43 protein-coding genes, 1 pseudogene and 1 riboswitch (1 of these 45 running past the window's edge) are annotated in these 57,671 nt (G+C 59.5%); of the genes and pseudogenes, 21 read left to right on the top strand and 23 right to left on the bottom strand.

Features of this window, described 5'->3' with window-relative positions:
* Positions 1 to 154: 154 nt before the first annotated feature.
* Together ABLV64_RS18500 and galF are read right to left on the bottom strand one after the other, a co-directional pair.
* The gene (locus ABLV64_RS18500) at positions 155 to 784 is read right to left on the bottom strand and encodes a phosphatase PAP2 family protein (protein ID WP_004201539.1); all 630 of its coding nucleotides are present in this window, start codon (positions 782 to 784) and stop codon (positions 155 to 157) included.
* Between the two features lie 315 nt (positions 785 to 1,099).
* Positions 1,100 to 2,073: pseudogene (gene galF, locus ABLV64_RS18495) on the bottom strand (GalU regulator GalF).
* Between the two features lie 757 nt (positions 2,074 to 2,830).
* Here galF and ABLV64_RS18490 point away from each other — a divergent pair.
* A complete protein-coding gene (locus ABLV64_RS18490) occupies positions 2,831 to 4,414 on the top strand; it encodes a TerC family protein (protein WP_023318705.1) in 1,584 nt (527 codons plus the stop codon).
* Positions 4,415 to 5,002: 588 nt separating this feature from the next.
* Here the strand turns inward: ABLV64_RS18490 and asmA are convergent.
* The 4 genes from asmA to alkA all read right to left on the bottom strand — a co-directional run bounded on the left by asmA (position 5,003) and on the right by alkA (position 9,157).
* A complete protein-coding gene (gene asmA / locus ABLV64_RS18485) occupies positions 5,003 to 6,850 on the bottom strand; it encodes an outer membrane assembly protein AsmA (protein ID WP_230127990.1) in 1,848 nt (615 codons plus the stop codon).
* Positions 6,851 to 6,880: 30 nt separating this feature from the next.
* Positions 6,881 to 7,462, bottom strand: a complete 582-nt coding sequence (gene dcd / locus ABLV64_RS18480) for a dCTP deaminase (RefSeq protein WP_004151145.1) — start codon at positions 7,460 to 7,462, stop codon at positions 6,881 to 6,883.
* 90 nt (positions 7,463 to 7,552) lie between these two features.
* A complete protein-coding gene (gene udk / locus ABLV64_RS18475; protein WP_348843007.1) occupies positions 7,553 to 8,194 on the bottom strand; it encodes a uridine kinase in 642 nt (213 codons plus the stop codon).
* 114 nt (positions 8,195 to 8,308) lie between these two features.
* Positions 8,309 to 9,157 (bottom strand): DNA-3-methyladenine glycosylase 2, encoded by an 849-nt coding sequence (gene alkA / locus ABLV64_RS18470; RefSeq protein ID WP_069135512.1) that lies wholly within the window; start codon positions 9,155 to 9,157, stop codon positions 8,309 to 8,311.
* 137 nt (positions 9,158 to 9,294) lie between these two features.
* Here alkA and yegD point away from each other — a divergent pair, with 137 nt between their 5' ends.
* The 5 genes from yegD to ABLV64_RS18445 all read left to right on the top strand — a co-directional run bounded on the left by yegD (position 9,295) and on the right by ABLV64_RS18445 (position 14,614).
* On the top strand, positions 9,295 to 10,647 hold the full coding sequence (gene yegD / locus ABLV64_RS18465) for a molecular chaperone (protein ID WP_065697572.1): 1,353 nt from the start codon (positions 9,295 to 9,297) through the stop codon (positions 10,645 to 10,647).
* 288 nt (positions 10,648 to 10,935) lie between these two features.
* On the top strand, positions 10,936 to 12,792 hold the full coding sequence (locus ABLV64_RS18460; protein WP_348843047.1) for a sensor histidine kinase: 1,857 nt from the start codon (positions 10,936 to 10,938) through the stop codon (positions 12,790 to 12,792).
* 14 nt (positions 12,793 to 12,806) lie between these two features.
* The gene (locus tag ABLV64_RS18455; RefSeq protein WP_032456375.1) at positions 12,807 to 13,508 is read left to right on the top strand and encodes a response regulator transcription factor; all 702 of its coding nucleotides are present in this window, start codon (positions 12,807 to 12,809) and stop codon (positions 13,506 to 13,508) included.
* A 237-nt stretch (positions 13,509 to 13,745) separates the two neighbouring features.
* Positions 13,746 to 13,886, top strand: coding sequence for a small membrane protein (locus ABLV64_RS18450; RefSeq protein WP_004146563.1), 141 nt, complete (start codon positions 13,746 to 13,748; stop codon positions 13,884 to 13,886).
* A 116-nt stretch (positions 13,887 to 14,002) separates the two neighbouring features.
* On the top strand, positions 14,003 to 14,614 hold the full coding sequence (locus ABLV64_RS18445; RefSeq protein ID WP_004201550.1) for a LuxR C-terminal-related transcriptional regulator: 612 nt from the start codon (positions 14,003 to 14,005) through the stop codon (positions 14,612 to 14,614).
* A gap of 274 nt (positions 14,615 to 14,888) precedes the next feature.
* On the opposite strand, the gene ABLV64_RS18440 is transcribed toward ABLV64_RS18445, so the two are convergent.
* The gene (locus ABLV64_RS18440; protein ID WP_032456376.1) at positions 14,889 to 16,163 is read right to left on the bottom strand and encodes a dicarboxylate/amino acid:cation symporter; all 1,275 of its coding nucleotides are present in this window, start codon (positions 16,161 to 16,163) and stop codon (positions 14,889 to 14,891) included.
* A gap of 300 nt (positions 16,164 to 16,463) precedes the next feature.
* Between ABLV64_RS18440 and ABLV64_RS18435 the strand changes: the two genes are divergently transcribed.
* From ABLV64_RS18435 to yegS, 8 genes are all read left to right on the top strand, one after another.
* Positions 16,464 to 17,702 carry an MdtA/MuxA family multidrug efflux RND transporter periplasmic adaptor subunit gene (locus ABLV64_RS18435; RefSeq protein WP_004201552.1) on the top strand — a complete coding sequence of 413 codons (1,239 nt, stop codon included), beginning with the start codon at positions 16,464 to 16,466 and terminating at the stop codon, positions 17,700 to 17,702.
* Positions 17,702 to 20,824: an MdtB/MuxB family multidrug efflux RND transporter permease subunit gene (locus tag ABLV64_RS18430; RefSeq protein ID WP_017899361.1), complete on the top strand. Its 3,123-nt coding sequence runs from the start codon at positions 17,702 to 17,704 to the stop codon at positions 20,822 to 20,824. Before ABLV64_RS18435 ends, ABLV64_RS18430 begins: the two co-directional genes overlap by 1 nt.
* Entirely contained in the window at positions 20,825 to 23,902 is a 3,078-nt protein-coding gene (gene mdtC / locus ABLV64_RS18425) for a multidrug efflux RND transporter permease subunit MdtC (RefSeq protein WP_048295156.1), read from the top strand.
* Position 23,903: 1 nt separating this feature from the next.
* Positions 23,904 to 25,319, top strand: a complete 1,416-nt coding sequence (locus ABLV64_RS18420) for an MFS transporter (protein ID WP_043520380.1) — start codon at positions 23,904 to 23,906, stop codon at positions 25,317 to 25,319.
* Positions 25,316 to 26,812: a two-component system sensor histidine kinase BaeS gene (gene baeS / locus ABLV64_RS18415; RefSeq protein WP_048295157.1), complete on the top strand. Its 1,497-nt coding sequence runs from the start codon at positions 25,316 to 25,318 to the stop codon at positions 26,810 to 26,812. Before ABLV64_RS18420 ends, baeS begins: the two co-directional genes overlap by 4 nt.
* Positions 26,809 to 27,531: a two-component system response regulator BaeR gene (gene baeR, locus ABLV64_RS18410; protein WP_048325120.1), complete on the top strand. Its 723-nt coding sequence runs from the start codon at positions 26,809 to 26,811 to the stop codon at positions 27,529 to 27,531. The genes baeS and baeR overlap by 4 nt, the downstream gene beginning before the upstream one ends.
* A gap of 317 nt (positions 27,532 to 27,848) precedes the next feature.
* Positions 27,849 to 29,210 carry a tRNA 5-hydroxyuridine modification protein YegQ gene (gene yegQ / locus ABLV64_RS18405; RefSeq protein ID WP_017899358.1) on the top strand — a complete coding sequence of 454 codons (1,362 nt, stop codon included), beginning with the start codon at positions 27,849 to 27,851 and terminating at the stop codon, positions 29,208 to 29,210.
* 242 nt (positions 29,211 to 29,452) lie between these two features.
* A complete protein-coding gene (yegS, locus tag ABLV64_RS18400) occupies positions 29,453 to 30,349 on the top strand; it encodes a lipid kinase YegS (RefSeq protein WP_017899357.1) in 897 nt (298 codons plus the stop codon).
* A gap of 241 nt (positions 30,350 to 30,590) precedes the next feature.
* Here the strand turns inward: yegS and ABLV64_RS18395 are convergent, their stop codons facing one another.
* The 10 genes from ABLV64_RS18395 to dalD form a co-directional block, all read right to left on the bottom strand.
* Positions 30,591 to 31,364: an ABC transporter ATP-binding protein gene (locus ABLV64_RS18395; protein WP_117129898.1), complete on the bottom strand. Its 774-nt coding sequence runs from the start codon at positions 31,362 to 31,364 to the stop codon at positions 30,591 to 30,593.
* Positions 31,365 to 31,374: 10 nt separating this feature from the next.
* On the bottom strand, positions 31,375 to 32,238 hold the full coding sequence (locus tag ABLV64_RS18390) for an ABC transporter ATP-binding protein (protein ID WP_004175147.1): 864 nt from the start codon (positions 32,236 to 32,238) through the stop codon (positions 31,375 to 31,377).
* Positions 32,210 to 33,115: an ABC transporter permease gene (locus tag ABLV64_RS18385; protein ID WP_004200464.1), complete on the bottom strand. Its 906-nt coding sequence runs from the start codon at positions 33,113 to 33,115 to the stop codon at positions 32,210 to 32,212. Before ABLV64_RS18385 ends, ABLV64_RS18390 begins: the two co-directional genes overlap by 29 nt.
* On the bottom strand, positions 33,112 to 34,149 hold the full coding sequence (locus tag ABLV64_RS18380; RefSeq protein ID WP_032456380.1) for an ABC transporter permease: 1,038 nt from the start codon (positions 34,147 to 34,149) through the stop codon (positions 33,112 to 33,114). Before ABLV64_RS18380 ends, ABLV64_RS18385 begins: the two co-directional genes overlap by 4 nt.
* Positions 34,146 to 35,768 (bottom strand): ABC transporter substrate-binding protein, encoded by a 1,623-nt coding sequence (locus ABLV64_RS18375; protein ID WP_004180553.1) that lies wholly within the window; start codon positions 35,766 to 35,768, stop codon positions 34,146 to 34,148. Before ABLV64_RS18375 ends, ABLV64_RS18380 begins: the two co-directional genes overlap by 4 nt.
* Before the next feature lie 119 nt (positions 35,769 to 35,887).
* Positions 35,888 to 37,042 carry a mandelate racemase family protein gene (locus tag ABLV64_RS18370; protein WP_002912648.1) on the bottom strand — a complete coding sequence of 385 codons (1,155 nt, stop codon included), beginning with the start codon at positions 37,040 to 37,042 and terminating at the stop codon, positions 35,888 to 35,890.
* Positions 37,043 to 37,339: 297 nt separating this feature from the next.
* Entirely contained in the window at positions 37,340 to 38,002 is a 663-nt protein-coding gene (locus tag ABLV64_RS18365) for an HAD-IA family hydrolase (RefSeq protein WP_135722253.1), read from the bottom strand.
* A gap of 49 nt (positions 38,003 to 38,051) precedes the next feature.
* A complete protein-coding gene (gene dalT, locus ABLV64_RS18360) occupies positions 38,052 to 39,329 on the bottom strand; it encodes a D-arabinitol transporter (RefSeq protein ID WP_348843010.1) in 1,278 nt (425 codons plus the stop codon).
* Positions 39,330 to 39,399: 70 nt separating this feature from the next.
* Positions 39,400 to 40,863, bottom strand: a complete 1,464-nt coding sequence (gene xylB / locus ABLV64_RS18355; protein WP_348843011.1) for a xylulokinase — start codon at positions 40,861 to 40,863, stop codon at positions 39,400 to 39,402.
* Positions 40,864 to 40,872: 9 nt separating this feature from the next.
* On the bottom strand, positions 40,873 to 42,240 hold the full coding sequence (gene dalD, locus ABLV64_RS18350; protein ID WP_325955247.1) for a D-arabinitol 4-dehydrogenase: 1,368 nt from the start codon (positions 42,238 to 42,240) through the stop codon (positions 40,873 to 40,875).
* Positions 42,241 to 42,446: 206 nt separating this feature from the next.
* Here dalD and ABLV64_RS18345 point away from each other — a divergent pair, with 206 nt between their 5' ends.
* Positions 42,447 to 43,388: a sugar-binding domain-containing protein gene (locus ABLV64_RS18345; protein WP_004201572.1), complete on the top strand. Its 942-nt coding sequence runs from the start codon at positions 42,447 to 42,449 to the stop codon at positions 43,386 to 43,388.
* Between the two features lie 14 nt (positions 43,389 to 43,402).
* Here the strand turns inward: ABLV64_RS18345 and ABLV64_RS18340 are convergent, their stop codons facing one another.
* The gene (locus tag ABLV64_RS18340; RefSeq protein WP_004201573.1) at positions 43,403 to 44,404 is read right to left on the bottom strand and encodes a LacI family DNA-binding transcriptional regulator; all 1,002 of its coding nucleotides are present in this window, start codon (positions 44,402 to 44,404) and stop codon (positions 43,403 to 43,405) included.
* A gap of 255 nt (positions 44,405 to 44,659) precedes the next feature.
* Here ABLV64_RS18340 and ABLV64_RS18335 point away from each other — a divergent pair, with 255 nt between their 5' ends.
* The 3 genes from ABLV64_RS18335 to ABLV64_RS18325 all read left to right on the top strand — a co-directional run bounded on the left by ABLV64_RS18335 (position 44,660) and on the right by ABLV64_RS18325 (position 48,408).
* The gene (locus ABLV64_RS18335) at positions 44,660 to 45,409 is read left to right on the top strand and encodes an SDR family oxidoreductase (RefSeq protein WP_049116329.1); all 750 of its coding nucleotides are present in this window, start codon (positions 44,660 to 44,662) and stop codon (positions 45,407 to 45,409) included.
* Between the two features lie 27 nt (positions 45,410 to 45,436).
* A complete protein-coding gene (locus ABLV64_RS18330) occupies positions 45,437 to 47,044 on the top strand; it encodes an FGGY-family carbohydrate kinase (protein ID WP_017899348.1) in 1,608 nt (535 codons plus the stop codon).
* Between the two features lie 80 nt (positions 47,045 to 47,124).
* Positions 47,125 to 48,408: an RbtT/DalT/CsbX family MFS transporter gene (locus ABLV64_RS18325; RefSeq protein WP_032456388.1), complete on the top strand. Its 1,284-nt coding sequence runs from the start codon at positions 47,125 to 47,127 to the stop codon at positions 48,406 to 48,408.
* A gap of 60 nt (positions 48,409 to 48,468) precedes the next feature.
* On the opposite strand, the gene fbaB is transcribed toward ABLV64_RS18325, so the two are convergent.
* From fbaB to thiM, 3 genes are all read right to left on the bottom strand, one after another.
* Positions 48,469 to 49,521 (bottom strand): class I fructose-bisphosphate aldolase, encoded by a 1,053-nt coding sequence (gene fbaB, locus ABLV64_RS18320; protein WP_004201578.1) that lies wholly within the window; start codon positions 49,519 to 49,521, stop codon positions 48,469 to 48,471.
* A 147-nt stretch (positions 49,522 to 49,668) separates the two neighbouring features.
* Positions 49,669 to 50,469: a bifunctional hydroxymethylpyrimidine kinase/phosphomethylpyrimidine kinase gene (gene thiD / locus ABLV64_RS18315; RefSeq protein WP_009307429.1), complete on the bottom strand. Its 801-nt coding sequence runs from the start codon at positions 50,467 to 50,469 to the stop codon at positions 49,669 to 49,671.
* A complete protein-coding gene (gene thiM / locus ABLV64_RS18310; protein ID WP_048325135.1) occupies positions 50,466 to 51,239 on the bottom strand; it encodes a hydroxyethylthiazole kinase in 774 nt (257 codons plus the stop codon). Before thiM ends, thiD begins: the two co-directional genes overlap by 4 nt.
* A gap of 34 nt (positions 51,240 to 51,273) precedes the next feature.
* A riboswitch (TPP riboswitch) is annotated at positions 51,274 to 51,371 on the bottom strand.
* Between the two features lie 230 nt (positions 51,372 to 51,601).
* Here thiM and ABLV64_RS18305 point away from each other — a divergent pair.
* The gene (locus tag ABLV64_RS18305; protein WP_032456389.1) at positions 51,602 to 53,578 is read left to right on the top strand and encodes an alkyl sulfatase dimerization domain-containing protein; all 1,977 of its coding nucleotides are present in this window, start codon (positions 51,602 to 51,604) and stop codon (positions 53,576 to 53,578) included.
* Between the two features lie 67 nt (positions 53,579 to 53,645).
* Here ABLV64_RS18305 and ABLV64_RS18300 read toward each other — a convergent pair whose 3' ends face one another.
* A complete protein-coding gene (locus ABLV64_RS18300) occupies positions 53,646 to 54,281 on the bottom strand; it encodes a helix-turn-helix domain-containing protein (RefSeq protein WP_080828050.1) in 636 nt (211 codons plus the stop codon).
* 203 nt (positions 54,282 to 54,484) lie between these two features.
* Between ABLV64_RS18300 and ABLV64_RS18295 the strand changes: the two genes are divergently transcribed.
* Both ABLV64_RS18295 and ABLV64_RS18290 read left to right on the top strand, forming a co-directional pair.
* Positions 54,485 to 56,461, top strand: coding sequence for an alkyl sulfatase dimerization domain-containing protein (locus ABLV64_RS18295; RefSeq protein ID WP_348843048.1), 1,977 nt, complete (start codon positions 54,485 to 54,487; stop codon positions 56,459 to 56,461).
* A 140-nt stretch (positions 56,462 to 56,601) separates the two neighbouring features.
* Complete coding sequence (locus ABLV64_RS18290; RefSeq protein WP_023290412.1) at positions 56,602 to 57,024, top strand: universal stress protein; 423 nt, start codon at positions 56,602 to 56,604, stop codon at positions 57,022 to 57,024.
* On the opposite strand, the gene ABLV64_RS18285 is transcribed toward ABLV64_RS18290, so the two are convergent.
* Positions 57,021 to 57,671, bottom strand: partial view of a LysR family transcriptional regulator gene (locus ABLV64_RS18285; protein WP_135690244.1) — the 3' portion only. The gene runs 264 nt beyond the window's last position; 651 of the gene's 915 nt are visible here — the last part of the coding sequence; the start codon falls outside the window, past its right edge; it ends in the stop codon at positions 57,021 to 57,023. The genes ABLV64_RS18290 and ABLV64_RS18285 overlap by 4 nt on opposite strands.

Below are 57,671 nucleotides of genomic sequence, written 5' to 3'. Positions count from 1 at the left end.
CCCGCTATATCCAGGCGAATATGAAATAGCAATGTAGTAGCACTTCATTATTTCATAAATATGAATTATCAATTGCCTGTCATATAGTAGATTATTTTCTTATTTGTCTAATTAACCGGCGAAAACTTAATTTCCCCTGTAAAACAAATGGCGATTACCAGACCTGCTTATGTAGATCAGTTCGAGTAAAGGGTTTATCCAGCGGCCCAATTGCAGTGGCGATTTGCCCCAGCAGGGACTGAGTCGGCGCTTTATTGCCGCTATGCAACAGGATAAGGGGGACCATCACCAGGCACGCGACGCCGCCCCAGGAAATACTCACGCTTTCCGAATGGGTGGTACGTTTTTGCAGCAACAGGAACAAAGCGCTGCCAGCAGCACCGAGCAGCAGGCCAGCAATCACTTCCGAGACGGAATGCGCATGAATGACCAGCCGTGAATAGCCCACCACTGCGGCCAAAACATAGCCGGTGACGACGGCTGCTTTTTGCACACCCGCCGAAAAACGAGCGCTGAGCAGCCATAAGAAGATAGGCCAGAAGGCCGCGGAGAGCGCTGAGTGGCCGCTGAAGCCGGTGTAATCCAGCTCGCGAATACCCAGTCCCCAGCCCATAAAGGCCAGTTTGGAGGCGCAGACAATGGCGCCGGTGATGCCGAACAGCAAACTCCACTGCCACGCCAGCAACCGCGACGTTTTACGCAGCATCAGGACAATAAACAGCGCCGCTGCGCTGGGCAGCAAAACGGTGCTATCGCCAAAAAATGAGATGAGTTGCCAGTTCATATACCTGTGATCCTTCGATGATGTCCACTGCCGTGCTCAGGGATTATCCGTAATGTCTGTACCAGCTCGCATGCCAATTCATTTCACATTTTTATGCATGCAAGTGAGATGTTTAAAGCGGAAACATGATCGCAGTCAAGTTTTATTTTTGGCTGACGTTAACCGCTTACCCTGCACTTTAGGAATTGTCGCACTAAGTGACTATTCGCAAAGCATTATTGCCGCTACTCCGACCATTGCACCACAGAGGCCAGAGACAAACTACCAGAAGTCTCCGAAGCCATACGTTTCTTTACAATCGTTATAACATTCACGTTATGAATAATTTCTGCATAACGTTATGAGCGGCGTGGCGAAAGGTTCTGCCCTGCCGCTCATCTTTACGCCAGCGGTCAGGCCAGCAGTTTTTTAATGCTTTCGCGGAATTTGGCACCTTCTTTCAGGTTACGCATTCCGTAGGTGACGAAGGCCTGCATATAGCCCATTTTCTTACCGCAGTCATAGCTTTCGCCGGTCATCAGCATCGCGTCGACGGACTGCTTCTTCGCCAGCTCGGCAATGGCGTCGGTCAGCTGGATACGCCCCCAGGCGCCCGGCTCGGTGCGCTCCAGTTCGGCCCAGATATCTGCCGACAGCACGTAGCGGCCCACCGCCATCAGGTCGGAGTCCAGAGTCTGCGGTTCGTCCGGTTTTTCAATAAACTCGACGATACGTGCTACCTGCCCTTCCGCCACCATCGGCTCTTTGGTCTGGATCACGGAGTATTCGGAGAGATCTCCCGGCATGCGTTTCGCCAGCACCTGGCTGCGGCCGGTCTCGTTAAAGCGGGCGACCATAGCGGCGAGGTTATAGCGCAGCGGGTCCGCAGTACCGCCGTCGAGGATGATATCCGGCAGCACCACCACAAACGGGTTATCCCCGACGACCGGACGGGCGCAGAGGATAGAGTGGCCCAGACCCAGCGGCTGCGCCTGGCGCACGTTCATGATGGTTACGCCCGGCGGACAAATGGCTTGGACTTCCGCCAGCAGCTGGCGCTTCACGCGTTGCTCAAGCAGGGCTTCCAGCTCGTAGGAGGTATCAAAGTGGTTTTCCACCGCGTTCTTCGAGGAGTGCGTCACCAGAACAATCTCTTTGATCCCGGCGGCGACGATTTCATCAACGATGTACTGAATCATTGGCTTATCAACGATCGGCAGCATCTCCTTTGGAATTGCCTTTGTGGCCGGCAGCATATGCATGCCTAGTCCTGCGACCGGAATAACCGCTTTCAAATTCGCCATATTCATCTTCACCTGTTTGGTTGCAAAACACGCAGTTATGCAAAATTGTACATGTCACAAATCCATTGAAACTGATAATACACGGATACTGCCCGGGCATCTGCCCGCCAAATTCTTAAATTCACTGTCACCTAAAAGAATACACACAACTTCCATTTACCAACAGTTAGAGCTGAGAATAATCTTATTTTCGTTCAGGTTATTCAGCGGCTCGTTTCATGCACGGCGCCATGTGGCGGAGAGGCGCGCCAGGCGGGCTTTCCGGGGCGCCGTGCCCGCCACGCCGCGCCTGTGCCCGCAAAGAATAGATATAGATAATAAATTTTGCCAGACAATATATTTCAGCATAAACAGCCAGATATGGTGACATATTACCGCAATTCCGCGTCTATGAACTGCGATCTGCCCTATTCTGCGCTCACTTCATAATATGAATTTTGCCGGTTTTGTGAGCGGGCTTCGCGCTTCGCTTCTCCTGTGTGCATCAATGCTCGCCGTGACAAACCGTGGGATGAAGCCCTTTTACCGCCCTCGCTGATACGCAGCCGAAAAAGTTCTGATACCGGCTCGCTTATTCCAGAGCAGTCGCCATGGTGTTATTTTTTACTGTTCTTTACCGGAACATAATTCTTATCGGTTCGCTTTATGTGCTGGAAATATATCCATCCATGGCAGGGCGATATCCGCGTCGTTATTGCATTTTAGACTCATCTTATCCATGATCGTGGTAACACATACCGCAGTCGTACAGGTTTTAATACATATGGAATGGATTGCCGATCCGTCAATCTGGGCAGGTCTCGTCACGCTGGTGGTTATCGAACTGGTGTTGGGCATCGATAACCTGGTCTTTATCGCTATCCTCGCCGAAAAGCTCCCGCCCGCCCAGCGCGACCGCGCGCGGATCACTGGTCTGATGCTGGCGATGGTCATGCGTCTCCTGCTGCTGGCCTCTATCTCCTGGCTGGTCACCCTGACCAAACCGTTAATTGCTTTTCGCGACTTCAGCTTTAGCGCCCGCGATTTAATCATGCTGTTTGGCGGCTTATTCCTGCTGTTCAAAGCGACCGTCGAGCTTAATGAGCGGCTGGAGGGGAAAGACAGCGATAACCCCACCCAGCGCAAAGGGGCGAAATTCTGGGCCGTGGTGGCGCAGATCGTGGTGCTCGACGCCATTTTCTCCCTCGACTCGGTGATCACCGCCGTCGGCATGGTCGATCACCTGGCGGTGATGATGGCCGCCGTGGTTATCGCCATCAGCCTGATGCTGATGGCCAGCAAGGCGCTGACGCGCTTTGTTAACAGCCACCCGACCATTGTCATCCTCTGTCTGAGCTTCCTGCTGATGATCGGCTTCAGCCTGATTGCTGAAGGCTTCAGCTTTATTATTCCGAAAGGCTATTTATATGCGGCAATTGGCTTCTCGGTGATGATTGAAGCCCTTAACCAGCTGGCGCTGTTTAACCGCCGTCGCTTTCTTTCCGCCAATATGACGCTGCGTCAGCGCACCACCGAGGCGGTGATGAGCCTGCTGAGCGGTCAGAAAGAAAAAGCTGAACTGGATGCTGACACGGCGTCACTGGTGGCCGATCAGGATCATCATCCGCTGTTTAATCCGCAGGAACGCTTGATGATTGAGCGGGTGCTGAACCTGAATCAGCGCAGCGTCAGCAGTATTATGACCTCCCGCCATGATATCGAGCGCATCAACCTCAGTGCGCCGGAGGAAGAGATCCGCAGCCTGGTGGAAAAAAATCAGCATACCCGCCTGGTGGTGACCGGCGGGAAAGATAATGAAGACCTGCTGGGAGTGGTGCATGTTATCGACCTGCTCCAGCAGTCCCTGCGCCAGGAGCCGCTGGATCTGCAGGCGCTGGTGCGCCAACCGCTGGTCTTTCCTGAGGGGCTGCCACTCCTCTCCGCGCTCGAGCAGTTCCGTCAGGCCCGCACCCACTTTGCCTTTGTGGTGGATGAGTTTGGCTCCGTCGAGGGGATTGTGACCCTGAGCGACGTGATGGAGACCATCGCCGGCAACCTGCCCAACGAGGTGGAGGAGATCGACGCCCGGCACGATATTCAGCATCATCAGGACGGTTCATGGACGGTCAACGGCCATATGCCGCTGGAGGACCTGGTGCAGTACGTTCCACTGCCGCTGGATGATAAGCGTGAGTACCACACCGTTGCCGGTCTGCTGATGGAGTATCTGCAGCATGTGCCGCAGGTGGGAGAAACCATTGAGATTGATGGTTATACCCTGCGCACGCTGCAGGTCGACAGCCATCGGGTGCAAAAGGTGCAGATCGTCCCGCCGGTAAAGCAGGATGAGCTGGATTATGAGGTGTAATCCTAAGGGATAAATAACGGCCCGGGGTATCCCGCGCCGTAAAATTGATAGCCAGGTACCCTGTTTATTGCCTGATGGCGCTTCGCTTATCAGGCCTACGGGATGGCGACGCAAACCGGGGGATTACCCCCGCCGCACAACCCAGGCGGGGTCAGGCGTAGCCGCCGCCCGGCCTCCACGTGACATCACACCTGGACGACATGCTCACATCACAGAGAATTGATGCTCTACCGCCGCCATACTGCCTGATGGCGCTTCGCTTATCAGGCCTACGGAATGGCGACACAAACCGGGGGACTCCCCCACCGCACAATCCTGGCCGGATCAGGCGTAGCCGCCGCCCGACATTAACGTGACATCACACTTTGACGACATGCTCACATCACAGGGAATTGATGCTCTACAGCCGCCACACTGCCTGATGGCGCTTCGCTTATCAGGCCTACGGGAGGGCGACACAAACCGGGGAATTCCCCCTATCGCACAACCCTGGCCGAGTCAGGCGTAGCCGCCGCCCGGCACCAATATGACATCACCCTTTGACGGCAATGACACAGCCCGGAAGTCCCGGGCTGATGCTCTGGACGATTACAGCTTATCGAGCAGCTTTTTGGCGTCTTTGCTCTCTTTGCTGCCTTTATTACGTTCGACCCAGTCGTTGAGGCGCTGCTTCGCTTCATCCTGCAGCTGTTTGCGCAGGATCTGGTCGACCTGCAGGCTGTAGCTCAGCGACTGCCAGTCGCCATAGATGCGCAGCGGGATGGCGGTCTGTTTCAGGCGGTCGATAAGTTTGCCCTCGCCTTTCCAGCCGCCGAGCACGCGCACGTTAAAGCGCATATCGCAGTTCTCTTTCTGCAGATCGAGCTGACCTTCGCCGGTCATCGCCATCACATCGGACTGCCCCTGCAGGCGGTTCAGCGTCACCAGCCCGTTATCCAGCGTCAGCTGGCTGCTCACGGCATCCAGGCGGGTGGCATTGTCATAGTTTTCCTGCGCCCGCACGTTGGTGCTGCGCTCAACGGCCTGTTGCACCAGCTGCTGGAAGTTAAGTCCTTCGGTTCGGGTATCGGTCATCTGGAGCTGCGCCTGGCCCTGCCAGTGACGGCGGAAATCATCCGCGTCAATGCGCGTTCCGGAAAACTCGCCGGTCAGCGACAGCTCGCCGGTCAGGCTTAATGAATAGTTGAAGGCTTTGATCAGCGAACCAATCTCCACGTTCTGCAGCGCCGGCTGGAACGTCGCCTGCGGCGTGTCGCCGCGGGCATCAAGGGTCCCGGGGAGGGAGAGCTGGCCGCCGTCGAGGTTGCCCTGCATTTTGCTGACCGTCAGCAGCCCCTGCTGATTGCTGATTTCGCTCTGCACCTGGGTGAAGTTCAGGCCGCGCCACTGCAGCTGGTCAGCGCTCAGGGCCATCCGGCCGTTAAAGCCGCGCAGGCTCTGGTAATCTTCGCGCTCATCGCTGTCGGCGATCACCGGACGCAGCGGTCGCGTCTGGCTCTGGCCCTGCTGGCTGGCGCTGCTGTCGGTCGCCGGCGAAGAGGATGCCAGCAGACTGTCAAGATTCAGGGTGGTGGCGTGCAGATCCAATGACCAGTCCGGGCGGTCTCCCAGCACCACGCTGCCGTTGCCGGTGAGGGTGCTGCCGCTGGCCATCAGGTTCAGATTATCAAAGCGCAGGGTCTTGCTATCTTCCTGCCAGCTGGCCTGCAGGCTCCCCTGACCATTGATGCCGTCGGGGGGCAGCTCGGCGCCGCGCAGCTGCCAGCTGAGCTGGCTAAAGTCGGCTTTTAACGAGTGCGGATAGTCGCCACCCTGCACGGTGGCGGAGAAGCTCAGCGCCAGGTCGCGCTGATCGCGATTGACGCGGCCGGAGAAATCAACGGTGGCCCGGTGGTTCTCATCCTGCTCCATCTGCAGGCGGATGTCGCGCACGGTCACCTGCTCGCCGTTCTCATGCTGGAAGAAGAGCACGCTGTCGGCCACCTGCAGCTGGCGCACGTCGTAGGACCATCCGCGGTCCTCCGGAGCCAGCGGCAGGGTGTTGTCATGCGGCACCACCGGCGCGGCGCTGTCGCGAACCGCCTCGGTTTTCGGGGTCAGCTGGATCACCGCCCCCTTGAGCATCACCTGCTTCACCTGCAGCTGGTGCGAAAGCAGCGGCAACAGCGCCACGTCGAGGCGCATGTTGTCGGCGCGGATCACCGGCTCTTCGGCGCCTCGGGCGGTCAGCGTCATGCGTCCGCTGAGAATGCTGAGCTGCGGCCAGACGTGCCAGCGCAACGGGCCATCGAGTTCAAGCTGATAACCGCTGCGCTCTGCCACCTGATGCACCATATAGGCGCGAAAATCGTTGGGATTGACCAGCAATACCAACGAGGTAAGCCCGGCGACAATGACCGCCAGCAGGATCATCAGCGTTGTCAGTATTCGTCTCATGGCACCCTCAGCAACACCCCGTTGACGTTATCAATCCTTGTCGATTCGGCTCGCCACCGCGCCCTGTTGGTCGCGATATTTGGCGTCTTCACGGCGATTATATGGCCGCGCCGCCGGGCCCGATAAGGGTTCAAAGCTCAGCGCGCCGATGGGCATCCCCGGGCGCAGCGCCAGCGGCAGTTTGCCGGAGTTGTAGAACTCAAGCACGATGCAGCCGGACCAGCCCGGGTCGATGCGGTGCGCGGTAACGTGCACCATCAGCCCCAGCCGCGCCAGTGAGGAGCGTCCGTCCAGCCAGCCCACCAGATCGGCAGGCAGGGTGACTGACTCATAGGTCACCGCCAGCGCCAGTTCGCCCGGATGCAGGAAAAAGGCCTCCCCTTCCGGCAGAACGATCTCTTCGCTCATCACGCGGTCCAGCGCGGCGCTGACCTCGGCCTTCGGGCCGCTTAAATCGATAAACGGCGCCGTGTGGCCGCGGAAGGTGCGGAATTTATTACCCAGCCGTACATCAACCGTCGCGCCATTAATACGCTCAACGGGCGGGCGCGGATTGATGGCCAGTCGCCCTTCATCCAACCAGGCTTCGATATCTCGGTCACACAGACGCATGGGCTTTCTCCTTATAAGGCTGCTTCCCGCACGCTTCGCGGCGGAGAGGGCAACAGGGCTACTCTTTGCACGTTACACAATTCGGCCAGGTTATTCAAAGAACTGACTGATTTTGGCCTTCAGAATATCAATCGCGATGCGGTTTTTGCCGCCGCGCGGCACGATGATGTCGGCATACTGCTTCGACGGCTCAATAAACTGCAGGAACATCGGGCGCACGGTTTTCTGATACTGGACCATCACCGAGTCCATGGAGCGGCCGCGCTCGTTAACGTCGCGCTTAATGCGGCGCATCAGGCAAATATCGAGCGGGGTGTCGACGAAAATAGAGAAGTTGAGCTCGTTACGCAGACGCGCGTCGGTCAGCAGCAGGATCCCTTCAAGAATAATCACCTTCTTCGGCTCGACGTGAATGGTGTTCGGCGTGCGGGTATGCTCGACGTAGCTGTAGACCGGCAGTTCAATCGGCTGGCCGCTTTTCAGCATCTGCAGGTGCTGGAACAACAGACTGTGGTCCATTGAGCTCGGGTGGTCATAGTTGGTTTTGACGCGCTCTTCCATCGACAGATGACTTTGATCTTTGTAATAGCTGTCTTCCGGAATGACGCCAATATGTTCGTCGCCAACTTGTTCACGCAATTCGCGATAGAGAGTACTGGCAATAAGACTTTTGCCAGAAGCCGATGCGCCGGCGATACCTACAATGACGCACTGATGGGACATATCAGTCATAAATTTTTGCGACCTGATTAACCTGGATAGAGATGGAGGGTGGCGGCGGACCGCCAAACGCGGCAATTATAGGGATTTCAGCGTCCCGATACCAGTGGTATGCGCCCCGGACGGCTATTCCGCCGCCGGCGCCCAGTCATCGGTATACCAGATATGCAACAGCGCATAAGATCGCATCGGCTGCCAGCGGCGGGCATAGCGGGCGATGGCGGCTGGCGTCATTCCCGGAAAGCGCTGTTTAATCAGGTAGTCGTCCGGCAAAAAGATATCCTTCGCCTGCCAGCCGCGCAGGGCAAAGTAGTTTGCCGTCCAGCGGCCAATCCCGGGCAGAGTCTGCAGCTGACGCAGCCCGGCGTCGATATCCGCCGGTGCCGTCAGGGGCAGCTCGCCGCTGAGCGCCGCCCGGGAGAGGTGGATCAGCGCCTCCGCGCGGCGAAGCGGCATCCCCAGCGCCTTCAGCCCCTGCGGATCGGCCCGGGAGAGCGCCTCCGGCGTCGGGAATAAGACATAGCCGGGGGCGTCCGCCAGCGGTTCGCCCCAGCCGGCCACCACTTTGCCGGTGAGCCGGGCGGCCATCGCCACGCTCACCAGCTGGCCGAGCACCGCGCGCACCGCCTGTTCGAAAGCGTCCAGCGCCCCGGGCAGGCGCAGCCCCGGTCGCGCCTGCGCCAGGTCGCCCAGCGTGCGAGCGACCTGCTGCGGGTCGCAGGCCAGATCGAACAGCTGGCCAATTCGCGCATAGCAGATCTCAGCCACCGGCTGCAGCCCCGGGGAGAGCGTCACCCGCAGGCCCTGCGCCTCCTCGTCCGGCGCCAGATGAATCAGCCCGCCGTGGCCTGCTACGCGAAAGCTGCGGCTGTAGCCGCCGTCATGAAAACGCTCGACGCCAGCGACCGCACGCGCCTGCAGAAAACCAACCATCCACGCCCAGTCGTAAGGCGGGGTCCAGGGTAACAACACCATAAGCTCTCCTTTATATAGCGTTTCAATGATAGTCGCCCTTCACCGTCAGCGCCTTGCTTTTAAATTCCGGTTGTCGGCATGACGGCGATCCGCTAAAGTCGCCCCCCTTCTTCACCGGCATGGGGATTTTGCAGACGATGTTTATTGGTTTTGACTACGGCACCGCCAACTGTTCGGTGGCCGTGATGCGGGAAAACAAGCCCCAGCTGTTGACGCTGGAAAACGGCAGCGCCCTATTGCCCTCGATGCTCTGCGCGCCGACGCGCGAAGCGGTCAGTGAGTGGCTCTATCGCCATCACGATGTGCCTACCCACAGCGACGAAAACCAGGCGCTGCTGCGCCGGGCGATTGCCGCCAACCGCGACGAAGACATCGAGGTGCTGCGCAACAGCGTGCAGTTCGGCCTCGCCTCACTGCATCAATATGTTGAAGATCCGCAAGAGGTCTACTTCGTTAAATCGCCAAAGTCCTTCCTCGGCGCCAGCGGCCTCAAGCCGCAGCAGGTGGCCCTGTTTGAAGACCTGGTCTGCGCCATGATGCTGCACATCAAACTGCAGGCGGAAAGCCAGCTGCCCGAGCAGATTGACCAGGCGGTGATTGGCCGACCGATTAACTTCCAGGGCCTCGGCGGCGACGACGCCAACGCCCAGGCGCAGGGGATCCTTGAGCGGGCAGCCCTCCGCGCCGGTTTCCGCGACGTGGTCTTCCAGTTTGAACCGGTGGCCGCCGGCCTGGATTTCGAAGCTACCCTCAATGAAGAGAAGAGGGTGCTGGTCGTCGATATCGGCGGCGGCACCACCGACTGTTCTCTGCTGCTGATGGGTCCGCAGTGGCGGGAGCGCGCCGACCGCCAGCAGAGCCTGCTCGGCCACAGCGGCTGCCGCGTCGGCGGTAACGACCTCGACATTGCCCTGGCCTTTAAATGCCTGATGCCCCTTCTCGGCATGGGCGGCGAAACGGAGAAAGGCACCGCGCTGCCGATCCTCCCGTGGTGGAATGCGGTGGCGATCAACGACGTCCCGGCGCAGAGCGATTTCTACAGTACCGCCAATGGCCGACTGCTGAACGATCTGCTGCGCAGCGCCCGGGATGCCGATAAGGTGGCCCTGCTGCTGAAGGTCTGGCGTCAGCGTCTGAGCTATCGCCTGGTGCGCAGCGCCGAAGAGAGCAAAATCGCCCTCTCCAGCGCCGCCCGCGTTGAGACCGCGCTGCCGTTTATTCAGGACGAGCTGGCTACCGATATCGCTCAGCAGGGTCTGGAAGCGGCGCTGGATCAGCCTCTGGCCCGCATTATGGAGCAGGTGCAGCTCGCCCTCGACAGCAGCCAGACCACCCCGGATGTGATCTATCTTACCGGCGGTAGCGCCCGCTCGCCGCTGATCAAAAAGGCGCTGGCGGCCCGGCTGCCCGGTATTCCGCTGGCCGGTGGCGATGATTTTGGCTCGGTAACCGCCGGGCTGGCCCGCTGGGCGCAGGTGGTTTTCCGCTAGTCCCCCCCGGCGCTGCCGCGCAGCAGGTCTGTCCTGATCGTGGCGCTGCAGATTACGCTGGAATATTCCTGGTCTCCCACGCAAAATGGCCTGTTCTTCCGGACAGGCCTGTCCACTTTCCTCCGCTTCCGGGGGCGTATTATCCATACCGTAGCCAGTCGTCTGCGGTCAGTAATCTTTGCATGCCGCAAGGGGGCGTGATTGAAAAGGGTGTCTGCGATCTTCGCGGCGGTCCGGCGTTGCCGGCCGCAGTTCCTGGCAGGCTGGCTGGTCAGCTGCGGATTGCTCTTGCTGCTGATCGCTCCGCAGGCGCAGTCGGCGCCCCGACAACTGGGGACGGATATCCCCGTCGAATGGTACGCGGACGACAGCGGCCAGATGACCATCGATCGCTTTGCCGACCTGCCCGCGGACCGGCTCGCCACCACCCGGCAGATCCCCTCTTTTGGCTATTCGCGCAAAACCCTGTGGCTGCGCAGCGAACTGCCTGGCAGCTGGTTTGCCGACGAGTCGCGCTGGCTGCAGATTGGCCCCTCTTTTGTCGATCACCTGACCCTCTATTACCGGCCGTTGGGTAGCGATGCCCCGTGGACAGCGCGTACCTTTGGCGACCGCGACCCGGCCCGCGAGAGCGATCTTCACTATCGGGAAAGCGTGCTGATCCTCCCTCCGCCGCCGACCGCCGCCGGCTATGAGATAGTCTTTCGCCTGCAGAGCACCAGCACTCTGATCCTGCTGGCCTCGCTCTCTTCGCCGCAGGCCTACGTGCAACGGGCCGCCGCCGACACCGCCTTCTGGAGCTTCTATTTTGGTCTCGCGGCGGTCGCCAGCGGCGTGGCGCTGTGGCTGGCCCTGGCCCTGCGCCGGCGTCTGCTATGGGGCATCTGCTTCTTCTCGCTCAATTATCCGCTGGTGGCTGCCCTGCACGGCTTCCCGGAGTGGTTCTTCGGCCACGCCGCGCTGCCCTTCCAGGATTTTATGATCAGCAGCCTCTCGCTGTTCAGCTATGCCACCGCCCTCTGGCTACACAGTGAGATATTCGATTTAAAGAAAAATATGCCGCGGCTTTACCGGATGCTGATCGCCGCCGTGGTGCTCAACCTGCTGCTGCAGGTCAGTATTCCGCTGGGTTTTTACGGCCTCGCGATGCAGATTGAAGGAGTGATCTTTATCATTATCACTCCGGTGCTGCTGTTCACCTCCTGGTGGCTGTGGCGCAAAAAAGCTATCGACCGCAACACTCTCCTGCTGGGGCTCCTGCCGCCGTTCTATGTCGCCGCCGCGGTGCTGGTGCAGCTGTCGATCCACGGTATTATCCCGTTTCATATGGCGATCTATTCCCTCTGGCAGTATGCGCTGATCGTCCACATCATTACGGTGCTGATCATTGCCATCCTGCGGGTGCGGGCTGAAAACCGCCAGCTGGAGCAGAAGCAGCGCCTGGCGCGCGAGCTGCAGATTGAGCGCGAGGCCAGCTTCCACCAGCGGCAGTTTATGGGCATGGTGGCGCACGAATTCCGCACCCCGCTGGCGGTGATCCAGGCGGCGCTGGAGAATCTCCGCCTCTCGGCGGCCTCCGCCAGCCAGGAGGCGCGCTTCGATCGCATCGGCCGCGCCGCCACCCGTCTGGTACAGCTCACCGATAACTGCCTCGCCGACGCGCGCCTCGCCTCCCACGATCTACACGTTGACCGCCAGCAGACCGCCCTGCTGGCGGTGATCAACATGGCCGCCTCGGTGGTAGCCATCTCCCATGATCACTACCTGAACATCCGCCATCACGGCGCGGTGGAAAGCCCCCAGCTGCAGGCCGATGCCGGTCTGCTGTGCATCGCCATCGCTAACCTGCTGGATAACGCGGTCAAGTATTCGCCGCCGGGCGAAATCACCATCGATATTCACGCTGATGCCGGGCAAACAGAGCTGCGCATTCGCGACTACGGCCCTGGGCTCCCCGCCGGACAGGCGGAACTGATCTTTGAGCGCTATCGCCGCGGGGAACATACGTCGCCGGTGCCGGGCGGCACCGGTCTCGGACTGTATGTCGCGCGTCAGATCGTGCAGGCTCATGATGGCAAACTGTGGCTGGCCGAGCATGGCCCGGACGGCTGCACCTTTATTCTCACCCTCCCCACGGTTGCTTAAGAGGAGAACGACGCATGGCTTTACGGCTGGCGATAATTGAAGATAACCCCGATCTGCTGGATGAACTGCTGGCCTGGTTGGGCTATCGCGGCTTCGAGGTATGGGGGACGCGGAGCGCTGAGGCCTTCTGGCGGCAACTGCACAGCCATCCGGTGGACATCGTGCTGATTGATATCGGTCTGCCCGGCGAGGATGGCTTCAGCGTGCTGAGCTACCTGCACGAGCTGGGGCACTACGGTCTGGTGGTGGTCAGCGCCCGCGGCCAACAGCAGGATAAACTGCAGGCGCTGAGCCTCGGGGCCGATGCCTATCTGATCAAGCCGGTTAACTTCGCCCATCTCGCGGAGACCCTGACCGCCCTCGGCGCCCGCCTGCAGCAGGATCGGCCGGCCCCCCAGCAGCCAGAGATGGCCAGCGCCGCCCCCGCTCCCGCCACCGGACTGTGGCGTCTGCATGAGGATAAACTGATCTCCCCAGACGCGCGGACGCTGGAATTAACCCAGCAGGAATATCGCCTGGTGGAACTCTTAATGCGCAATCGCAACGAAGTGTGTAGCAAACTGGAGCTTCATGCTTGCCTGTTTGCCCATGAAAGCGAGCCTGACCTGCACCGTATCGACGTGGTGGTTAGCCGCCTGCGCCACAAGGCTCGCCAGCAGGGGATCCATCTGCCCGTACGCGCAATCTTTGGTAAGGGGCTGGCCTTTATCTCCTGAACGACGGGGCATGTCGGCGGCCGCGCGGGATATGAATGACTCGCAAGTGTTAATTTTTCTCATTTTCTGAGAGAAATGAGAGGAATGAGACTGACGATGACCTTAAGAACTTTCTTATAGTGCTACTACATCAGGATGATGTCGTATGATTTTCATCGGACAGAAAAGCATATAACAAAACGTATTAGCCGTTCGCGGCAAATTCTGACACCATGCAACACAAACAAGGTATAAACAATGGCCATGCAAACGTGGTTAGTTTTATTGCTATGCATTTTTTTCTTCAGCATCTCTGTATACAGTTTTATTTCCTATCTGAAAGACAGGAGACGGCAGAAATTTACATTTAACGATAAGCGTTCAATGCGTCGTAAATAATTCACTTTAGAATAATAAAAACATATTGTAGATACTTTAATACAGTCAACACACCGCATACGCCCGGAGGATGTGTCACAGCATGGCGTTATGTTTTTGCGTAAGGAAATAACGCCATGAGAAACATTAATGTCACCATCAACACCCGCAATACCTTTGTCCGTGAATCGCTGATGGCTATGGTCAATGACCTCACGCAGGGCGAAATACGGGCGCGTTTTTCCTGGCGTAATAATGACCTGTCAGGGGAAGACATCATCATTTGCGAAGTGATTCCCGGCGAAATCTACCTGTGCAATACGCTGATTAAAAACAGGAAAAAAGGCAGTTCGCTGATTATCCTCCACAGCTACGACCAGTTGCCGGAAGATGATTTCATGATTAACTGCCTGAAAGGGGTTATTTTTGTTTCGCTAAAAACCGCCAGTATTCCGCAACTGCTGACGATCATTAAAAGCGAGCTCCAGCATTGTATGAGCCCGTCAGCCACCGACGCCGCGGGTCGGGAACTCAGCTGCGCCAGCTGCCCGCACCGCGTGCTGTCGCGCTCGCAGACCGCCGTGGTGCACGGTATTCTCGAAGGGATGGATATGAGTAAAATCGCCGCCCTGCAGCGCGTCAGTCCCCGTACCGCCGCCTATCATAAAAATAAGATTATGGAAAAATACAGTCTGAATAATAACCATGACTTTTTCCAGTTTATGAATCTGTTACGAGAGCGCTGGTAGCTAAATAGCGAGCAGAAGAGAATAAGATATTCGCCTGGCGATATTGTCGTAAATCCGAAAATAGCCACAGGATGCTAAAAAAGCGCCAGCGCTGCCAGACATAACGTTAAACTCTGACGCTTCCTCGGTATAAAGACGTTACCGCGCGCCTTTATATAAGAAAAAAGACTATTTACGAGGAAAACTGATACTTCGTCACATTGCCCCTGACGTGCCTGTCAGGGGTCTTTTTTTCGGTGTGGAATGGCGCCCTCTGCGCGAGGGCGCGGCAGGATCAGGCTTCCACTTTCTCCACTTGCCAGTCCGGCTGCGCTTCCTCGTCGGTCAGCAGACCTTCGTTTTTCGACAGCATGGCGGTGGCGATGCCGTTACCCAGTACGTTGATGGCGGAGCGCCCCATATCGAGGAAATGGTCGATGCCCATCAGCAGCAGGATCCCAGCAACCGGGATATGGAAGCTGGGGATAGTGGCCGCCAGCACCACCAGCGCCGAGCGCGGTACCCCGGCGATGCCTTTCGAGGCCAGCATCAGGGTCAACATCATGACCGTAATCTCGCTGAAGCTCAGCGGGACGTTATAGGCCTGGGCGATAAACATCGCGGCGAAGGAGCAGTAGACCATCGAGCCGACGAGGTTAAACGAGTAGCCAATCGGCAGAACGAACGAGACGATATTGCGCGAACAACCAAACTTCACCAGCCGTTCGAGGGTCTTCGGATAGGCAGCTTCCGAGCTGCTGGTGGTAAAGGCTACCAGCACCGGATCTTTCAGCATGTTCAGCAGACGGAAGACCTCTTTCTTCAGCACCATATAGCCGACGGCAATCAGCACCGCGCTGGTCAACAGCACCGCCAGGTAATAACCGCCGATGAACGAAGCGTAGTTGAGTAAAATCCCCAACCCCTGCGAGGCAATCACCGACGAGATGGCGGCGAAGATGGCCAGCGGCGCAACGTACATCACATAGCCGGTCACCTTCAGCATAATGTGCGACACCACGTTAAGGGCCGCCACCAGCGGAGCATTAAACTTCTCGCCCAGCGACGCGCCGGCGATGCCAAAGAACATCGAGAACACCACGATCTGCAGGATCTCGTTGTTGGCCATCGCCTCGGTGATGCTGGTAGGGATGGTATGCGACAGGAACCCTTTCAGGGTCATGCCGCTGACCGCCAGGCCGGTATCCACCGCCTCTTTCGGTACCGTCAGGTTCAGCCCGGCGCCCGGGTGCTGGAAGGTGACGATCACCAGCCCGACGAGAATGGATAATACCGATGAAGTGATAAACCACACCATCGCCTTACCGCCCACCCGGCCGATGGTCGCCGTCTCGCCGAGGCGCATGATCCCGACCGTCAGGGTGCTGAACACCAAGGGCGCGATAACCATTTTGATTAAGCGCAGAAACAGATCGGTCAGCAGCGTGATGTTGTCTGCCCAGGCGGAGATAGTAGTCGGCGTCGCGTAGGCATGGATAGCCGCGCCGGAGAGGATCCCCATCAGCATAAAAACGACGATGAAGAGCGTGAGTTTGTTTGCGTTTGCCACAGCAATGACCCCTGATTATTTAACACGTTGATTTTTAAGTGCATATTTTATTATTATGAGAATGCACTGATTTATTCACCGCATAAATCTAATTAAAGCCCCCGCGGATACAACTATTTTTTGCTTTTTTAAACTAAAAGTTGATATCACACCGGAAATCAGCGGCGAGAACGCCCGGCGTCGCGGCCGTTATCCAGACATTTCTCAACCTTCTTTTCATAATTCCTCCATTTTTACGGCCCCTTCCCTCACTAAACTAGTATCATTCAGCGAAACGCTTCAGGATGAGACCGTAAACTAATGAAAGGCAGTAACATACGTCGTTGGGGCGCCGCGCTGGCGGTAGTGATTATCGCCGGGGCCGCCTACTGGTTCTGGCACGATCGTGGAACGAGCGGCAGCGGGACGCCCGCCGCCGGGCAGGGTCCGCAGGGGCCGGGTGGCGCGCGCCATGGCCGCTTTGGCGGCGCGCTGGCGCCGGTGCAGGCCGCCACCGCGACCGAACAAGCGGTCCCGCGCTATCTCACCGGGCTGGGTACCGTGACGGCAGCCAATACCGTCACCGTGCGCAGCCGGGTCGACGGCCAGCTGCTTAGCCTTCACTTCCAGGAGGGTCAGCAGGTCAAAGCCGGCGATCTGCTGGCGCAGATCGATCCCAGCCAGTTTAAAGTCGCCCTCGCCCAGGCGCAGGGTCAGCTGGCGAAAGATAACGCCACTCTGGCGAATGCCCGCCGCGATCTCGCCCGTTACCAGCAGCTGGTGAAAACCAATCTCGTCTCCCGCCAGGAGCTCGACACCCAGCAGTCGCTGGTGGTGGAATCCGCTGGCACCGTAAAAGCCGATGAAGCAGCCGTCGCCAGCGCCCAGCTGCAGCTCGACTGGACGCGCATTACCGCGCCGATCGACGGCCGCGTCGGCTTAAAGCAGGTCGATATCGGCAACCAAATTTCCAGCGGGGATACCACCGGGATTGTGGTTCTCACCCAGACGCATCCGATCGACGTGGTCTTTACCCTGCCGGAAAACAGCATCGCCACGGTGGTGCAGGCGCAGAAAGCGGGTAAAGCGCTCAGCGTCGAAGCCTGGGACCGTACCAATAAGCAGAAAATCAGCGTCGGGGAGCTGCTGAGCCTCGACAACCAGATCGATGCGACCACCGGGACCATCAAGCTGAAGGCGCGCTTCAGCAATCTGGACGACGCCCTGTTTCCCAACCAGTTCGTTAACGCCCGCCTGCTGGTGGACACCCAGCAGAACGCGGTAGTCATTCCTGCCGCCGCCCTGCAGATGGGCAACGAAGGGCATTTTGTATGGGTGCTGAACGATGAGAATAAGGTCAGCAAACACAGCGTCACCCCGGGGATCCAGGACAGCCAGAAAGTAGTCATCAGCGCCGGGCTTTCCGCCGGGGATCGCGTGGTCACCGACGGGATTGACCGCCTGACCGAAGGGGCGAAAGTGGAAGTTGTCACCGCCAGCGGCAGCGAGCAGGCGCAGCCCGCCCCGCGCCAGAGCGGTAAACACGGAGCGCGTTCCTGATGCAGGTGTTACCCCCAGGCCGCACCGGCGGCCCGTCCCGGCTGTTTATTATGCGTCCGGTGGCCACCACTCTGCTGATGGTGGCGATCCTGTTAGCCGGGATCATCGGCTACCGCTTTCTGCCGGTCTCCGCGTTACCGGAGGTGGATTACCCGACCATTCAGGTAGTCACCCTCTATCCGGGCGCCAGCCCGGACGTGGTGACCTCCGCCATCACCGCCCCGCTGGAGCGCCAGTTCGGCCAGATGTCCGGGCTTAAGCAGATGTCATCGCAAAGTTCCGGCGGCGCCTCGGTCGTCACGCTCCAGTTCCAGCTGACCCTGCCGCTGGACGTTGCCGAGCAGGAAGTGCAGGCGGCCATTAACGCCGCCACCAACCTGCTGCCGAACGATCTGCCCAACCCGCCGGTCTACAGCAAGGTGAACCCGGCGGATCCGCCGATCATGACCCTCGCCGTTACCTCCTCCGCGATCCCGATGACCCAGGTAGAGGATATGGTGGAGACGCGGGTGGCGCAGAAGATCTCTCAGGTTTCCGGCGTCGGTCTGGTGACCCTCGCCGGCGGCCAGCGCCCGGCGGTGCGGGTGAAGCTTAACGCCCAGGCCATCGCCGCCCTCGGCCTGACCAGCGAAACCGTGCGCACCGCCATCACCAGCGCCAACGTTAACTCGGCGAAAGGCAGCCTCGACGGCCCGGCCCGCGCGGTAACGCTTTCCGCTAACGATCAGATGCAGTCCGCTGAGGATTACCGCCGCCTGATTATCGCTTATCAGAACGGGGCACCGATCCGGCTCGGCGATGTCGCCAGCGTCGAACAAGGGGCCGAAAACAGCTGGCTCGGGGCGTGGGCCAACCAGCAGCGGGCGATCGTGATGAACGTCCAGCGCCAGCCGGGGGCCAACATCATCGACACCGCCGACAGCATTCGCCAGATGCTGCCGCAGCTCACCGAGAGCCTGCCGAAATCGGTGAAGGTGCAGGTTCTCTCCGACCGGACCACCAACATTCGCGCCTCGGTGCGCGACACCCAGTTTGAGCTGATGCTGGCCATCGCCCTGGTGGTGATGATCATCTACCTGTTCCTGCGCAACGTGCCAGCGACCATTATTCCCGGCGTCGCGGTGCCGCTGTCGCTGGTGGGCACCTTCGCGGTGATGGTATTCCTCGACTTCTCGATCAACAACCTGACGCTGATGGCCCTGACCATCGCCACCGGCTTTGTGGTGGATGACGCCATCGTGGTGATCGAGAACATCTCGCGCTATATCGAGAAAGGCGAGAAGCCGCTGGCCGCTGCGCTGAAAGGCGCGGGAGAAATCGGCTTCACCATCATCTCCCTCACCTTCTCGCTGATCGCGGTGCTGATCCCTCTGCTGTTTATGGGCGATATCGTTGGCCGCCTGTTCCGCGAATTCGCCGTTACCCTCGCCGTCGCCATCCTGATCTCGGCGGTGGTCTCCCTGACCCTGACGCCGATGATGTGCGCCCGCATGTTAAGCCACGAATCGCTGCGTAAGCAGAACCGCTTCTCGCGGGCCAGCGAGCGCTTCTTTGACCGGGTGATCGCCGTCTATGGCCGCTGGCTGAGCCGGGTGCTGAACCATCCTTGGCTGACGCTCGGCGTCGCCCTGAGCACCCTGGCGCTGTCGATCCTCCTGTGGGTCTTTATCCCGAAAGGCTTTTTCCCGATCCAGGATAACGGCATTATCCAGGGCACCCTCCAGGCGCCGCAGTCGGTCTCCTTCGCCAGCATGGCCCAGCGCCAGCAGCAGGTTTCCGACATTATTCTCAAGGATCCGGCGGTGGAGAGCCTGACCTCGTTCGTCGGCGTCGACGGCACCAACCCGGCGCTGAACAGCGCCCGCCTGCAGATCAACCTCAAGCCGCTGGATGAACGCGACGACCGCGTCCAGACGGTGATTAGCCGTCTGCAGCAGGCGGTGGCCGGCGTCCCGGGCGTGGCGCTCTATCTGCAGCCGACCCAGGATCTGACCATCGACACCACGGTGAGCCGCACCCAGTACCAGTTCACTCTGCAAGCGAACTCCCTCGAGGCGTTGAGCACCTGGGTGCCGCCGCTGCTCAGTCGCCTGCAGGCTCAGCCGCAGCTGGCCGACGTCAGCAGCGACTGGCAGGACAAAGGCCTGGCCGCCTATATCAAGGTGGATCGCGACAGCGCCAGCCGCCTCGGCATCTCGATGGCCGATGTCGATAACGCGCTGTACAACGCCTTCGGCCAGCGGCTGATCTCCACCATTTACACCCAGGCGAATCAGTATCGCGTGGTGCTTGAGCAGGATACCGAGGCGACCCCGGGCCTGGCGGCGCTGGATAATATCCGCCTGACCAGCAGCGACGGCGGCATCGTGCCGCTGACCGCCATCGCCACGGTGGAGCAGCGCTTTACCCCGCTGTCGGTGAACCACCTCGATCAGTTCCCGGTGACCACCATCTCGTTTAACGTGCCGGACAACTACTCGCTGGGCGAAGCGGTAGAGGCTATCCTCACCGCCGAACAGTCGCTGGATTTCCCGAGCGATATTCGCACTCAGTTCCAGGGCAGCTCGCTGGCCTTCCAGTCGGCGCTGGGCAGCACCGTCTGGCTGGTCGTGGCCGCAGTGGTGGCGATGTATATCGTCCTGGGGGTGCTGTATGAGAGCTTTATCCATCCGATCACCATTCTCTCCACTCTGCCCACCGCGGGGGTCGGGGCGCTGCTGGCGCTGTGGCTGGCGGGCAGCGAGCTGGACGTGATCGCCATCATCGGCATCATTCTGCTGATCGGCATCGTGAAGAAGAACGCCATCATGATGATCGACTTCGCGCTGGCCGCCGAGCGCGAGCAGGGCATGCCGCCGCGAGAGGCGATCTACCAGGCCTGTCTGCTCCGCTTCCGACCGATCCTGATGACCACCCTCGCCGCCCTGCTCGGCGCCCTGCCGCTGATGCTGAGCACCGGCGTCGGCGCGGAGCTGCGGCGTCCGCTGGGGATCGGCATGGTTGGCGGCCTGATGCTCAGCCAGGTGCTGACCCTGTTCACCACCCCGGTGATCTATCTGCTGTTCGACCGCCTGTCGCTGCACCTGAAGCGCCGCTTCCCGCGTCAGGAAGAGGAGGCGTAAGTGAAGTTTTTCGCCCTCTTCATTTACCGCCCGGTGGCGACGATCCTCATCTCGCTGGCCATCACCCTGTGCGGCATTCTCGGCTTCCGGCTGCTGCCGGTGGCCCCGCTGCCGCAGGTCGATTTCCCGGTGATTATGGTCAGCGCCTCGCTGCCGGGGGCCTCGCCGGAGACCATGGCCTCGTCGGTGGCCACCCCGCTGGAGCGCTCCCTGGGGCGGATTGCCGGGGTCAATGAGATGACCTCCTCCAGTTCACTCGGCAGCACCCGCATCATTCTCGAGTTTAACTTCGACCGCGATATCAACGGCGCGGCGCGCGATGTCCAGGCAGCGATCAACGCCGCGCAAAGTCTGCTGCCGAGCGGGATGCCCAGCCGGCCGACCTACCGCAAAGCCAACCCGTCGGATGCGCCGATCATGATCCTGACGCTGACCTCCGACACCTACTCCCAGGGTGAGCTGTATGATTTCGCCTCCACCCAGCTGGCGCAGACCATCGCGCAGATTGACGGCGTCGGCGATGTCGACGTCGGCGGCAGCTCCCTGCCGGCGGTGCGCGTCGACCTCAACCCGCAGGCGCTGTTCAACCAGGGCGTGTCGCTGGACGCGGTGCGCACCGCCATCAGCGACGCCAACGTGCGCAAGCCGCAGGGGGCGCTGGAGGACAGCGCCCACCGCTGGCAGGTGCATACCAACGATGAGCTGAAGACCGCCGCCGACTATCAGCCGCTGATCGTCCACTACCAGAATGGCGCCGCTGTGCGGCTGGGGGATGTTGCCACCGTCTCAGATTCGGTGCAGGACGTGCGCAACGCCGGGATGACCAACGCCAAGCCGGCGATCCTGCTGATGATCCGCAAACTGCCGGAAGCCAATATCATTCAGACGGTGGACAGCATCCGCGCCCGCCTGCCGGAGCTACAGCAGACCATCCCGGCGGCCATCGACCTGCAGATCGCCCAGGATCGCTCGCCGACCATCCGCGCCTCGCTGGAGGAGGTGGAGCAGACGCTGGTGATTTCGGTGGCGCTGGTGATCCTGGTGGTGTTCCTGTTCCTGCGCTCCGGACGCGCCACGCTGATCCCCGCCGTCGCCGTTCCGGTTTCCTTAATCGGCACCTTCGCCGCGATGTACTTATGCGGTTTCAGCCTCAATAACCTGTCGCTGATGGCCCTGACTATCGCCACCGGCTTCGTGGTGGATGACGCCATCGTGGTGCTGGAGAATATCTCCCGCCATCTGGAGGCGGGGATGAAACCGCTGCAGGCGGCGCTGCAGGGAAGCCGCGAGGTCGGCTTTACCGTCCTGTCGATGAGCTTGTCGCTGGTGGCGGTGTTTCTGCCGCTGCTGCTGATGGGCGGCCTGCCGGGCCGCCTGCTGCGCGAGTTCGCCGTCACCCTGTCGGTGGCGATCGGCATCTCGCTGGCGGTCTCCCTCACCCTGACGCCGATGATGTGCGGCTGGCTGCTAAAAAGCGGCAAACCCCACCAGCCGACGCGCAACCGCGGCTTTGGCCGCCTGCTGGTGGCCGTACAGGGCGGCTATGGTAAATCGTTAAAATGGGTGCTGAAGCACAGCCGCCTGACCGGCCTGGTGGTGCTGGGCACCATTGCCCTCAACGTCTGGCTCTATATCTCGATCCCGAAAACCTTCTTCCCGGAGCAGGACACCGGCGTGCTGATGGGCGGCATTCAGGCCGACCAGAGCATCTCCTTCCAGGCGATGCGCGGCAAGCTGCAGGACTTTATGAAAATCATTCGCGAAGATCCGGCAGTGGATAACGTCACCGGATTTACCGGCGGCTCGCGGGTCAACAGCGGGATGATGTTTATCACCCTCAAGCCGCGCGACCAGCGCCACGAGACGGCGCAGCAGGTGATTGACCGGCTGCGCAAAAAGCTGGCCAACGAGCCCGGGGCTAACCTGTTCCTGATGGCGGTGCAGGATATCCGCGTCGGTGGCCGGCAGTCGAACGCCAGCTATCAGTACACCCTGCTGTCCGATGACCTGTCGGCGCTGCGCGAGTGGGAGCCGAAGATCCGCAAAGCGCTGGCGGCGCTGCCTGAGCTGGCGGACGTCAACTCGGATCAGCAGGACAATGGCGCCGAAATGGACCTGGTCTATGACCGGGATACCATGTCGCGCCTCGGCATCAGCGTTCAGGACGCCAACAACCTGCTGAACAACGCCTTCGGCCAGCGGCAGATCTCCACCATCTACCAGCCGCTTAACCAGTACAAGGTGGTGATGGAGGTGGATCCGGCCTACACCCAGGACGTCAGCGCCCTGGATAAGATGTTTGTCATCAACAGCGAGGGTAAGCCGATCCCGCTGGCCTACTTCGCCAAATGGCAGCCGGCCAACGCCCCGCTGTCGGTGAACCACCAGGGGCTGTCGGCGGCGTCCACAATCTCCTTTAACCTGCCCACCGGCCGCTCGCTGTCGGAAGCCAGCGAGGCGATTAACCGCGCGATGACCCAGCTCGGGGTGCCGTCCACCGTACGTGGCTCCTTTGCCGGTACCGCTCAGGTGTTCCAGCAGACCATGAACGCGCAGGTGATCCTGATCCTCGCGGCCATTGCCACGGTCTATATCGTGCTGGGGATGCTCTACGAGAGCTATGTACATCCGTTGACCATCCTTTCGACGCTACCCTCCGCCGGGGTGGGCGCGCTGCTGGCGCTGGAGATATTCGATGCCCCGTTCAGCCTAATCGCCCTTATCGGGATCATGTTATTAATTGGCATCGTGAAGAAAAACGCCATCATGATGGTTGATTTTGCCCTTGAGGCGCAGCGCACCGGCAACCTGACGCCGGAAGAGGCGATTTTCCAGGCCTGCCTGCTGCGTTTCCGGCCGATTATGATGACCACCCTCGCCGCGCTGTTCGGCGCCCTGCCGCTGGTGCTCTCCGGCGGCGACGGCTCCGAACTGCGCCAGCCGCTGGGGATCACTATCGTCGGCGGTCTGGTGATGAGCCAGCTGTTAACGCTCTACACCACGCCGGTGGTCTATCTTTTCTTTGACCGTTTGCGGCTGCGTTTTTCGCGTCATTCCACTCAACCGGTAAGCGAATAAGATGACAGACCTTCCGGCCAGCGTGCGCTGGCAGCTATGGATAGTGGCGTTCGGCTTCTTTATGCAGTCGCTGGACACCACCATCGTCAACACCGCCCTCCCCTCGATGGCCAAAAGCCTTGGGGAGAGTCCGCTGCATATGCATATGATCATCGTCTCCTATGTCCTGACGGTGGCGGTGATGCTGCCGGCCAGCGGCTGGCTGGCCGACCGGGTCGGGGTGCGCAATATTTTCTTTACCGCCATCGTGCTGTTTACCGCTGGATCGCTGTTTTGCGCCCAGGCCAGCACCCTTGACCAGCTGGTGATGGCGCGGGTGCTGCAGGGTATCGGCGGCGCGATGATGGTGCCGGTCGGTCGCCTGACGGTGATGAAGATCGTCCCGCGCGATCAGTACATGGCGGCGATGACCTTCGTTACCCTGCCGGGCCAGGTCGGCCCGCTGCTCGGCCCGGCGCTGGGCGGGGTACTGGTGGAGTACGCCTCCTGGCACTGGATCTTCCTCATTAACATCCCGGTGGGGATCGTCGGCGCCATCGCCACCCTCTGCCTGATGCCCAACTACACCATGCAGACCCGACGCTTCGATCTCGCCGGCTTTGTGCTGCTGGCGGCCGGGATGGCGACCCTGACCCTGGCGCTGGATGGCCAGAAAGGGCTCGGCATTTCCCCCGCCTGGCTGGCGGGACTGGTGGCCGTTGGCCTCGCCGCCCTGCTGCTCTACCTGTGGCACGCCCGCGGTAACGCCCGGGCGCTGTTCAGCCTTAACCTGTTTCGCAACCGCACCTTCTCCCTTGGCCTCGGCGGCAGCTTCGCCGGGCGCATCGGCAGCGGCATGCTGCCGTTTATGACCCCGGTGTTTCTGCAGATCGGCCTCGGTTTTAGCCCCTTCCACGCCGGGCTGATGATGATCCCGATGGTGCTCGGCAGCATGGGGATGAAGCGGATCGTGGTCCAGGTGGTCAACCGCTTCGGCTACCGTCGGGTGCTGGTCGCCAGCACTCTGGGGCTGGCGGCGGTCAGCCTGCTGTTTATGTTTAGCGCCCTGGCGGGCTGGTATTACGCGCTGCCGCTGATCCTGTTTCTGCAGGGAATGATCAACGCCAGCCGCTTCTCGTCGATGAATACCCTGACCCTGAAAGATCTCCCGGACGATCTGGCCAGCAGCGGCAACAGCCTGCTGTCGATGGTGATGCAGCTGTCGATGAGTATTGGCGTGACCATCGCCGGGCTGCTGCTGGGGCTGTACGGCCAGCAGCATCTGAGCCTCGACGCCGCCGGCACCCATCAGGTCTTTCTCTATACCTATCTGAGCATGGCGGCGATCATCGCCCTGCCGGCGCTCATCTTTTCCCGGGTACCGGATGACGTCGGCAGCAATACCGTCATCCGTCGACGCAACAGGAGTGGATCGTGAAATTTTGGCGCCCGGGCATTACCGGCAAGCTGTTCCTCGCTATTTTCGCCACCTGCATCGTGCTGCTGATCAGCATGCACTGGGCGGTGCGCATCAGTTTCGAACGCGGGTTTATCGATTACATCAAGCGCGGCAATGAGCAGCGGTTAACCATGCTTAGCGACGCGCTGAGCGAGCAGTATGCCCAGCACGGCAGCTGGGCGTTTCTGCGCAACAATGACCGCTTTATCTTCCAGCTGCTGCGCACCTTCGAACGGGATAATGACGACCGCTCGCCGCCGGGGCACGCCATGAAGCCGGGGGCGATGGACGCGCCGGGCGCCGGTCCCGATGGGCCGCCGCCGGATGGTCCCCCTGACGGCCCGCGCCCGAGGCCGGAAATGCCGCCCCACGGCTGGCGCACCATGTTCTGGGTGGTTGATCAGTCTGGCCGGGTGCTGGTGGGCCCCCGCGAGCGCGTACCGGAGGACGGCAGCCAGCGCAGCATTATGGTCAACGGCGTGGAGGTAGGCAGAGTGATCGCCTCGCCGGTGGAGCGGCTAACCCGCAATACCGACATTAACTTCGACCGGCAGCAGAAGCGCACCAGCTGGCTGATTGTCGCCCTCGCCACCCTGCTTGCCGCGCTGGCCACCTTCCCGCTGGCCCGCGGCCTGCTGGCGCCGGTGAAACGGCTGGTGGAAGGCACCCATAAGCTGGCGGCGGGCGACTTTTCCACCCGCGTGACGGTGACCGGCGGCGATGAGCTCGGCCGCCTGGCGCAGGATTTTAACCAGCTCGCCAGCACCCTGGAGCGCAACCAGCAGATGCGTCGCGATCTGATGGCCGATATCTCCCATGAACTGCGTACCCCGCTGGCGGTGCTGCGCGGCGAGCTGGAGGCGATTCAGGACGGGGTCCGGCGTTTTACCCCTGAATCCATTCCCTCTCTGCAGGCTGAAGTGGCCACCCTCACCAAGCTGGTGGACGATCTCCATCAGCTGTCGATGTCCGATGAGGGAGCGCTGGCCTACCAGAAAACCTCGCTGGATATCATCACCCTGCTGGAGGTAGCTGCAGGCGCTTTTCGCGAGCGCTTCGCCGGCCGGCAGCTGAGCATCCAGGTGTCGCTCCCGGAGCAGGCGATGATCTTCGGCGACCGCGACCGCCTGATGCAGCTCTTTAACAATCTGCTGGAAAACAGCCTGCGCTATACCGACAGCGGCGGCAGCCTGCACATCACCGCCCGCCGCAGCGGACGGATGCTGGTGATCGACTTCGCCGACAGCGCCCCCGGCGTCAGCGATGAGCAGCTGGCCCGCCTGTGCGAGCGCTTTTACCGGGCAGAAGGATCGCGCAACCGCGCCAGCGGCGGCTCCGGCCTTGGGCTGGCGATTTGCCTCAATATCGTAGCGGCCCACGGCGGCACCCTGCGTGCCGACCATTCGCCTTTTGGCGGGGTTAGCATTAAAGTTGAGTTACCTCTGGAACATGATTTACCGAGAGACGTATGACTGAATTGCCTGTAGATGAAAACACCCCGCGCATTCTTATCGTGGAAGATGAACCCAAGCTCGGCCAGCTGCTGATTGATTATCTGCAGGCCGCCGGCTATGCGCCTACGCTGATTAACCATGGCGACAGGGTCCTGCCCTACGTTCGGCAGACTCCGCCGCACCTGATCCTGCTGGATCTGATGCTGCCCGGTACCGACGGCCTGACGCTGTGCCGCGAAATTCGCCGCTTCTCCGACGTTCCGGTGGTGATGGTGACGGCGAAAATCGAAGAGATCGACCGCCTGCTGGGGCTGGAGATTGGCGCCGACGACTATATCTGCAAGCCTTACAGCCCGCGGGAAGTGGTCGCCCGGGTGAAAACCATTCTCCGCCGCTGCAAGCCGCAGCGCGACCTGCAGGCGCTGGACGCGCAGAGTCCGCTGATTGTCGACGAGGGCCGTTTTCAGGCCTCGTGGCGCGACAAGCTGCTGGACCTCACCCCCGCCGAGTTTCGGCTGCTGAAAACCCTCTCCCAGGAGCCGGGCAAAGTGTTCTCCCGCGAACAGCTACTCAACCATCTGTATGACGACTATCGGGTAGTCACCGACCGCACCATCGACAGCCACATCAAGAACCTGCGGCGCAAGCTGGAGGCGCTGGACGCCGAACAGTCGTTCATCCGCGCCGTGTACGGGGTTGGCTACCGCTGGGAAGCCGACGCCTGCCGGCTGGCGTAGTGAGCCTTTCCCGGCTCGCGCTGCGCTTAGCCGGGCTACAAGTCCACCGCCCTCTGCAATCCGTAGCCCGGGTAAGGCGTTTACGCCGCAACCCGGGAAACTCCATAGAGTCTATCCCACCAGGCGTTATGAGCGCTGTCAGTGTGAGCACTGCCCAGGTTCAAAATGGCAAACAAATTAGCCATACTGAAAGATACCCATCTGATATTTACTCCCCTTCGCCGCGGCGCTACAATGCCCGCCCTTAATGTGGGGACACTCCCCAACTCGCCGCACCAGGTGCGGCGAATCTGACCTGTCATCAGAACGAGAACACCATGTTTAAACCAGAACTCCTTTCCCCGGCGGGAACGCTGAAGAATATGCGTTACGCTTTCGCCTATGGCGCCGATGCCGTTTATGCCGGCCAGCCGCGCTACTCGCTGCGCGTGCGTAACAACGAATTCAATCACGAAAATCTGCAGCTCGGCATCAATGAAGCCCACGCGTTGGGTAAAAAATTCTATGTGGTGGTCAACATCGCCCCGCATAACGCCAAGCTGAAAACGTTTATTCGCGATCTGAAGCCGGTGGTGGAGATGGGTCCGGACGCGCTGATCATGTCCGATCCGGGTTTAATCATGCTGGTGCGGGAAAACTTTCCGGATATGCCGATCCATCTTTCGGTGCAGGCCAACGCCGTCAACTGGGCGACGGTCAAATTCTGGCAGCAGATGGGCCTCACCCGCGTGATCCTGTCGCGTGAACTGTCGCTGGATGAAATCGAAGAGATCCGCCGCCAGGTGCCGGAGATGGAAATTGAGATTTTCGTCCACGGCGCGCTGTGCATGGCCTACTCCGGCCGCTGCCTGCTCTCCGGGTATATCAACAAGCGCGACCCGAATCAGGGAACCTGCACCAACGCCTGCCGCTGGGAATACAACGTGGCGGAAGGTAAAGAGGACGACGTCGGCAACATCGTTCACAAATATGAGCCGATTCCGGTGCAGACCGTGGAGCCAACCCTCGGCATTGGCGCGCCGACCGATAAAGTCTTTATGATCGAGGAAGCCAAACGTCCGGGCGAGTACATGACCGCCTTCGAAGATGAGCACGGCACCTACATCATGAACTCGAAAGATCTGCGGGCTATCGCCCACGTTGAGCGTCTGACCCAGATGGGCGTTCACTCGCTGAAGATCGAAGGCCGCACCAAATCCTTCTACTACTGCGCGCGCACCGCCCAGGTTTACCGCAAGGCGATCGATGATGCCGCCGCCGGCAAACCGTTCGATACCAGCCTGCTGGAAACCCTTGAGGGGCTGGCCCATCGCGGGTACACCGAAGGCTTCCTGCGCCGCCATACCCATGACGATTACCAGAACTACGAATATGGCTACTCCCTCTCCGAACGCCAGCAGTTTGTCGGCGAATTCACCGGGGAGCGGAACGGCCCGCTGGCGGCAGTGGCGGTCAAAAATAAGTTCAGCGTTGGCGACAGCCTTGAACTGATGACTCCGCAGGGTAACGTCAACTTCACCCTCGAGCATATGGTAAATGGCAAAGGCGAAGCCATGCCGGTGGCCCCGGGCGACGGCTATACCGTATGGTTGCCTGTGCCGGACGACCTGCCCCTGCAGTATGCGCTGCTGATGCGCAACTTTACTGGTCAGACAACCAGAAACCCGCACGGTAACTAGTTAATTTGCGTTATTTTTTCACGATGTAAGGATATTAGAATCGGATCACATACCGTTTCGATCGAAACAGGTATCATCCATTTCGCTGAAAAACATAACCCATAAATGCTAGTTGTACCAGGAACCACCTCCTTAGCCTGCGTAATCTCCCTTACGCGGGCTTATTTTTTTGCCTCTCTTCCGGCCTTCACTTGCGTCATGCGGTACACTTTATGCAACATTGAGCAATAAAGGTTCCCTTGATGATGTCTACGTTTCCTGCCAGCTTACTGATCCTTAACGGCAAAGGTGCCAATGAACCGCAGCTACGCGAAGCGGTTAACCTGTTACGCGATGAAGGGATTGATATTCACGTCCGCGTGACCTGGGAAAAGGGCGATGCCGCGCGGTTTATCGATGAAGCCCTGCAGCTGAACGTTGAAACGGTGATCGCCGGCGGCGGCGACGGCACGATTAATGAAGTGGCGACCGCGCTGGTGGAGCGCGGCAGCAACATGGCGCTGGGGATTTTACCGCTGGGCACGGCCAACGACTTCGCCACCAGCGTCGGTATTCCACAGGATCTGGCCAGCGCCCTCAAGCTGGCGATCGTCGGTCGCGATGTGCCGATAGATATCGCCCGGGTTAATGATAAGACCGGCTTTATTAATATGGCGACCGGCGGGTTCGGCACCCGGATCACCACCGAAACGCCGGAAAAGCTTAAAGCCGCGCTTGGCGGTGTCTCTTATTTAATCCACGGCCTGATGCGCATGGATACCCTGAAGCCGGACCGCTGCGAGATCCGCGGGGAGAACTTTCACTGGCAGGGCGATGCGCTGGTCATCGGCATCGGCAACGGCCGCCAGGCGGGCGGCGGCCAGCAGCTATGTCCGGAGGCGTTGATTAACGATGGTCTGCTGCATCTGCGCATTTTCACCGGCGAAGAGCTGATCCCTGCCCTCTTCAGCACCCTGGCGAATCCGGAAAACTCGCCGAATATTGTCGACGGCGTCTCCTCCTGGTTTGAGATCACCGCCCCCCATGAGATGACGTTTAACCTCGACGGCGAGCCGCTCAGTGGCAAAACCTTCCGTATGGAGCTGTTACCGGCGGCCCTGCGCTGCCGGCTGCCGCCCGACTGCCCGCTGCTACGCTGATCAGGCTTCGCAAAGCAAAGACGGTGCCCGGCTGGTATACAGCAGCCGGGTTCGTTGATTGAGCCTCTGAATGTTAAGGTAAAACGGCACCTGCGGCTGCAGGAAAAACCTAGGCAGGATATCGATCCAAACAACGCGCTTGCATTAATAGACGATATCCACAACCACAAAAAAACCTATAACATCAAATAGTTACCTATTAAAATGGGCGCATCTGCCGTGAGACAATGCGCCATAAAGCTTAGTATTTCGCCACCTCACGCGCCATTTCGCGCGTATATTGCCGACTGGCGTTAACCAGCATCTGCGTATAGGCCGTCTGCGCCTGGCCGCTGACCAGCGCATCGACCGTCAGGGTTTCGAGGATCTTCCCGTACTGCATCACCGCCACTTTCTGGCATAAGTGGGCAATAACCCCAAGATCGTGGGTGACCATCAGGTAAGTGAGCTTAGCCTCCCGCTGCAATTCTGCCAGCAGGTTAAGGATCTCAGCCTGCACCGACACATCCAGCGCCGACGTCGGCTCATCCAGCAGCAGCACCTGAGGCTCAAGAATCAGCGCTCTGGCTATCGCCACGCGCTGCCGCTGCCCGCCGGAGAGCTGATGCGGATAGCGCTCGCGAAAGGCGCGGTTGAGGCCAACTTTATCCAGCAGCACATTGATCCGCCGGTCGCGGTCGTTGATACGATGGATCTGCAGCGGCTCTTCGAGGATATCGCCAATGGTGTGACGGGGATGCAGCGATCCGTAGGGGTCCTGAAATACCATCTGCACCTGACGGCAGCGCTCGCGGCTAATTTCATGCCCTAAGGGCTGAGCATCGATGGTCAGTTCCCCCTGCCAGTGGGTAAACAGCCCCGCCAGGCACTTGAGCACCGTCGTTTTACCGGAACCGGACTCTCCTACCAGACCGTAGATCTCGCCGGGCTTAACGTGGAAACTGACGTCATACAGCACCTGGTTACGCTTCTCCCCCTCGCCAAACGCGAGGTTGAGATGTTGAACTTCAATCATTATCCGCTCCTTAATCCGTTAACCAGCTGGCCTGACGCTGCAGCACCGGCAGTATCGGGCGACGATGCTGCATATCCGGCAGCGAGTTAATCAATCCCTGAGTGTAGGGGTGACGGGCGTGATCGAGATCTTTAGCGGCGATGGACTCCACTACCCGTCCGGCGTACATCACCAGCACCCGGTCGCAGAAGCTGCGCACCAGGTTGATATCGTGGCTGATAAAAATCAGCCCCAGCCCGCGCGACTGAACCAGGTCATCCAGCAGGCCCAGCACCTGCAGGCGCACCGACACGTCCAGCGCGGAGGTGGGCTCATCGGCAATGATCAGCTCCGGGTCGGTAATCAGCATCATGGCGATCATGATGCGCTGCCCCTGTCCGCCGGATATTTCATGCGGATAAAGCTGATAAACGCGCTCCGGCTGGCGAATACGCACCACCTCCAGCATCTCCAGCGCCCTGGCTTTCGCCTCATCTTTGCGCCCGGGATGATGAGTAAGCCAGGCCTCGGCGATTTGCTTACCCACGCAGACCACCGGATTAAGCGAATATTTCGGGTCCTGCATAATCATAGAGATACGTTTGCCGCGTACGCCGCGCATCTGCGCTTCGCTAAGATGCTGCAGATCGAGGTCGGCAAACTGCATCCGGCTGGCGCTGACGCGGGCCTTTTTCGGATGCAGCTGCAGCAGCGCGCGCCCAACGGTGGACTTACCCGAACCGGACTCGCCGACAATAGCCAGCTTCTCATGCCCCAGCTGGAAGGAGACGCCGCGCACGGCGTGGGTCACCGCGCTACCGTTAACAAAGTCGACGCACAAATCGCGCACGTCGAGTAGCGGTGCATTATTCACTACGGGGATCGAGGATGTCACGTAGGCCATCTCCTAAGAAGTTGAACGCTAAGCTATTGATCAAAATCGCCAGCCCCGGAATGGTTACGACCCACCAGCACTCCATCATATAAGTGCGCCCGCTGGAGATCATCGCTCCCCACTCCGGCTCTGGCGGCTGCGCGCCGAGGCCGAGAAAGCCTAGGCCGGCCGCGGTCAGAATGATCCCGGCCATATTCATGGTGATACGGATAATGACCGAGGGCAGACACAGCGGCACGATATGGCGCCAGAGGACGCGGGCCGATGAAGCGCCCTGCAGACGCACGGCGGAGATAAAATCAGCCTGGCGCAGAGAGAGCGTTTCGGCGCGCGCCAGACGGGCAATCGGCGGCCAGGCGGTCAGCGTGATGGCGATAACCACGTGCTCCAGCCCCGGTCCTAAAGCGGCGACAAACGCCAGCGCCAGGACCAGACTCGGGAAGGAGATGAAAATATCGGTGACGCGCATCAGCACCATATCGACTTTACCGCCGAAATAGCCGGCACTGACGCCCAGCAGCAGTCCGAGCGGACCGACGGTCACTGAGACCAGCAGCACGATATAGAGCGTGATGCGGGAGCCGTACACCAGGCGACTAAAGATATCTCGGCCAAACTCATCGGTGCCGAACCAGTGCTGCGCATTCGGCGCGACCAGCGCACTATTCAGATCCTGTACCAGCGGGTTATAAGGCGCAATCAGCGGCGCGAAAATCGCCACCACCAGCAGCATAAAGATAATTCCTCCGCCGATGGCCGTGAGCGGATTGCGCGCCATTTTGCCGATAAACCCGACGGCCCGCGCCGCCGCGCGTTGCAGCCGCTGACGGCCTTCGCCCGCACCACCCGAAAGCGGCGAATCCAGAGAAACGGTCATGATTTTGTCCTCGGGTCAAAGAATTGATACAGCATGTCGGAGAGCAGGTTGAGCATCACGAAGATCACCCCCACCAGCAGCACGCAGCCCATCACCGCATTCATATCGCCCAGCAGCAAGCTTCCGGTAAGGTAGGAGCCAAACCCCGGCCATGAGAAGACGGTTTCAATCAGCACCGCGCCTTCCAGCAGCGCGCCGTAGGCCAGCGCCACCACCGTCAGCAGTTGCACGAGGATGTTACGAAACGCATGGTTCCAGATAACCTGGCGCTCGGTCAGCCCTTTCACCCGGGCGGTAATAATGAACTCCTGCGACAGCTGGGCCAGCATAAAGCTGCGGGTCATACGGCTGATATAAGCCAGCGAGTGAAAACCCAGCAGCGAGGCGGGAAGAATCAGATGATTAATGGCGTTCCAGAACACCTGGCCGTTGCCGGCCAGCAGCGCATCAACGGTCATCAGCCCGGTGCAGCGCGGCACCACACCATCCAGCCCGAGCTCTACCCTCCCGGCGCCGCCTACCCAGCCAAGCCAGGCATAGAACACCAGCAGCCCCATCATCCCGACCCAAAAGATCGGCATCGAGTAGCCCGCCAGGCTGATAATGCGTACCACATAATCGGAGACGCTATTGCGCCGCGCCGCCGCCAACACGCCCAGCGGAATACCAAGACCCGCGCCGACAATAATCGCCATCGTTGCCAGCTCCATGGTGGCCGGGAAGACGCGGATAATATCGTCCACCACCGGTTTCCCGGTCAGCAGCGCGTTGCCCAGATCGCCGTGCAACAGGTTGACGAAATAGATGCCAAACTGGGTGGTCAGCGATTTATCAAACCCCAGCTGCTGGTAAACCTGCTGATAGGTACTCTGGTCAGCATCCGGGCCGACAATCGCCAGCACCGGGTCGATGGGCATGACGCGGCCAATGGTAAAGGTCAGCAGCAGCAGGCCGAACAGTGTAATCACCACCTGCAGTAGCCGTTTTGATAAGCGCCGGCCGCGTGAGCCGGGCGCAAGGATTGCGGTACTCATCCTTTCTCTCCTTCGCGGACTTTATAGACGTCACGCAGAAAAGTGGTGGCGGAGGGGTGCGGCTGATACTCCCGTACCTCGTTGCGCACGACGACCGAATCAACCATCTGCGAAAGCGGAATTAAAGCCGGAACCAGCTGGTCGTAGCGTGTCTGGATGGCCTGGTAGTCAGCCACCTGTTTTTGCGGATCGCGTTCCAGCAGGGCCTGGTCAATCATCGTATTCAGTTGCGGGTCGTAAAAACCGGTACGCCAGCCCTGGAAGTTGGTCAGGCGCGCCTTATCGCTGTTATCCGGGTTATAGACCAGCGCGCGCAGGCTGGAGTGCGGATGCGGCTCCATCCCGCTGCCGCCGCGACCTACCAGCAGGTCAAATTTACGCTCGCGCATTGCGCCGTAGATCTGGTTACCAGTGCCGGTGATGATTTTGGCGTTAATCCCCGCCTGCATCAGCGTCGACTGCACGGCGATAGCGATGTTAAGAAATGGCTGATCGGAGAGTACCCGCAGCGTGGTATCAAAGCCGTTGGGATATCCCGCTTCCGCCAGCAGCTTTTTCGCCCGCGCCACATCCAGCCTGTAGCCGGGATCGGGTAGCGTGGACGGCATTCCCGCTTTGATAGGCCGCTGGTGCAGCACGCCGTAGCCCGGCATCAGCGCTTTATTGATACCCTGGTAATCAATCAGATAGCGCACCGCCTCGCGCACTTTCGGATTGGCGAAGTGCGCCTCTTTCATGCTCATCGCCACGTAGTACATGGTGCCGCGCTGCACCGCATCGACGGTCAGCTGCGGATCGCTGCGCAGGGCGTTGATATCGGAAACCGCCATATTGTTGGCAATATCAAGGTCGCCTTTTTCGATCATCAGGCGCAGAGTTTGCGACTCCTGGAAATGACGCAGTACCACGCGGCTCATTTTTGCCTCGCCGCGCCAGTAGTCAGGGTTGCGCTTCATGCGCAGCACATCTTTCGCCTGCCAGGTTTCGAGGATAAACGGCCCGGAACCGGCTTCATGGGTGGTTAGCCAGCGGTTACCCCAGTCGTTATCCTGCTGGTGGCTTTGCACCGTTTTACTGTCCAGCACTCCGAGGTTGCCCAGCGCCGCCAGCGAGTAAATCACCAGCTGCGGATCGTTATCTTTGGGTAATACGATTTGCACCGTGAAGCGGTCCGGCGCGCTGACCTGGCTGTCGATATTTTTCTTACTGAAGCCATAGGATTTCCATACTGAGGCCTGGGCCAGGTTGAGGTGCAGGATGCGCCGCATTGACCACACGACGTCGGCGGCGGTCAGCGGGTTGCCGGAGTGAAACTTAACGTCATCGCGCAGATGAAAGGTCAGGGTTTTGCCGTCGGGGCTGATATCCCAGGATTTCGCCAGCGCGGGCCTGACGGTGGTGAGCTGCTCAGGGTCAAGCTCCACCAGCGAGTCGTAGAGGTTGACCACGATCCCCACCACTTCGTTACCGGTCATCGCCGCCGGGTCAAGGGTGAGCAGGTTATTCATATTCATGCCGATGATCAGCTGGTCGGGCGGCGTTTTCGCCACCGCCTCCCCGCTCCCCATCGACATGGCGAGCGCGAGAATACACGCTCCCAGTAAGGAGGTTTTTTTCATATCTCTGTTTGCCTGTACTGTAGGGTACATGTTGCCGGATGGCGGCATTTTCGGCTTATCCGGTCTACCGGGCCGCAGGCTCGATAAGCGCAGCGCCATCGGGTATTTATTTTTTTAAATCAGTCGTGGCTAACGGTATTGGCTTCGATATACGCAAAATTAATGTCTTCACCGAGACCCGGACGTTGTGACAAATGCACAAATCCCTGGTCATCCATCGGGTCGACAATGCTGTTGAGATAGGCCGCCGGTTCATCGTAGTCGAGGAACGGATGCAGCAGGCCGCGCTCGTACCAGCGGCAGTTGCGGATCGCGCCCACCACCGCCAGGCTTGCCGCTCCGTTGCCGTGGACTTCGCAATCCATGCCGAAAGATTCCGCCAGCGCCGCCACCTTCATGGTCGGTGTAATCCCCCCCACGCCGTTAGCGCCGGCGCGCAGAATGTCGCAGGCCCCGGCTTTCACCCATTCGGCGCGCATGTGGTGCTTGCCGCCGAAGCTCTCCGGCCCGACGATGGGAATCGACAGGTTTTCCGCCAGCCACGCATAGGAGGACATCGAATCCTCCTCCATCGGCTCTTCAAACCAGGCGAAATTGAGTTTTTCCAGCTCTTTGCCGATCCACAGCGCCTCGGCGCGGCTGTACCAGTGATAGCCATCAATCATCAGGTCAATATCCGGCCCTACGGCTTCGCGCACCGCCGCGCAGGCTTTAATGTCCATTTTGGGATTGGGCGCAAAAGAGATTGGCGGCATCCAGGTGTGCAGCTTGATGGCCTTGTAGCCGCGGGCGACCAGCTTCTCAGCAAAAGCGGCATACTCTTCCGGGGTCGACAGGCCGCCCGGCAGATCGTCGCCGCACATGGTGCTACCGTAAGCCGGGACAGTGTCGCGATAGCCGCCGAGCAGCTTATAAACCGGCATCTTAAGGCTGCGGCCGATCAGGTCCCACAGCGCCTGTTCAACAAACGACAACGCGCGCTCCGTTAGCTGATGTGCGCTGCCGCGCTGCCAGTGGTTAAGATCCTGCCAGATACGCTCACGGTTAAACGGGTCCTGTCCCACCAGCACTTTGCGAAAAAAAGTATTCACCACGAACGGGCGCACGACTTCCGGAGGCGCAAACGAAAAGCCCTGCGCCCCATCATCAGCGGTGATGGTCAGCATCGCCATTTTGGCCATGCTTTCAACCCCCGGATGGGAGTGCCCGGCGCTGTCGGAAACCCGACGAGTGGGATATTGGAAAACGGTGACATTCACAGATTCAATTTTCATGCTCGGTCCTTATCACGGCCAAATCCGATCGACATAATCAAATCGGCAAAGCGGTTTCACATTATTGAAAATACGTTTCAATATATAATCTAAGCACAACTTCGTAGTAGTGCCTCGGACAAACACCGCTAAGCAAGGCCATAAATTTGGGCATTGGCACAACAAGACGTGACTGTTTTCACAAAAGATGAGCGAAATGTGAGGCAGATCGACCAGGAGAAAAAAGGGCGTGAGCGCAGAGAAGAGATTAACCGACCAGCTACATCCCGGGAATGTCTGCGCCCACAAATGGCTGACTTAAACCGCCGCCGCTGGCTCCGCGCTAAGCGCTTCCAGCAGTTCCGGCAGCGCCCGGTAACGGCCCACGGCGGACTGAAAACGCGCGTGCTGGCTATCTTCTGCAATCACTATCGTGGCAATCCCCGCCGACTGGGCCGCGCAAAAGCCGGTAAAGCTATCCTCAATCACCAGACACTGGCTGGCGTTGAGATTGAGCTTCCGTAGCGTCGTGAGGTACACCGCCGGGTGCGGTTTGCCGCGTGGTTCATCATCCGCGCTGGAGATCGCGTCAAAAAAGTGCCAGAGCGAGAGCTTGTTCAGCACGGCGGCGATAACCTGGCGGGATGATGACGTGGCGAGCGCAATTTTATAGCCGGCAGCGCGAAAATAGCCTAACGCCTCCTGCACCCCACGCATCGGCACGCCTTCGGCGGCAATCAGGCCGGTGATGCGCTGCAATATGGCCTCTTCCAGCAGCGATGGGGCAAGGTTAAGCTGAAAATAGCGGCACCAGGTGTCGGCGATTTCGTCGAGACGCTTGCCCTTGGTCAGGGTTTCACACTCAGCCACGCTCGCCGTTGCTCCCCACTGCGCGAGGGCGTCAATCTGCGCCTGGCGCCACAGCGCCTCGGAATCAATAATCACGCCATCCATGTCAAAAATAACCGCCTGCATACTCATTCGTTCACCTCATTAAGGCTGGCATGGAGCCCATGCCAGCCACATCACCTTAAGAGAATTCAACCTGCTCACGGGCAGTCGCTTCCTTGTGGGAAAATCCCGGCTGCTCCACGCGGATAAACGCACAGAGGAAAAAGGCCACCACGTACAATGCGGTATAGGCGATGACTACCCCAATGGTGCTGAAGAACGGCAGCAGCACCACGGCAATCGCCGGAGCGAGAAAGTTAGACATCCCCGCCGACAGGTTATACACCGAAATCGCCGCGCCTTTGTGCTTCGGCTCCAGCGCCGGGAACACGGCGGCCAGCGGCACAAAGGCGGCGACAAAGATCCCCAGGGCGATGGCCGGGATCAGCGCCATCGCAAAGCTGTGGCCAAAGTGCTGAGGGATGAAGTAAAACGCCAGGCTGGAGAGCGCCATCCCGATGCAGCCGAACCAGCGCACCACCTTCATCCAGCCCAGTTTTTCACCCAAAATGCCCCACAGCACGTTAGAGAAAATGGTGGTGAAGAAGAAGACCGCCCACACCTGAAGCCATTCTGAAGTGCTGAAGCCCAGCTCATCAACGAACATCATCGGCATAATCACCGCAAACCCGAACAGCGAGAGGGTATTGATGATCCTGACCATGCTCGACAGCAGAATATTGCGGTTGGTATAGAGCAGCGTCGCGGCGCGTCCCAGCTCGGCAAACTTCTCACGGGTGGTGAGATTCTGCATATGCTGCGGCGTTTGAATATGGCGCAGGGAAGCCAGAGCAATCACGCCCCCGGTAAGGCAGAAGGCCAGCGCCAGCCACAGGGTGCCCATTTCGCCAATATGCGGAATGGTGAAACTCGGAATATAGCTGCCGAACACGCCGATGCCGATGGAATAGACCGCCCAGAACCAACCGATGGCCGAGCTGGCATTGTCGCTTTTGACGTTATGGACAATCGCCACGATAAACGAGTAGAGGAACAGCGGATAGGCGAAGCCGCGGATGCCGTAGAAAAGCAGGATCAGCGCATAGTTGGCGTGACCGAGGCCGAAAACGAGGAACAGCACGTGGAACATGCACCACAGTACGAAGCCAATCATCATCGTTTTCAGCGGGGTGATAATTTCCGCCACCACGCCGGAAATCCACGCCGACAGCGCGGCGGCCAGGCCGTAGAGGGTAAAGGCAAAGGAGGCCTCCGCCGGAGAGAAGCCGAGCGCTTTGATATAGTGCGAGAGAAAAGCTAATTCGAAACCGTCGCCGGTCATAAATACGGCAATGGCGATGTATCCCCAGAGCAGGTTCAGGGGTAAACCGAGCCACTGTTTATTATTGATAGACATAATGACCTCGTTTTCAGGGTACAGGGTGGCCGCTCCGCGACGTTCAACGAAGCGGCTGTGGTGGTGAAAATCAGTGCTGCCGATAGTGCATATCGTTTAAATACAGGGACTTAAACTGCGCGTAGCGTTGCATCAGGGTGTGGTGGCGAACAGGATCCGCACGCCAGGTCTGCCAGACTTCCGGTTTTTCACACACCGCGTCAATGGGTTTGCCCGTCGCCAGGCAGGCCAGCCGCGCCGCGCCCAGTGCGCCGCCGGTCTCTCCGCCTTTGTGGGTCACCACCGGCATAGCGAGAATATCGGCCAGCAGCTGGGCCCAGAACGGACTGCGGGCGCCCCCGCCCACCAGCGAGCACTGCGCGATCGGTGTCCCGCTCTCTTTCAATGCCTGCAGACCGTCATTGATGCCAAAGCTCACCCCTTCCAGCACCGCGTAGCCGAGCTGGGCACGCAGGCTGGAGTGGGTCATGCCCCAGAAGATGCCGCGGGCGTCAGGATCGTTATGCGGGGTTCGTTCCCCGGAGAGATAAGGCAGGAAGAACGGCGCGTTGGCTTTATCCTCCTCGCTTAGCTCGGCAATCTCCGCCAGCAGCGCCACCTCCGTGGTGCCGGTGAGACGGCAGAACCACTGCAGACAGCTGGCGGCGCTAAGCATCACGCTCATCTGATGCCACAGATTCGGCAGAACGTGGCAGAACGCGTGCACCGCCGACTGCGGCGCCGGACGATAGGCGTCGGTCACCACAAACAGCACCCCGGAGGTGCCGAGCGAAATAAACGCATCACCCGGTGAAACCGCGCCGACGCCAATGGCGCTGACCGCGTTATCGCCGCCGCCCCCGGCCACCACCACCGAGGCGTTCAGCCCCCAGCGCGCAGCCACCTGCGGGTCAAGGGTGGCGGAAACCTCACAGCCTTCCACCAGCGTCGGCATCTGGCTGCGCGACAGGCCGCATTTATCCAGCAGCGAGTCGGACCAGTCGCGCTTCGCCACGTCCAGCCACAGCGTTCCGGCGGCGTCCGACATATCGGAGACTTTCTTCCCGGTCATCCGGTAGCGCAGATAATCCTTCGGCAGCAGCACCGTGGCGGTGCGCTGAAAGTTTTGCGGCTCGTGACGACGCACCCACAGCAGCTTCGGTGCGGTGAAGCCCGGCATCGCCAGGTTGCCCGCCACCTGATGCAGCTCCGGCGCCATCTCCTCCAGCTCCGCGCACTCTGCGGCGCAGCGGGTGTCGTTCCACAGAATGGCCGGACGGATCGTCTCCCCCTTTTCATCCAGCAACACCGCGCCGTGCATCTGTCCGGAGAGGCCAATCGCCTTGACGGCCGACCAGTGCTGAGTGCATTTTTCCCGTAGGGTGGCCATCAGGTACTCCGTCGCCTCCCACCATAGCTCCGGCGATTGTTCTGACCAGTGCGGATGAGGCCGCTGAATGCTCAGCGGCGCGCTATGGCTGGCGATAACCTGATTGTTCTCATCAATGACCAGCGCTTTGACTTCCGATGTGCCAAGATCGATACCCAGATACATAGCCACCTCTTATTTAATCAGCGTGTAAACAGCGGCGATTTTCTCGCGCATTAGCGCCAGGAAATCCGCGTTGTCGGCCAGGTCACCAAACAGGGCTTTATCACGGGCGAAGACAGCCACCGGATCCTGAGCCTCATACATCTCATGCACCGCCTGCTCATCCAGGATGCCGTCCTGGTACTGATACGGCAGGGTTCCCTTATGCCACTGCTCCATAAAGACGAAGAACAGCGCTGGCAGCATGGCGGTCGCTTCCGGACGGACGCCGCGCTGATAGCACTCCTGCAAGGTTGGCGCGATCATCGCCGGAATCTTTGAGAAACCATCGGCGGCAACGCGCTGGTTGGTGTCCTGGATATGCGGGTTGGTAAAGCGCTTGAGCACCACATCGCGGTAGGTCGGCAGATCAATGCCGTTATCGCCAAGGCAAGGAATGACATCCTCCGTGACGTAGCGGTCGGCAATGGCGTAGATAGCATCGGTGAGCGTGCTTTCGTGAATATACTGCTGGCCGATTAAGGTCCCCGCCCAGGCAATGCAGCTGTGCGACGCGTTCAGGATGCGGATTTTCGCCTCTTCATAGGGGATAACCGACTCGACCATCTCCACGCCGACCGCTTCCAGATTTGGGCGGGCATCGCGGAAGTTGTTCTCCACCACCCACTGGATAAAGGTCTCGCCCATTACCGGCGCCTTATCGTCAATGCCGGTTTGCGCTTTGATACGGGCCGGCAGATCGGCCGCCGGACGCGGGGTGATGCGGTCCACCATGGTATTCGGACAGGTGGTATTCGCGGCCATCCAGTCAATCACCGCCTGTTTGCCGGTAAGCTGCAGGAACTCCACCATCCCGTCGTGGAAGCGCTCACCGTTATGCCGCACGTTGTCGCAGTTGAGCAGGGTCAGCGGCCCGGCGTTGTCCGCCATGCGCTTTTCCAGAATTCGTGCGAGGGTGCCGTAAATGGTTTTGCATTCGCCTTTCAGGTCGGCCTGCAGATCGGGGTTGCTGGTTTCCAGCTGATGGCGGGTGTTCAGGTAGTACCCCCCTTCCGTCACGGTAAAGGCGATAACTTTTGTTTGCGGATTGGCCCCTTCGTTAATCAGCGGCTGCAGCCCTGCCTGCCACGGCAGCAGTTTCTGAATAGAGGTGATTTCTTCATATTCGCGCTCCCCTTCCGGGCTGACGGTCTCCAGCACGTAACGTCCTCCCTGCGCCGCCAGCGCCTGCACCACCTGCTCGGCGTCGTTGCGGATATTGCCCGCCGCGATGCGCCAGCGCTTATCCCCGGAAGCCATCAGACGATGCAGATACCACGCCTGATGCGCGCGATGAAAAGAACCCAGACCAATGTGAAGCCATGTGAATTGATTGTTCATGTTCTGCTCTCCTTGAGTTGATGGCGCCACTGTAATTGATCATTTGACCAAAATAAGAGCCACAGATCACAAAAGAACAATTACCCAATTAAATTACAAATGACCAGTCGAGAGCAAAAGCTTGCCAGTTATGCCAACCACGGCGAGAATGCGGGTATTCGCCGGGCCAATTGCGTGCCCAGGCCAGCAACTTAGGGCGGGAAACCATGAGTAAAGAAGACGATATCCGGTTGGATCAGAAGGTGCGTGCCGCATGGATGTACTACATCGCCGGCCAGAATCAGAGCGAGATTGCCAGCCAGCTGGGCACCTCCAGACCGGTGGTGCAACGGCTGATCGCCGCCGCGAAAGAAGAAGGGATTGTGTCGATTAATCTGCACCATCCAGTGGCGAACTGCCTCGATTATGCGCAGTTGTTGCAGGAAAAGTATCGGCTTCTTGAGTGCAATGTGGTCCCCGCCTTTAGCGAAGAAAGCACCCTCGACAGCGTATCGTTTGGCTGCTATCAGCTGATGGCTCGCTACCTGCAGGATGATAAAGAGAAAATCATCGGTCTGGGCTCGGGCCTGACCCTGAAAAAAGCGCTGCAGCGCATCGATTTCGACAGCCTGAATACCCGCTGCGTGGCGCTGATCAGCGCCATGGACGCCGACGGGCAGTGCAACTATTACGATGACGTGCCCCTGCTGCTGACGAGCAAAATAAAAGCCAAGTACTATCAGTGGCCGGCGCCGCGCTACGCCCAGACCGCGGATGAGTATGAGATGTGGTGCACCAATCGCTTATTCCGCAGCGTCTCTGGCGTCGCCCGGGAGGCGGACGTGATTTTTGTCGGTATTGGTCCGCTGGGCACGCAAAGCCCGATCTTTAAAGACGGATTTATCAATCAGGCGCAGATGGATGAGCTGACCGCCCGCGGCGGCATCGGGGAGATCCTCGGGCGGTTTATTGATGCAGAAGGCGAGGTGGTCGACAGCGAGATCAACCGCATGATCACCAGCTATGATATCCGCCAGAACCACTGCCCGCGGATTGCCGCGGCCTGTGGAGAATACAAACGACCGGCGATCCTGGCCGCCCTTAAAGGCGGCTGGATCAACGGCCTGGTGACCGATGAACATACCGCTCGCTGGCTGCTGACGCGCTAACGGCAAACAGCGACTCAGCTGCTGCTCATCAGTCGCGGCGGAATTTCAATCCGCTGCTGGCTGGCTTCGCCGGCGTCAATAATCGAAAAAACAGCGTCCAGCATCGCCGGCACGTCCTGCTGCACCATGTCGATATCGTGCCCCAGCAGATAGACAAACGGATCCCAGTCGAAGCAGCCCATCGGCGGCTGCTCGCTGCCGGTCAGCCCCACCTGCGACAGCCAGCGCACAACCCCTTCAAGGGATATCGTCGAGTTAACAAATATCCCCTGCAATAGCGTCTTCGCGCTGCCAAACCGCTCCTGCAGGCATTCCTCAACGTGACCTTTCGAATAGCCGGGAGCCAGAATATTCGCCTGCGGCACGCTCAGCCCCTGCTCGTGATGCGCATCGTGGAAACCGCGTAAACGCTCGCTGGTGTTATGGTCGCTGCTGCGCCCGCCGATGAAGGTCAGCGGCGCCAGCGATCCCCGACGGCGGGCGCTGTTAGCGAGGATCTTGTGGGTCAGCGCTTTCGCACCGCCGTAGTTATCCGAAATCACCGACGGAGAGAGAGACCCCGGCAGGTCGAGATTGACCGTAGGCACGCCCGCCTGCTGGCAGAGCGCGGAAATTTTATCCGGATTGGTCGCCCCGGTCGCGATCACCCAGTCAACCTGCCAGGAGAGCATCGCTTTTACCGCTTCGAGCTCCAGCTCCGGGCTTCGGCGCGTACAGGTGATAATCGGCAGCAGGCCACGCTCGCGGGCCATCTCCTCAAAGCGTTCGGCGACGGAACCGAAGTAGCGGTTATCGTATTTGGGGATAATCATGCCAATGACGTGTGATTTTTTACTGCGCAGCATGCTGGCCTGGCGGTTAATCGCATAGCCCTGCTCCTCAGCAATCCGGGTCACCTTTTCGGCAAGCTTTGCGCTGATGCGGCGTTTTTTCCAGTTACCGTTGAGGATAGCGCTCACCGCGCTCGCCGAAACGCCGGAAAGCTCCGCCAGGTCGTAAATCGTTATCTTCTTCATTTTTCCAACTTGCGTCACAAAATCATGTCGCTGTTAATTTCCCCACTTGCTCAATCGATGAAGCGAGCGCAACATAGCTTCATCGATTGAGCATCCATTTCACGCCAGGAAGTACGCGCGCATACTGCCTTAACATGCCAGCAAGCCTGAATAATGATGCTGATATTCAATATGTTACCAGGTTTTTGTCCATAACCTCGAACGCGATGCCCTCGGGTTCGATAGTTTTAACCAGACACGGCAAAGGATTATAAAATGAACCACTCTGTCTCCTCTATGAATACTTCCCTCAGCGGTAAAGTCGCCGCGATCACTGGCGCGGCGTCCGGTATCGGCCTCGAGTGCGCGAAGACCCTGCTGGGGGCTGGCGCAAAAGTAGTGCTAATCGACCGCGAAGGCGAAAAGCTCAACAAACTGGTCGCCGAACTTGGCGAAAACGCCTTCGCTCTGCAGGTGGATCTGATGCAGGCGGAGCAGGTCGATAATCTTCTGCAGGGCATTTTGCAGCTTACCGGGCGTCTCGATATCTTCCACGCCAACGCCGGCGCCTATATCGGCGGGCCGGTGGCCGAGGGCGACCCGGACGTCTGGGACCGCGTGCTGCACCTCAACATCAACGCCGCCTTCCGCTGCGTGCGCAGCGTCCTGCCGCATCTGATCGCGCAACAATCCGGAGATATTATTTTCACCAGCTCCATCGCGGGCGTGGTGCCGGTGATCTGGGAGCCTGTCTATACCGCGTCGAAATTCGCTGTGCAGGCGTTTGTCCACACCACTCGTCGTCAGGTGGCGCAGTATGGCGTGCGCGTCGGCGCCGTACTGCCGGGCCCGGTGGTGACCGCGCTGCTGGACGACTGGCCAAAAGCCAAAATGGATGAAGCGCTGGCCAACGGCAGTCTGATGCAGCCGATTGAAGTGGCGGAGTCAGTGCTGTTTATGGTGACGCGTTCGAAAAACGTCACCGTACGCGACATTGTGATCCTGCCGAACAGCGTGGATCTCTGACCCGTAACCAGCCTGTGAGAGGATGTGATGCAAAACGATACGCAAAACATTATTGGTGTGGATGTCGGTTCGGGCAGCGTGCGCGCCGGAGTCTTCAATCTGCGGGGCGAGCTTCTCGCCCACGCGACCCGGGAAATTACCCTGTTTCGCAGCGCCGGGAATAGGGTTGAGCAGTCGAGCCGTGAAATCTGGCTGGCGGTGTGCTACTGCATTAAAACCGCGGTGGCCAGCGCCGGCGTCCCGCCGTCGTCGATCGCCGGGCTCGGCTTCGATGCCACCTGCTCGCTGGTGGTGATTGGCGATAACGACGCGCCGCTGGCGGTCGGGCCTTCGGACGATCCGGACCGCAATATTATTGTCTGGATGGATCATCGCGCCACCGCGCAGGCGGAAAAGATCAACGCGACGGGCCACCCGGTGCTGCAGTACGTTGGCGGCAAAATCTCGCCGGAGATGGAAACGCCGAAAATTCTGTGGCTGAAGGAGAATCGCCCGCACATCTATCAGCAGGCGCGCCACTTCTTCGACCTCGCCGATTACCTTACCTGGCGCTCAACCGGCGATGACGCCCGCTCGGTCTGCACGGTGACCTGTAAATGGACCTACCTGGCGCATGAACAACGCTGGGATGCCGGCTACTTCCGCCAGATTGGCCTCGACGAGCTGGCGGATGAAGATTTTGTCCGCATCGGCCAGCGGATTGTCGCCCCTGGAACCCCCTGCGGCGACGGTCTTTGCGCCACGGCGGCAGAAGAGATGGGCCTGCCGATCGGCACGCCGGTGGCAGTGGGGATGATTGACGCCCACGCGGGCGGCATCGGCACCGTTGGGGTGCTTAACGGCGCGGTCAACAATATGGCCTACGTCTTCGGCACTTCTTCCTGCACCATGACCACCACTGAGGAAGCGGTGTTCGTCCCCGGCGTCTGGGGCCCCTACTATTCGGCGATGGTCCCGGGCTACTGGCTGATTGAAGGCGGACAAAGCGCCGCCGGCGCAGCAATCGACCAGCTGCTGAGCTTCCATCCGGCGGCGGCGGCGGCTTGCGAGCAGGCTAAAGCCGCGGGCGTCCCTCTGCCGGTCTGGCTGGCAGATCGCGTACTGGCGCAGGCTGCCTCGCCTTCTGAGGCTGTCAAGCTGGCCGCCGGTCTACACGTGGTGCCCGAGTTTCTCGGTAACCGCGCGCCGCTTGCCGACCCCCACGCGAAAGCGCTGATTGCCGGGCTGGGGATGGAGCGGGACCTGGATAACCTGACCGCGCTGTACGTTGCCGGGTTATGCGGGATTGGCTATGGCCTGCGACAGATCCTCGACGCCCAGCGCGCCTGCGGAATTGAGAGTGAAAATATCGTCATCAGCGGCGGGGCCGGACAGCATCCGCTGGTGCGGCAGCTGCTGGCCGACGCCTGCGGCGTTAGCGTCGTGAGCACCGCCTGCAGCGAGCCGGTGCTGTTAGGCTCCGCCATCCTCGGCGCCGTCGCGGGCGGAATCACGGCTTCGCTGCCGGAGGCCATGAAGCAATTTACTCAGGTGGATGCCACCTATCACAGCGAGACTGCGTTTAGCTCGCTACATCAGCGCAGGTATGAGGCCTATAAGGCGCTACAACAGGCCGGCAGGCTGATTCGCGAATAACAACCCTCTTTTTTAATAACAATAATGCTCCGCTGCTGTGCAGCGGAGACACTCATCTGCACTCTGAAATCGAGGTCAACATGTCCGTTAATAACAAACAGTGGTACGGTCTACCGCTCAACCTCATCTGGGGATATGTCGCCATCGCCGTGTTTATGACCGGCGACGGCTTTGAGCTGGCTTTTCTGTCGCACTACATCAAAGCACTCGGATTCACCCCGGCGCAGGCTTCATTTGCCTTTACGCTATACGGTCTGGCCGCCGCCCTGTCGGCGTGGGTCTCCGGCGTGGTGGCGGAGATCATCACCCCACGCAAGGCCATGATGATCGGCTTCGTGCTGTGGTGCGTATTCCATGTACTGTTCCTCGTCTTCGGCCTCGGTCGCGCCAACTATGCGCTGATCCTGCTGTTTTATGGCATCCGCGGCCTGGCCTACCCGCTGTTCCTCTACTCATTTATCGTCGCCATTATCCACAACGTTCGCAGCGACAGTTCCAGCTCTGCGCTGGGCTGGTTCTGGGCGGTCTACTCCGTGGGCATCGGCGTGTTCGGCAGCTATATTCCGAGTTTCACCATTCCCCACATTGGCGAAATGGGGACCCTGTGGCTGGCGCTGGTCTTTTGCGCCACCGGCGGCATCATTGCGCTGGTGTCGATGCGTCATACCGAAACGCCGCGCCATATGCAGAACCTGACCACTCGCGAAAAACTCGCCGAACTGGGGCGCGCCGCGACGCTGCTCTATACCAACCGCAGCATCCTGTTCTCGAGCATTGTGCGCATTATTAACACCCTGTCGCTGTTTGGTTTTGCGGTGATTATGCCGATGATGTTCGTTGATGAGCTGGGCTTTACCACCTCGGAGTGGCTCCAGGTGTGGGCGGCCTTCTTCTTCACCACTATCTTTTCGAACGTTTTCTGGGGGATCGTGGCGGAGAAAATGGGCTGGATGAAGGTGATTCGCTGGTTCGGCTGCATCGGGATGGCGTTCTCCAGCCTGGCGTTTTACTACATCCCTCAGCACTTTGGCCACAGCTTTGCGATGGCGCTGGTGCCGGCTATTGCCCTGGGTATTTTCGTCGCCGCATTCGTGCCGATGGCGGCGGTGTTCCCGGCGCTGGAGCCGAACCATAAAGGCGCGGCGATTTCGGTCTATAACCTGTCAGCCGGGCTGTCGAACTTTCTGGCGCCGGCGATCGCCGTAGTGCTGCTGCCCTATTTCAGCACCATCGGGGTGGTGATTGCCTATACCGCCTTATATATTCTGGCCTTCTTCCTGTGCCCGTTAATCCGCGTTGAACAGCCTGGCTTTGCCAGTGCTCAGAGTGCAAAACCGTTTACCGCCAACGCGGCGGAGTCTTAATAAACCCGACATCAGGTAGGAACAACGAGCAATCCGGGCGGTAACGCCCGGATTTTCGCCTTAGGCGATGGTGACTTTGCCGTCGAGGTAGACATCCTGCACGGCATTGATCAGCTTCACGCCGTCGGCCATCGATTTCTTAAACGCTTTACGGCCAAGGATCAGCCCCATGCCGCCGGCGCGTTTATTGATCACCGCCGTGCGCACCGCGTCGGCAAGGTCGGTCTCCCCGCCCGCCGCGCCGCCGGAGTTAATCAGCCCGGCGCGGCCCATATAGCAGTTGGCCAGCTGGTAGCGCACCAGATCGATAGGGTTATCGCTGGTCAGTTTGCTGTACACCCGGTCGTCGGTATAGCCGAAGTTAACCGCTTTGTAGCCGCCGTTATTCTCCGCCATTTTCTGCTTAACGATATCGGCGCCGATGGTGGCCGCCAGGTGGTTGGCCTGACCGGTCAGGTCAGCGGAAACATGATAGTCGACACCGTCTTTCTTGAAAGCCGAATTGCGCAGATAGGCCCACAGCACGGTGACCAGGCCCAGCTCATGCGCCCGCTCAAAGGCAGCGGAGATCTCTTCTATCTGACGACGCGATTGTTCCGAGCCGAAATAGATCGTCGCGCCCACGGCCACCGCCCCCATATTGAACGCCTGCTCAACGCTGGCGTAGAGGGTCTGGTCGTACTCGGTGGGGTAGCTCAGCGTTTCGTTATGGTTGAGCTTCACCAGGAAAGGAATGCGATGCGCGTAACGGCGCGACACCGAGGCCAGCACGCCGTAGGTCGACGCCACGCAGTTACAGCCGGCTTCGATCGCCAGCTCGACGATATTTTTCGGATCGAAGTACAGCGGGTTGGCGGCGAAGGAGGCCCCCGCCGAGTGCTCCACGCCCTGGTCGACCGGCAGAATGGAAAGGTAGCCGGTCCCCCCCAGACGTCCGGTGTTGTACAGGGTTTGCATATTGCGTAGCACCGCCGGTGGCCGGTTGTTATCCACCATAACCCGATCAACATAATCTGCGCCAGGCAGATACAGCTGGTCGGCCGGAATGGTTATACAACGGTGCTGCAAAAGGCTCTCGGCATCTTTGCCCAGCAACTGCGTAATATCAGTCATAGCAATCTCCCGTAAGGCCGGCCGGAGCCGGCATGCATTATCCCAACCCAATTATTTTGGGCAGGTTAAGCCTGGTACCGACTTAGCCTATTTTCCAGCCGGGAGGGCATTTTTTCAGGAGATTCTGCTGTCCCGTTACGCTGCCATTTACCACCAGGCGTGGAAATGGTGTACCGGTCCGATGCCGTGGCCCACCTCCAGGGAGTCGGCCTGGGCCAGGGCCGCCGACAGCCAGGCCTTGGCCTCGGTAACGGTGGCCGCCCAGTCGGCGTGACGCGGGCGAAGCGCCGCCAGCGCGGCGGAGAGCGTGCAGCCGGTGCCGTGGGTGTTTTTGGTCTGCACTCGCGGCGCGGTAAATCGCTGTTCCCCTTCGCGGGTGAAGAGCCAGTCCGGGCTTTCGGCATCGTCGAGATGGCCGCCTTTCATTAATACTGCGCCGCAGCCCAGCGCCAGCAACGCCCGCCCCTGCTCCAGCATTTCGCGCTCGTTGCGCGCATGGGGGGCGTCAAGCAGAGCGGCCGCTTCCGGCAGGTTTGGAGTGATCAGCGACACCTGCGGCAACAATCGTTGACGCAGGGTCTCCACCGCCGAGGCCGACAGCAGCGGATCGCCGCTTTTCGCCAGCATGACGGTATCCAGCACCACATTGGCCACCCGGTAGCGCGCCAGCCGCTCGGCCACGGCTTCCACAATATCGGTCTCCGCCAGCATGCCGATTTTGGTGGTATCGATGCGCACATCGCTGAATACCGAATCGAGCTGCGCCGCCACAAAGTCCGGTTCAATACGATAGACCGACTGCACGCCGCGGGTATTCTGCGCCACCAGGGCGGTGATCGCCGAGCAGCCATAGGCTCCCAGCGCGGAGAAGGTTTTCAGATCGGCCTGGATACCGGCCCCGCCGCTGGGATCGGTGCCGGCGATGGTCAGGGCGTTGATGCGTTTCATCCCTGCACCTCCTGATACAGCGCGTCGAGAAACGCCGGAATAAAGCTGCCTGGGCCTCCCTGACGGGCGGCGATTTCCCCGGCCTGCTTCATTAGCCCGCAGGCGGCGGCCACGTTTTCCAGCCGGTCGCCCGGCAGCGCCGCGCTCGCCGCCACCACCGCCGACAGCGCGCAGCCGGTGCCCACCACCCGGGTCATCAGCGCACTGCCGCCCGCCACGCTGAGCACCCGCTCGCCGTCGGTGACGTAGTCCACCTCGCCGGTGACCGCCACTACGGTGGTCAGCTGACGAGCCAGCGCCTGGGCCGCCGGCAGCGCTGCGGCGGCCGTATCGGTGGTATCCACCCCGCGCCCGCCGCCGCTCATCCCGGCCAGCGCCAGAATTTCAGAGGCATTGCCGCGAATGGCCGCCGGCTGCAGGGCCAGCAGCTCGTGACAAAAGGCCGTGCGCACGGTCAGGGCGCCGACCGCTACCGGATCCAGCGTCCAGGGCTTGCCGGCCTGGCGGGCCTGCTCCACTGCGGCGCGCATGGCCACGGCGCGGTCTGCGGTCAGGGTGCCGACGTTGATTAACAGCGCATCGGCGATGGCGGCGAACTGCGCCGCTTCGCGAGGATCGATCACCATCGCCGGCGAGGCGCCGACGGCCAGCAGAACATTGGCGGTAAAGGTCTGCACCACGTCATTGGTCATGCAGTGCACAAGGGGGGAATGGGCGCGCAGCAGATGGCGCAGGTGCGCGACAGGCGCGGGATTCAGCAGCTCAGGCATGGTTTGCTCCCGCCAGACGAGGTAGAAGCAATGACCCTGCGGTCTCTGACTTCCCTACGCTGGCATTATCCAGATCAGGTGGTACGGGTATTTCTCAGCCTTCAACGAAGAAGGGCACCCCGAGTCATAAAAGCGGTACAACATTTTCCTGAAGCAGGGTACGAAATGTGGCGGTGTAACACAAGCCAGGCTGATTTCTTTTCCCGCCAGCGTCAGTACTACAAAAGAAGTAAAACGCGCATTTTTTGTAAGCAAAACTGGATGAATGTTAATGCATGGTTATATTTAAAAAATCCGTAACAAACAGTTACCTGCGTTATATCGGTAAAACCGAACGAACCATGCCATTAATGAGGATTCCAATGAAATTAACCCCGATAGTGAAAGGGTTAGCGTTAGCGGGTATGTTAAGTAGTCTCGCTTTTGCTGCCTGGGCAGATACGTCAGCCAAAGAGGCGACCGAAGCGACCAAAAAAGCAAACGATGCCCTCTACAACCAACTCCCCTTCTCCGATAACACCGATTTCACCAATGCGCATAAAGGCTTTATTGCCGCCCTGCCGCCAGAGGTCATCAAAGGCGAACAGGGCAATGTCATCTGGGATCCGGGCCAGTACGCCTTCATTAAAGAAGGGGAAAAAGCGCCGGAGACGGTGAACCCGAGCCTGTGGCGCCAGTCGCAGCTGATCAACATCAGCGGCCTGTTTGAAGTCACCGACGGGGTCTACCAGATCCGCAATCTTGATCTCTCCAATATGACAATCATTGAGGGCAAAGAAGGGATCACCGTCGTAGACCCGCTGGTCTCGGCTGAAACCGCCAAAGTCGGCATGGATCTCTACTATAAAAACCGGGGTAAAAAACCGGTCGTCGCGGTGATCTATACCCACAGCCATGTTGACCACTACGGCGGCGTGCGCGGCGTGATTGACGAAGCCGACGTCAAAGCGGGTAAAGTGAAAATTTACGCGCCGTCCGGCTTTATGGAAGCCGCAGTGGCGGAAAATATCATGGCCGGGAACGTCATGAGCCGCCGCGCCAGCTATATGTACGGCAACCTGCTGAAACCGGACGCCAAAGGCCAGGTGGGCGCCGGTCTGGGCACCACGACCTCCGCGGGCACTGTCACCCTGATTGCGCCAACCAATATTATTGACAAGGACGGCCAGAAAGAGGTGATCGACGGCCTGACCTACGACTTTATGCTGGCGCCGGGCTCCGAAGCGCCGTCAGAAATGCTGTGGTATATCGAAGAGAAGAAATTGATCGAATCCGCAGAGGATGTCACCCACACTCTGCATAACACCTACTCGCTGCGCGGGGCGAAGATCCGTGAGCCGCTGCCGTGGTCGAAATATATCAACCAGGCGATCGTTCGCTGGGGTGATAAGGCTGAGATCATAATGGCCCAGCACCACTGGCCAACCTGGGGCAACGAGAACGTGGTTAACCTGCTGAAGAGTCAGCGTGACCTTTATCGTTACATCAACGACCAGACCCTGCGGATGGCTAACGAAGGCCTGACCCGCGATGAAATCGCCGCTAACTTTAAGCTGCCGGACGGCCTCGCCAATACCTGGGCTAACCGCGGCTACTACGGCTCGGTCAGCCACGATGTGAAGGCCACCTACGTGCTGTATCTCGGCTGGTTCGACGGCAACCCGGCCACCCTTGACGAACTGCCGCCGGAAGAAGCGGCGAAGAAGTTCGTCGAGTACATGGGCGGCGCGGATGCCATCCTGAAGAAAGCGAAAGAGGATTACGACCAGGGTAACTACCGCTGGGTGGCCCAGGTGGTGAGCAAAGTCGTCTTCGCCGATCCTAACAACCAGCAGGCGCGTAATCTGGAAGCCGATGCCCTGGAGCAGTTAGGCTATCAGGCGGAGTCCGGCCCGTGGCGTAACTTCTATCTCACCGGCGCCCAGGAGCTGCGTAACGGTGTGGTAAAAGGCCCGACCCCGAACACCGCCAGCCCGGACACCGTCCGCGCCATGACCCCGGAAATGTTCTTTGATTATCTGGCGGTCCATATCAATGGCGAAAAAGCGGGTAACGCGAAGTCGGTGTTCAATATCGATCTCGGCAGTGATGGCGGCCAATATAAGCTGGAGCTGGAAAACGGCGTGCTGAACCACACCGCGAATGCGCAAGCCAAAGAGGCGGATGCCACCCTGACGCTGGATCGCGCCACCCTGAATAAAATCATCCTCAAAGAAGAGACCCTGAAGCAGGCGGAAGATAAGGGCGAGGTGAAAATCAGCGGTAACGGGGCTAAACTCGATGAAATGCTTGGCTATATGGACCCGTTTGACTTCTGGTTTAACATCGTGACGCCGTAATGATTCGCTGACGGGCGTCGTGGGTAGCAGGGCGGTGAATACCGCCTTGTTACCTTCTCAGCGACGTTTAGTACTCTGCGGGCAGCGGTCGATCGATAGAAATAAGCTTGCCACGTTTCATGGTGATATATCCCCCCGCCTTTAATTCCGCCAGCACGCGAAACACATGGGTGCGCGAAAGATTGGTACGCCTGATGATAAATAAAGCCAGTCCCTCATTTTCACCCTCATGCGTATGCTGCCGATACAGATAGCGATACAGCATCGGGCGAATCGTCTGATAGCTGGTCACCTGACGGCGTTCATTGTGCAGGTCGATGGTAAAGATACTCATGAACACCAGCACTTTCGCCAGCGCCTCAACGCGCTGCGGGTGATTATCAATGAACAGACGATCGAAGGTCGCGTAGGTAATTTTACGCAGCGTCACCGGAGCGCTACCGATATATTCAAATTTCGCCAGCGGGCAATATCGCTCCATCAGGCCAATCGGCATATGCTCAATGGAATTACCAATACTCAATCCATTATCCGGCATTAATATTGATAACGAACCCTCGGTACAAAAATAAATATATCCTGACTCCGGACGCCATTTTTTACTGGCGGCGAGAATAACCTCTTCACCTTCCACGAGGATATCGGCAAAAAAGTCGGCTATGGCTAACGTTTTATAATAACTATGTATTTCCTGGAAATTCATCCTCTGCCCTCGCCTGCGCCGTTAGCGACAGTATAGCAGTCCTCGCCTGCTAAAGACGAGAGGATCCTTTGGCGGCGCCGCGCCAGTCCCATATGGGACTATTCAGCGGAATATTAGCCTTTAGAATAAACCGCAAGCCATTCACTTTTTAAGCGGGAAATATTGCTTTTATTCCCACGTAATAAATTACCTGAGAGGTAGTGATGAAATTAAAACAGATAGCCAAAAATCTGGCGCTGGCCGGAATGTTATCGTCTTTGTCGATAACCGCCTTTGCCGCCGCGCAACAACAGGATGCCACACCGGCCACGCGGGAGGCGAACCAGGCGCTATACCGTAAACTGCCGTTTGCGGATAAAACCGATTTTAACAACGCCCATCAGGGATTTATCGCGCCCCTGCCGCCGGCGATGCTCAAAGGTGACCAGGGAAATATTATCTGGGACCCGGCCAAATATCATTTCGTCAAAGAGGGAGAAAAGGCGCCGGACACCGTCAATCCCAGCCTGTGGCGACAGTCACAGTTGCTTAATATCGGCGGTCTGTTCAAAGTCACCGACGGCGTTTACCAGATCCGTAATCTCGATCTGTCCAATATGACCATTATTGAAGGCAAAACCGGGATCACCATCATCGACCCGCTGCTAAGCGCCGAACCGGCCAAAGAGGCTCTGGCGCTCTATTTTGCCCACCGGCCGAAAAAACCGGTGGTGGCGGTGCTGTTTACCCACAGCCATGTGGACCACTACGGCGGTATCCGCGGCGTGGTGGATGAAGCCGATGTCAAAGCCGGTAAAGTGAAAATTTACGCCCCGGCCGGCTTTATGGAAGAAGCGGTTTCCGAAAATATCATGGCCGGGACCGCGATGAGCCGCCGCGCCAGCTATATGTATGGCAACCTGCTGAAGCCGGACGCCAAAGGTCAGGTTGGCGCCGGTCTCGGCACAACCACCTCGGCGGGTACCGTCACGCTGATCCCGCCGACCAACTACATTACCCATACCGGTCAGCAGGAAGTGATCGACGGTCTGACCTATGACTTTATGATGGCGCCGGGCTCAGAAGCGCCGTCTGAGATGCTGTGGTATGTCAAAGAGAAGAAAATGATCGAGGCGGCAGAGGATGTGACCCATACCCTGCACAACACTTACTCGCTGCGCGGCGCCAAAATCCGCGATCCGCTGGCGTGGTCGAAATACATCAACGCCGCCATCGACCGCTGGGGCAGCGATGCGGAAGTGATTATCGCTCAGCACCACTGGCCGACCTGGGGGAACGACAATATCGTTAAGCTGATGAAAGGTCAGCGCGATATGTATCGCTATATCAACGACCAGACTCTGCGGATGGCGAATTTGGGCATGACCCGCGATGAGATCGCCGCCAACTTCAAGCTGCCGGATTCACTCGAGAAACAGTGGTCCAGCCGCGGCTACTACGGTTCCGTTAGCCACGATGTGAAAGCGACCTACGTCTTCTACCTCGGCTGGTTCGATGGCAACCCGGCCACCCTCGACGAGCTGCCGCCAGAGCAGGCGGCGAAGAAGTTCGTGGAATATATGGGCGGCGCCGATGCCATCATGCAGAAAGCCAAAGCCGACTACCAGCAGGGGAACTACCGCTGGGTGGCGCAGGTGACCAGCAAAATCGTCTTCGCCGATCCTAACAATCAGCAGGCGCGTCATCTGGAAGCCGACGCCCTGGAGCAGCTTGGGTATCAGGCGGAAGCCGGGACCTGGCGCAACTTCTACCTCACCGGCGCTCAGGAGCTGCGTAACGGCGTGCAGAAACTGCCGACGCCGAACACCGCCAGCCCGGATACCGTCCGCGCCATGACGCCGGAAATGTTCTTCGATTACCTCGGGGTGCATCTCAACGGCGAAAAAGCCGGGGCGGCTAAAGCGGTCTTTAACATCGACCTGGGTAAAGACGGCGGCAAGTACAAACTGGAGCTGGAAAACGGCGTGCTTAACCATACCGCCAATGCGGTAGCCGACAACGCTGACGCCAGCATCTCGCTCAGCCGCGACACCCTGAATAAGATCATCCTGAAACAGGAGACGCTGCAGCAAGCTCAGGCTAACGGCGAGGTTAACATTAGCGGCAATGGCGCTAAGCTCGACGAAATGCTGAGCTACATGGACACCTTTGCCTTCTGGTTCAACATCGTCACCCCGTAAGCGCAACGCGCCGAACGCTCCCCCGCCGCCCGTCAGGCCGCGGGGGGGCGTTATCTTCAGGCAAACGCGCCCGAGGGTTTGCCATCCCCCCGCCAGCGGCTCAAAATACGCTGAGGACAACTTTATGCGCGGAGGTATTTATGGCGCTTTATCACCATGCGCTGGTACTGATTAACAGCAGTCAGGACGGCGTCCCGCTGCTCGAGCATGCCGCCAGAATGGCGGAAGAGAACGGCATGCGCATCACTATCGCCCACATCAGCACCGACTACCGGGCGCTGAACTATGTTTCCGACAGCCTGCGCGACGATCAGGTCTCGCAGGAGGTGATCCAGGCCAAAGCCCTGCTCAACGAGCTGGCCTGCACCGTCTCCCTGCCGGTGGATACCCTCTCGCTGGTGACCACCCGCCGCTTTGAAGATGTCGAAACCTGCGTTCGACAGCGGCAGATCGATTTAATTATTGCCGGACACCATAACCGGCTGCTGGGCGTCCTCTCCTCACACTCGCTGGAGTACATCAACCACTTAACCATAGACGTGCTGATCAAGCACCTGCCCTAGCGCAAGGCGGCCTGCAGCAGGGAAAAACAGTCTTCGATAAGCGGCGGCAGCGCCTGCGGCCCGCGCATCAGGGCCACCGTGCGGGTCAGCGCCGGCTGCTGCAGCTGGGCGACCTTGAGCGCCGGGTCCTGCAGATGGGTGGTGTACAGCTCCGGCAGTATCGCCACCGCTAAGCGCGAGCGTACCAGGCCATACAGGGTTTCGATATAGTCCACCTGGTAGCGGGTGGTCAGCGTCAGGCGATGGCTCTCCACTAATGCCGCCACCAGCCGCTGGATATTGCCCTTCGAGAACACGGCAATGTCCCGCCCCACCAGCTGTTTCCACGGCAGATGCGCCTGCGCGGCCAGCGGATCGTCGCGGTGCAGCACCGCCACGAAGGGATCGTCGCGCAGCGGATAGACCAGCAATTCCGCGGGCAGTGAGCTGTCGATCGCCCCGATGCCGAAATCAATCTCGCCACGCTGCAGCGCCAGGATAAGCGCATCGTTGGTCTGATCGTGAAATTCAATGCGCAGGCGGGGAAAGGCCTGGGCCAGGGTCTGCGGCAGCAGAGGAAACAGCAGCGAACTGACCGACGGCACCAGGCCGATGCGCACCGTCCCGTCGCCGCCCGCCTCGACGATCTGCTGCATATCGAAAAAGGC

It is taken from the genome of Klebsiella sp. JB_Kp031, from assembly GCF_040064295.1.
Lineage (GTDB): Bacteria > Pseudomonadota > Gammaproteobacteria > Enterobacterales > Enterobacteriaceae > Klebsiella > Klebsiella quasipneumoniae.
Note: the sequence above shows the minus strand (reverse complement) of the source record. Positions and strands in the feature narration are given on the sequence as shown.

Excerpts from the sequence above, each read along its gene's own strand:
- ABLV64_RS18500 (WP_004201539.1), bottom strand. The coding sequence starts at position 784 with ATGAACTGGCAACTCATCTCATTTTTTGGCGATAGCACCGTTTTGCTG.
- ABLV64_RS18490 (WP_023318705.1), top strand. The coding sequence starts at position 2,831 with ATGGAATGGATTGCCGATCCGTCAATCTGGGCAGGTCTCGTCACGCTG.
- asmA (WP_230127990.1), bottom strand. The coding sequence starts at position 6,850 with ATGAGACGAATACTGACAACGCTGATGATCCTGCTGGCGGTCATTGTC.
- dcd (WP_004151145.1), bottom strand. The coding sequence starts at position 7,462 with ATGCGTCTGTGTGACCGAGATATCGAAGCCTGGTTGGATGAAGGGCGA.
- udk (WP_348843007.1), bottom strand. The coding sequence starts at position 8,194 with ATGACTGATATGTCCCATCAGTGCGTCATTGTAGGTATCGCCGGCGCA.
- alkA (WP_069135512.1), bottom strand. The coding sequence starts at position 9,157 with ATGGTGTTGTTACCCTGGACCCCGCCTTACGACTGGGCGTGGATGGTT.
- yegD (WP_065697572.1), top strand. The coding sequence starts at position 9,295 with ATGTTTATTGGTTTTGACTACGGCACCGCCAACTGTTCGGTGGCCGTG.
- ABLV64_RS18455 (WP_032456375.1), top strand. The coding sequence starts at position 12,807 with ATGGCTTTACGGCTGGCGATAATTGAAGATAACCCCGATCTGCTGGAT.
- ABLV64_RS18450 (WP_004146563.1), top strand. The coding sequence starts at position 13,746 with ATGGCCATGCAAACGTGGTTAGTTTTATTGCTATGCATTTTTTTCTTC.
- ABLV64_RS18445 (WP_004201550.1), top strand. The coding sequence starts at position 14,003 with ATGAGAAACATTAATGTCACCATCAACACCCGCAATACCTTTGTCCGT.
- ABLV64_RS18435 (WP_004201552.1), top strand. The coding sequence starts at position 16,464 with ATGAAAGGCAGTAACATACGTCGTTGGGGCGCCGCGCTGGCGGTAGTG.
- ABLV64_RS18430 (WP_017899361.1), top strand. The coding sequence starts at position 17,702 with ATGCAGGTGTTACCCCCAGGCCGCACCGGCGGCCCGTCCCGGCTGTTT.
- ABLV64_RS18420 (WP_043520380.1), top strand. The coding sequence starts at position 23,904 with ATGACAGACCTTCCGGCCAGCGTGCGCTGGCAGCTATGGATAGTGGCG.
- baeR (WP_048325120.1), top strand. The coding sequence starts at position 26,809 with ATGACTGAATTGCCTGTAGATGAAAACACCCCGCGCATTCTTATCGTG.
- yegQ (WP_017899358.1), top strand. The coding sequence starts at position 27,849 with ATGTTTAAACCAGAACTCCTTTCCCCGGCGGGAACGCTGAAGAATATG.
- yegS (WP_017899357.1), top strand. The coding sequence starts at position 29,453 with ATGATGTCTACGTTTCCTGCCAGCTTACTGATCCTTAACGGCAAAGGT.
- ABLV64_RS18395 (WP_117129898.1), bottom strand. The coding sequence starts at position 31,364 with ATGATTGAAGTTCAACATCTCAACCTCGCGTTTGGCGAGGGGGAGAAG.
- ABLV64_RS18385 (WP_004200464.1), bottom strand. The coding sequence starts at position 33,115 with ATGACCGTTTCTCTGGATTCGCCGCTTTCGGGTGGTGCGGGCGAAGGC.
- ABLV64_RS18380 (WP_032456380.1), bottom strand. The coding sequence starts at position 34,149 with ATGAGTACCGCAATCCTTGCGCCCGGCTCACGCGGCCGGCGCTTATCA.
- ABLV64_RS18375 (WP_004180553.1), bottom strand. The coding sequence starts at position 35,768 with ATGAAAAAAACCTCCTTACTGGGAGCGTGTATTCTCGCGCTCGCCATG.
- ABLV64_RS18370 (WP_002912648.1), bottom strand. The coding sequence starts at position 37,042 with ATGAAAATTGAATCTGTGAATGTCACCGTTTTCCAATATCCCACTCGT.
- ABLV64_RS18365 (WP_135722253.1), bottom strand. The coding sequence starts at position 38,002 with ATGAGTATGCAGGCGGTTATTTTTGACATGGATGGCGTGATTATTGAT.
- dalT (WP_348843010.1), bottom strand. The coding sequence starts at position 39,329 with ATGTCTATCAATAATAAACAGTGGCTCGGTTTACCCCTGAACCTGCTC.
- xylB (WP_348843011.1), bottom strand. The coding sequence starts at position 40,863 with ATGTATCTGGGTATCGATCTTGGCACATCGGAAGTCAAAGCGCTGGTC.
- dalD (WP_325955247.1), bottom strand. The coding sequence starts at position 42,240 with ATGAACAATCAATTCACATGGCTTCACATTGGTCTGGGTTCTTTTCAT.
- ABLV64_RS18345 (WP_004201572.1), top strand. The coding sequence starts at position 42,447 with ATGAGTAAAGAAGACGATATCCGGTTGGATCAGAAGGTGCGTGCCGCA.
- ABLV64_RS18340 (WP_004201573.1), bottom strand. The coding sequence starts at position 44,404 with ATGAAGAAGATAACGATTTACGACCTGGCGGAGCTTTCCGGCGTTTCG.
- ABLV64_RS18335 (WP_049116329.1), top strand. The coding sequence starts at position 44,660 with ATGAACCACTCTGTCTCCTCTATGAATACTTCCCTCAGCGGTAAAGTC.
- ABLV64_RS18330 (WP_017899348.1), top strand. The coding sequence starts at position 45,437 with ATGCAAAACGATACGCAAAACATTATTGGTGTGGATGTCGGTTCGGGC.
- ABLV64_RS18325 (WP_032456388.1), top strand. The coding sequence starts at position 47,125 with ATGTCCGTTAATAACAAACAGTGGTACGGTCTACCGCTCAACCTCATC.
- fbaB (WP_004201578.1), bottom strand. The coding sequence starts at position 49,521 with ATGACTGATATTACGCAGTTGCTGGGCAAAGATGCCGAGAGCCTTTTG.
- thiD (WP_009307429.1), bottom strand. The coding sequence starts at position 50,469 with ATGAAACGCATCAACGCCCTGACCATCGCCGGCACCGATCCCAGCGGC.
- thiM (WP_048325135.1), bottom strand. The coding sequence starts at position 51,239 with ATGCCTGAGCTGCTGAATCCCGCGCCTGTCGCGCACCTGCGCCATCTG.
- ABLV64_RS18305 (WP_032456389.1), top strand. The coding sequence starts at position 51,602 with ATGAAATTAACCCCGATAGTGAAAGGGTTAGCGTTAGCGGGTATGTTA.
- ABLV64_RS18300 (WP_080828050.1), bottom strand. The coding sequence starts at position 54,281 with ATGAATTTCCAGGAAATACATAGTTATTATAAAACGTTAGCCATAGCC.
- ABLV64_RS18295 (WP_348843048.1), top strand. The coding sequence starts at position 54,485 with ATGAAATTAAAACAGATAGCCAAAAATCTGGCGCTGGCCGGAATGTTA.
- ABLV64_RS18290 (WP_023290412.1), top strand. The coding sequence starts at position 56,602 with ATGGCGCTTTATCACCATGCGCTGGTACTGATTAACAGCAGTCAGGAC.